The sequence below is a fragment of the Streptomyces phaeochromogenes genome, assembly GCF_001418655.1.
Classification (GTDB): Bacteria; Actinomycetota; Actinomycetes; order Streptomycetales; family Streptomycetaceae; genus Streptomyces; species Streptomyces phaeochromogenes.
In genome coordinates this window covers 1-42,486 of sequence record NZ_LIQZ01000038.1, presented here as the reverse complement: position 1 = coordinate 42,486, position 42,486 = coordinate 1, and the positions used below count along the sequence as shown (strand labels likewise).

Here is a 42,486-nt window from a genome sequence, read left to right as displayed (position 1 = left end):
GCACCGGCCGTTGTCAGTCGTCTTCGCCACGCTTCTTCGGGCGGCAGGGGGAGCGGATGCACGTACGGGCGCGCCCGAAGAAGCGTGGCGAAGACGACTGACAACGGCCGGTGCCCACTGTTCCCTGATGGGCAAGCGACCGCTTAGTATGCAATCGATACCGGCTGAGGCGCCCCTGAGGTGCGAACAAATCAGACACAGTCCCGTGGAGGCCCGGCATGCAGGCATGGCAAGTGCACGAGATCGGCGAGCCGAGCGAGGTGATGCGGCTTGAGGACGTGGAGCGGCCCACGCCCGGTGACGGCCAGGTCCTGCTCAAGGTGCGCGCCGCGAACATCAACTTCCCGGACGCCCTGATGTGCCGCGGGCAGTACCAGGTCAGGCCGCCCCTGCCGTTCACGCCGGGCGTGGAGATCTGCGGCGAGACCGAGGACGGGCGGCGCGTCATCGCCAACCCGGCGCTGCCGTACGGCGGCTTCGCCGAGTACGCCGTCGCGGACGGCGCCGCTCTCCTGCCCGCCCCCGCCGCGCTGGACGACGCCGAGGCCGCCGCGCTGCACATCGGCTACCAGACGGGCTGGTTCGGACTGCACCGGCGGGCCCGCCTGGAGGCCGGCGAGACGCTGCTCGTCCACGCTGCCGCCGGAGGGGTCGGCAGCGCGGCCGTGCAGCTCGGAAAGGCCGCGGGCGCCAAGGTCATCGGCGTCGTGGGCGGCGCCGACAAGGCGGCCGTCGCCCGAGAGCTGGGCTGTGACGTGGTCGTGGACCGGCGTGCCGAGGACGTCGTGGCCGCCGTGAAGGAGGCCACCGGAGGCCGGGGCGCCGACGTGATCTACGACCCGGTCGGTGGCGACGCCTACACGCAGTCCACCAAGGTCGTGGCCTTCGAGGGCCGCATCGTGGTCGTGGGCTTCGCGAGCGGCAGCATCCCGAGCCCGGGCCTCAACCACGCGCTGGTGAAGAACTACTCGATCCTGGGCCTGCACTGGGGCCTCTACAACACCAAGGACCCGAAGCTGGTCCTGCGCTGCCACGAGGAGCTGACCGAGCTGGCCGCCCGGGGCGGGATCAAGCCGCTCGTCAGCGAGCGCGTACCGCTGAGCGGGGCCGCCGCCGCGGTGCAGCGGGTCGCCGACGGTGTCACCACCGGCCGTGTCGCCGTGGTGCCCGCGCTTGAGAACGGAGCAGCCGGATGAGCGCCGCCGCGAGCAAGGGTGCGACGCCCGACGCCGCCGAACTGCGCAGCCGCACCCAGGAGTTGCTGGCCGCCCACCCGGTGGCGGGCACCGACCGGGTGGACTTCCTCAAGGCCCGATTCGACGCCGGACTCGCCTGGGTGCACTACCCGGTGGGCCTCGGCGGACTCGGTGCGCCGCGTTCCCTCCAGGCCGTCGTGGACGCCGAGTTGGAGGCCGCGGGCGCGCCCGACAACGACCCGCGGCGCATCGGCATCGGCCTCGGTATGGCCGCGCCGACGATCCTCGGCTTCGGCACGGAGGAGCAGAAGAGCCGCTTCCTCAGGCCTCTTTGGGTCGGCGAGGAGGTCTGGTGCCAGCTGTTCAGCGAGCCGGGCGCGGGCTCCGACCTGGCGGCGCTCGGTACCCGCGCGGTGCGGGATGGCGACGACTGGGTGGTCAACGGACAGAAGGTGTGGACGTCCAGCGCCCATCTCGCCCGCTGGGCCATCCTGATCGCCCGTACCGACCCGGACGCGCCCAAGCACCGCGGCATCACGTACTTCATCTGCGACATGACCGACCCGGGTGTCGAGGTGCGGCCGCTGCGCCAGATCACCGGTGAGGCCGAGTTCAACGAGGTGTTCCTCACCGACGTCCGCATCCCCGACGCGCACCGCCTCGGTGAGGTCGGCGACGGCTGGCGGGTCGCGCAGACCACGCTCATGAACGAGCGTGTCTCCATCGGCGGTATGCGCATCCCGCGTGAGGGCGGCATGATCGGCCCGGTCTCCAAGACCTGGCGCGAGCGCCCCGACCTGCGCACCCACGACCTGCACCAGCGGCTGCTCACGCTGTGGGTGGAGGCCGAGGTCGCGCGGCTCACCGGCGAGCGCCTGCGCCAGCAGCTCGTCGCGGGCCAGCCGGGTCCCGAGGGCTCCGGCATGAAGCTCGCGTTCGCCCGCCTCAACCAGGAGATCAGCGGCCTGGAGGTCGAACTCCTCGGCGAGGAGGGCCTGTTGTACGAGGACTGGACGATGCGCCGTCCCGAACTCGTCGACTTCACCGGCCGTGACGCCGGCTACCGCTATCTCCGCTCGAAGGGCAACAGCATCGAGGGCGGGACCAGCGAGGTCCTGCTGAACATCGTCGCCGAACGCGTGCTGGGCCTGCCCTCCGAGCCGCGCACCGACAAGGACGTCGCCTGGAAGGACCTCGCCCGATGAGCGCCCCCGACCTGCTGTACTCGGAAGAGGAAGAGGCGCTGCGCGCCGCCGTCCGCGACCTCCTCACGGACCTCTGCGACGCTCCGGGCGTCATCGCCCGCACGGAGTCGGACCGCCCGCACGACCCCGAGTTGTGGAAGGCCCTCTCGGACGGCATGGGCCTCGCGGGCCTCCTCGTCCCCGAGGCGCTGGGCGGCCAGGGTGCCACGCACCGCGAAGTCGCCGTCGTCGTGGAGGAGTTGGGCCGCGCGGTCGCCCCCGTCCCGTATCTGACGAGTGCCGTCGTCGCGACCGAGGCGCTGCTCGCGTGCGGGTCCGACGAGGCCGCCGAACTGCTCACCGCCCTCGCGTCCGGCCGTACCATCGGCGCACTCGCGGTGGCGCTGTCCGCCGGGCCCGGGGCGCCCTACAAGTCCGTACGCCACGAAAACGGCACTCTGCGCGGGGAGTTGACCGGCATCGCGGACGCGGTCGCCGCGGACGTGCTGCTCGTGCCGGCGGAGGACGGCGGTCTGTACGCCGTGGACGCCGGTGCCGACGGCGTCACGGTCACCCCGCAGGTCTCCCTCGACCTGACCCGGCCGGTCGCCAAGGTCACCTTCGACGGGGCCCCGGCGCGCCTCCTCACCCCGGATGCCACACCGGCCGTACGGCGTGCCCTGCGCGCCGGAGCCGGGCTGCTCGTCTCCGAGCAACTCGGCCTCGCCGACTGGTGCTTGACGGAGACGGTCCGCTATCTCAAGGAGCGCAAGCAGTTCAACCGCCCGGTCGGCGGCTTCCAGGCGCTCAAGCACCGGCTCGCCGCGCTGTGGCAGGAGGTCGTGGGCACGCGCGCCGCGGCCCGCAACGCCGCCGACGCGCTGGCCACCGGGAGCACGGACGCCGATGTGGCGGTCGCCGTAGCCCAGGCCTACGCCGCACCCGTCGCGGTGCACGCCGCCGAAGAGGCGGTCCAGCTGCACGGCGGTATCGGCATGACGTGGGAGCACCCGGCCCACCTCTACCTGAAGCGCGCCAAGGCCGACTCGATCGCGTACGGCACCGCGGGCGCCCACCGCGAGGCACTGGCCGGTCTGGTGGACCTCCAGGCCCCCTGATCTCGCGTTATTCCCGCCCGCCCGTGGCACGAAGGCCCGCTCCGACCCCCCGGACAGGAGCGGGCCTTCGCTTTACCCAACTCCCCCATCATGCATAATTGCGAACTGTTCGCAATAACTGTTGATGTTCATTAGGGGTGGGGGCGGCATGAGGGCCCGATCGATACGAGGCATGGGCACCCTGGCGACGGCCGCCGCTCTGGCGACCGTCGCCTCCGCGTGTTCGGCGCCCAGCGAGGGAGGGAGCGGGGACGCGGCGACCTCGGCCGTCGTCGGCATCGCCTACGAACCGGAGACCCTCAGCCCGCTCCTCGGCTTCGGCAAGGACGGCAACTCCAAGATCTTCGACGGGCTGCTTACCCACGACGCCGACCTGAAGCTGAAGCCCGCACTCGCCGCCGCGCTGCCCGAGGTGAGCGACGATGGCCGCACGTACACCTACGCGTTGCGCGAGGGCGTGAAGTTCAGCGACGGAGAGCCGTTCACCGCGAAGGACGTCGTCTTCACCTACGAGACGATCCTCGACGAGAAGACCAACAACGCCTCCAAGGGCGAGCTCGACGCGATCGAGAGCGTCGAGGCGAAGGGCGACGACACGGTCGTCTTCCGGCTCAAGTACCCCTACGCGCCCTTCGCGGAGCGCACGGTGCTGCCCATCGCGCCCGAGCACATGGCCGGTGGCCAGGACGTCAACACGGGCTCGTTCGGGACCGAGCCCGTCGGTACCGGCCCCTACAAGCTGACCAAGTGGTCCAAGGGCGAGCAGCTCGTCCTGGAGGCCAACTCCGGCTACTGGGGCGGCACTCCGAAGATCGAGCGCTTCACCATGGCGATCATCAAGGACGACGACGTACGCGCCACCCGGCTGCGCTCCGGCGACCTCGACGGCGCGATCCTCCCGCCGAACCTCGCCAAGGCCTTCCGGGGCTCGGGCCAGAAGACGTACGCGGCCAAGAGCTTCGACTACCGCACGGTCACCCTGCCGACCGGCAACAAGGTCACCGGGAACACCGCAGTGCGCCGCGCCCTCGACATCGCGGTCGACCGGCAGGCCATGGTCGACGGAATCCTCGAAGGCGCCGGCAAGGTGGCCTACGGACCCGTCCCGACGGACAGCGAGTGGTTCACCGAGGGCACCGAGCGGACGTACGACCCGAAGAAGGCACGGAAGGTCCTCGACGCGGCCGGCTGGAAGCCGGGCAGAGACGGGATCCGTGTGAAGGACGGCGTCCGCGCGAGCTTCCCGCTCTGGTACGTCTCCGGCGACAAGCTCCGCCAGGACCACGCCCTCGCGTACGCCTCCGACGCCAAGAAGATCGGCGTCGAGGTCGAGGTGCAGGCGGGCACCTGGGAGGTCATCGAGCCGCGCATGCCCAAGGACGCGGTGCTCGCGGGCGGCGGCTCACCGGCCGACCCCGACTTCGACCAGTACCCGCTCCTCAGGTCGGACCTCGCGGGCGACGGCTTCAACAACATGGGCTGGTACGACAACGCCACCGTCGACCGCGCCCTGAAGGCCGGCCGCGAGAGCGGCGACCGGGCCGAGCGCAAGGCCGCCTACGACACCGTGCAGCGCGAGCTGGTGAAGAACCCCGGCTACACCTTCCTGACCCACATCGACCACCTCTACGTGGTCGACGACCGCTTCGGCGACCTGTCCACGCAGGTCGAGCCGCACGACCACGGTCTTGCGGCCGGCCCGTGGTGGAACGTCGAGGACTGGCGGCCGTGAGCCGTCCGCCGTGGGGTCCCATGGCGCGGCTGGCGGGACGGCGGGCCCTGTTCGCCGTCCCCGTCCTCGGGATCGTCACGTTCGGGGTCTTCGCGATCGCCGCGGCCTCGCCGTTCGACCCCGTCAAGGCGTACGCGGGCACGGCCGGACTCAGCGCCTCGCAGGACACCCTCGACCAGCTGCGCGCCAACCTCGGCGCCGACGAGCCGCTCGTCACCCGGTGGTGGAACTGGCTGACGTCCGCCGTGCGGGGCGACCTCGGCGACTCCAGCGCCCTGCGGCAGCCGGTCGCCGACGTGATCGCCGAACGCGTCGGCTGGTCCGTGCTGCTGGCCTCCGCTGCCTTCCTCGTCGCGGTCCTGCTGGGCGGCGCCCTCGGCGTCCTCGCCGCGCGCCGACCGGGCGGCTGGACCGACCGTGCCGTCACCTCGCTCGCGTACACCCTGGAGGCCGCGCCGCCGTTCTGGCTGGGCCTGCTCGTGATGTGGTTCTTCGCCCTGAAACTGGGTGTGCTGCCCGCGGGCGGCCTGACGGACACCGGCAGCACGGTCGTCACGGCCGACCAGGTCGTACGCCATCTCGTGCTGCCCGCAAGCGTGTTGGCCCTCTCGCAGCTGCCCTGGTTCGTGCTGTACGTCAGACAGGGGGTCGGCGACGCACTCCAGGAGGACCCCGTCCGGGGCGCCCGCGCACGTGGACTCGCCGAGCGCACCGTCCTGTTGGGGCATGCCCTGCGCTCAGGAATGCTTCCGGTGCTCACGCTCATCGGCTCGCGCGTGCCCGAACTCATCACCGGCGCACTGCTCGTGGAGACCGTCTTCAGCTGGCCCGGCATCGCCGCGGCGACCGTCGAGGCCGCCACCGCAGTCGACTTCCCGCTGCTGGCCGCACTGACCGTGCTCGCCACGATCGCCGTGCTGGTCGGGAACCTCCTCGCGGACCTGCTGTACGGGCTCGTGGACCCGAGGGTGGGCTTCGATGGCTGAGACGACCAAGGCGACTGGGACGACCGGGGCCAAGGGGGCTATAGGGGTGACTGAGGCCGCCGAGACGGCTACGGCGTGGCGCACGCGGGCGGTCGTACGGCGTTCCACGCGCGTGTGGCGGGTGCGCGGCTCAGCTGCCGTCGTGGCCGTGATCGTGCTGGCCGTGCTCCTCGTGCCGCCCCTCGTCCAGCTCGACCAGCAGGCCGTGGACCTGGCCGCCAAGCTCCAACCACCCTCCCTGGCCCACCCGTTCGGGACCGACGACGTGGGCCGGGACCTGCTGCTGCGCTGTGTCTACGGGCTGCGGGTCTCGCTGCTGGTCGGTGTGGTGGCGGCCGTGGTGTCCACCGTGGTCGGTACGGCCGTCGGCGCGGTCGCGGGCGCGTTCGGAGGGTGGGTCGACCGGCTGGTGATGCGGCTCGTGGACGTGTTCGCGTCCGTGCCGCACCTGCTCCTCGGCATCTTCATCGTCGCCATGTTCCGGCCCGGGGTGTGGCCGGTCGTCGTCTCGGTGGCGCTCACCCACTGGCTTTCGACGGCCCGGATCGTCCGCGCGGAGATCCTTTCCCTGCGCTCCCGCCCGTACGTCGACGCCGCGATCTCGGGCGGCGCCTCGCGCTACCGGGTGGCGGTACGGCATCTGCTGCCCGGCGTACTGCCCCAGGCCGGACTCGCCGCCGTCCTCATGGTGCCGCACGCCGTCTGGCACGAATCCGCCCTGTCCTTCCTCGGGTTGGGGCTGCCCACCCATCAGGCCAGCCTCGGCACGCTGGTGCAGAGCGCGCGCGGCTCGCTGCTCGCCGGGGACTGGTGGCCCACGCTTTTCCCGGGGCTGTGCGCCGTCGCCGCCACCCTGGCCATCGCGGGGCTTGCGGGCGCCTGGCGCGAACGGCTCAACCCGCGAAGCCGATCGGAGCTGATGCTGTGACACCGGAAGCCGATGGCGCGAACGTCCTGTCGGTACGGGGGCTCTCCGTGCGTTTCCGGATGCGCGACCGGGCGTACGTACGGGCCGTCACGGACGTCTCCTTCGACCTCGCGGCGGGGGAGTGCCTGGCCCTCGTCGGCGAGAGCGGCTGCGGCAAGTCAGTGCTCGCCTCCGCGCTGCTGGGCCTGCTGCCGGGCAACGCCTCGGTGGCGGGTTCGGCGCTGCTCGGCGGCGAAGGGCTCGATCTGCTGGCCGCCGACGAGCGTGTGCTCGCCCGGGAGGTCCGCGGGCGGCGCGTCGGACTCGTACCGCAGAGTCCCGCGGCGCACCTCACGCCGGTGCGGACGGTACGGTCCCAACTTGCCGAGGTCGTACGGGAGTTGACGGAGGCTCCCGGAGAGGGCGCGGTGGCCGCCGCCGCGGAGCGGGCCGCGTTCCCCCTGGACCATCTCGACCGCTACCCGCACGAGTTGTCCGGCGGCCTCGCCCAACGGGCCGCCACCGCGCTCGCCCTCGTCGGAGACGCGCCCCTGCTGCTCGCCGACGAGCCGACCACCGGGCTCGACCGCGACCTCGTCGAGCGGACGGTCGACGAACTCCGCCGTCACACCGGGGACCACCGCGCCCTGCTGCTGATCACCCACGACCTGGCGGCGGCCGAGCGGATCGCCGACCGGGTCGCCGTGATGTACGCAGGGCGCGTGGTGGAGATCGCCGACGCGTCCGCCTTCTTTGGTGCACCCGGGCCGCGGCATCCGTACGCACGCGGTCTGCTCGACGCCCTCCCAGAGCGGGAGTTCACCCCGATCCCGGGCATGCCGCCGGAACTCGGCGCGCTCCCGGACGGGTGCGCTTTCGCCGCGCGGTGCGGACGGGTGAGCGAGGCGTGCCGGGTCCTGCCGGAGTTCGTGGCGGGCGTGGCCTGCCATCACGTGGGTCACATGGATGAGGCGGAGGTGGCGCGTGCGTGACCAGGAGGGGCACATGCGTTGTCGGGAGGTGGCGCGTGCTTGAGCTGCGGTCCGTCACGGCCGGGTACGACCGGCGCGCCCCCGTCGTCCGCGGGGTCTCACTGACCGTGAGTGCCGGGGAGGCCGTGGGGCTCCAGGGGCCCAGCGGCTGCGGCAAGTCCACGCTGGCCCGGGTCGCCGCGCTGCTGCACCGGCCCGACTCCGGCGAGGTCGTCATCGACGGCGAGCCGGCCCGCGGCTGGCGCCATCGCGCGCCGCGCTCCCAGCGCACCGCCTTCGGGGTCGTCTTCCAGCAGCCACGCCTCTCGGCGGACCCCCGGCTGCGGCTCGCGGACCTGATCGCCGAGCCGCTCCGGGCCACCGGGCAAACAGCGGACGGCGTACGGGAGTTGGCCGAAACCGTGGGGCTCGGAGCGGACCTGCTGGCCCGCAGGCCCCACGAGGTCAGCGACGGCCAGCTGCAACGGGCCTGTCTCGCGCGGGCCCTCGCCCTGCGGCCTCGCTGGCTCGTCTGCGACGAGATGACGGCGATGCTCGACGCCTCGACCACGGCCGCGCTGGTCGGCGTCGTGGAGACCTACCGGCGGGAGAGCGGGGCCGGACTGCTGGCCGTCGGGCACGACCGGGTCCTGCTGGAGCGGTGGTGCGACCGGACGGTCGGGTGGGCCGAGTTGGCCTCGGTGTGAACGTCCTCCGGAGGCGGTCGGGCGAAGTGAACGCACAACGGCAGTCCGGCCAACTCCCCGCACGGCCCTGCTCCTTGACCCTTGCCAGGACCGATACTCGCTGAGGCCCATACGGCATCTCAGGGAGGCAGACATGGCCCTCACCACCCGTCGCAGAGCCCTCACCACCCTCGCCGCCGCGGTGGCGGGCAGCGTCTCCGTGCCCGCGTACGCGCAGGCGACCGAGGGCGGGCACCGGCCGCGCCCGCTCTGGCGCGCCCACGCACACAACGACTACCTCCACACCCGTCCCCTCCTCGACGCGCTCGACCACCGCTTCGGGAGCGTCGAGGCGGACATCTTCCTCGTCGGGAAGCAACTGCTGGTCGCCCACGACCCGGTCGAACTCGACCCGACCCGAACGCTGGAATCCCTCTACCTCGCCCCCCTCGCCGCCCGAGTGAAGGCCAACCGCGGCTCGGTGTACCGGGGGCAGCGCAAGCCGCTCCAGCTGCTCATCGACATCAAGACCGAGGGCGCGTCCACGTACCTGGAGCTCGACCGCCAACTGCGCCGCTACCGGCACCTGTTCACGACGTACGCGCACGGGCGGGTCTTCCCCGGCGCGGTGACCGCCGTGATCTCCGGCGACCGCGCGGCCCGTGTTCCGATGGAGGCCCAGACCGTGCGGCGGGCCTTCTACGACGGCCGCCTCCTCGACATGCTGGCCCCCGTCCCGGCCCCGGCCTCCTTCATGCCGCTGATCAGCGACAACTGGACGCTCAACTTCACCTGGCAGGGCGTCGGCACGTTCCCCGAGGTGGAGCGCCAGAAGCTGCGCGGCATCATCGCGGCGGCGCACTCCCGAAGGCAGAAGGTCCGCTTCTGGGCCACCCCCGATCTGGCGGGCCCCGCCCGTGACGCGGTCTGGGGCGAACTCCTCGCCGCCGACGCCGACTACTTCAACACCGACGACCTCGCGGGCCTCGAAGCGTTCCTGGACGCCCACAAGTAGGTCCACAACCAGGCCCACGAGCGGGCCTGGCCCAGCGATCACGAACCGACGGGCCCAGCCCAGCGCTTTCACGCGCAGTCAACACACGTTCGGCGGACACGTCAGCCGCCCGGACGAACCCCCCGCTACGCCACACTTGCGGCCGAAAGCCGCGGTGTGGACGTGGCGGAGGAGGTTGACGATGGCCATTTCCATCTCTGTGGTCCTGTTGCTCTTGATCCTTGCGGTGGTGTTCCTCCGCAACGGCGCGCTGAAGCTCTCGCACGCCGTGGTCTGTGTGCTGCTCGGGTTCTATCTCGCGAGCACGAGCATGGCGCCGACCATCCACAACGGGCTCACGGCGACCGCCGACGTCGTCAGCAGCCTCAGGCCGTGAGCCCGCGGCAGCGGTGGGGCGCGCGGATCACGACCGCGAGAACACGCCGATCCCGTTGGGCACCGGCCTCTCCGCCCCGCCGCTGGGATGGTTGCGCACGGTCGCCGTCGTCGAGCCCGGCTCCCGGGCCGCCAGCGTGGTCGAGCCGCCGCCGTCGAGGCTGAAGGCGTCCACGGAACCCAACTCCCGCATGGTGTCGGCGACTTCCGCGATGGTGAGTCCGGTGCGGAACTCGGGGGCCCCGTCCAGCGCGAGCAGCAGGAGCCGACTGCCGCCGTCCGAGATGCCCGCGGCGGTCCGTACCGCCGCGGTCGTGGTGTCGAGACCCGCGAGCGGTTGGCCGCCCCTGAGGACCGGATAGCCGCCGATCACGAACCGGTACGGGATCCTCGACGCGGCAGCCACCAGCCGGTGCCGCACCACGACCCGCTCACCCAGCGACAGCTTCCGCAGCTGCTGGGCGCCCGCCTCCCGGCCGACCAGGACAGTGGTGCCGGAAGCGATGGGTCCGTTGCCGGGTGTGTCGGCCGATGACACGACCCGGCCGTCCTGCACGGTCACCTCATGGGTGTCCGTGCTGCAGGGCGCGGCCCGGTCGGTGTCCGTCCCGCAGGTGGCCCGCACCCGCGAGACGGTGCCCCAGTCCGAGGTGAACGCGCCGACGGAGCCGACCGGCAGCGCGTACTGGTTGAGCCCGCCGAGGGGCAGCCGCGTATCGGCGGTGGCGACCGAACCGTCGAGGGCGAGGCTGTCGAGGCGGGCCCGATGGTCCGTGCCCACGCCGAGTACGTCCCGGGTGCTCGTGCCGGGCGGCAGGGCGGGGCCGAACCGCTGGCCGTCGGGGACCGCCGCCTTGAGCGTGCGCCCGCCCGCGATCGCCGGACCGACGGACGCGCCGGTCGCCTCGACCCCCGGATGCTGGGTCTCGGTGATGTTGAAGAAGTCGCCGTTGACGCCCGCGACGGCACCCTGGGCGTCGGCCAGCCGGGACACGGGAGCCCGTGCCGCCACCGCGCCGGGGTGCAGCAGGTCGACACTCACCCGCGGATTGCGGAGATCGACGCTGAGCACATGGGCGTGCGCCACACCTTTGGAGGCCGGAATGTCGAACTCGGTGTAGCGCACGCCGGGTGCGAGCCGGTGGAAACCCGGCGGGCCGCCGTCCGGCGCGCCACTGGCCGGTGCCGCCCCCGCGAGGGCGGCACCGGCCAGTGCGCTCCATGCCGCTACAACCGTCAGTGCGGTTCTGAGTCGTCCGGTGCGTCGTCTCACGCTGCCCCTGCTCTCTCCGCTGTCTCCTCAAATGGCCCAGGACACAAGGGAGTTCACCACAGAGCAGGTGGCGTGACGACGACTACGTGCCGACGAGACGCGAACGGGTCAGGAAACGCACCCCTTCGGGTGCCTCCAGCGAGAAACCGCTGCCCCTCCCCTCCACCACGTCGACGATCAGCCGGGTGTGGCTCCACACCTCGTACTGGCTCCGCGACATCCAGAACGTCACCGGCTCGTCCACGCCCTCGACGGCCAGCGAGGCGAGCAGCACATCGGAGTCGCCCGTCCGGAACTCGCCCTCCGGGTAGCACATGGGCGCGCTGCCGTCGCAGCAGCCGCCGGACTGATGGAACATCAGCGGACCGTGGGTGGCCCGCAGTCGGCGCAGCAGCTCGGCGGCGGCGGGTGTCAGCTCCACGCGCGGGGCGGATGGGATCACCGTGCATCACTCCTCATCGCTTCGAGGCGTACCGGACCAGGTCCTGCCCGCTGTCGCGGACCCTACCGAGCCCGACGGACGGGCGGCAGGCCCGCGTACGGAGATCGTTCCGGGCCGCTGCCCTCCGTGGTGCGGCGCATGCGTTGCGTCAAGGGGGCTGGTTGATTGATTCACCTTGGGGTTATGTTTTGGTGGCTCGCATCATCCGATCCGTCATCCGACCGGAGGACAGTCGACGTGATCCATCCCCTGCCCGCCGCGTTCGACGGTCCCGGTCTGCCCGTCGACCTGGACGAGGCCGCCCACCGCTGCCTCGTCGCCGGGTTCGACGGGACCGCGAGCGTCCCCGCCACCCTGAAACGGCTCGTCGACCGGGGGCTCGGCGGAGTCATCCTGTTCACCCGCAACGTGCGCGACGCCGAACAGGTGCGCCGGCTCACCGACGAGCTGCGGGCCATACGCCCCGACCTGATCGTCGGCATCGACAACGAGGGCGGCGGCATCGGCCACCTGGTGGGCGCGGGCGCGCCTGACGTCCCAGGCAACTTCGCGCTGGGCGTGGTCGACGACACGGACCTGACCGCCCGCTGCGCCGACGCGCTCGCCGGACACCTCGCCGCCCTCGGCATCACCGCCTCGTACGCGCCGGTCGCCGACCTCCAGCACCACCCGGACAACCCGATCGTGCGCACCCGCTCCTTCGGCGCCGACCCCGAGCTCGTCGGGCGCCACCTGCGGGCGTGGATCACCGCCACCGAGGCCCGCGGAGTCGCCTCCTGCGCCAAGCACTTTCCCGGCCACGGCGGCACCGTGACCGACAGCCACCACGACACCGCCGTCGACCCGCGGACGTACGACGAGCTGCTTCCCGACCTTGAAGCGTTCCGCGCGGCCGTCGCCGCGGGTGTTCCGATGCTGATGAGCGCCCATGTCGTGTTCCCGGCGCTCGACCCGAACCGCCCGGCCACGCTGAGCCGCCGCATCCTGCGCGATCTGCTGCGCGACGAGATCGGCTTCGACGGGGTGCTGGTCAGCGACGCGCTGGAGATGAAGGCGATCGCCGACCGTTACGGAGAGGCGGCCGGGGCCCGGATCGCCCTCGCCGCGGGAGCCGACCAGGTCATCGTCGCCGTACCGGACCTGGAGACCACGCTGGCCTGCCGTGACGCGGTCCTGGGCGCGCTGCGCACCGGAGCGCTGCCCGACGAGCGCGTGTGGGAGGCCGCCGGGCGGGTCCGCCGCCTCGCCGAGCGGTATGCGACGCCGGCCGCCCTGGGCACGGTCGCCGCATGGGACTCCGAGGCAGGAGCGGAGGCCGCCCGCAGGGCCGTACGCGGCCGGTCCGGTCGGCCCCCGGTGTCCGGCGCCCATGTCGTCGACCTGTTCCCGCCGCCGCACCCCGCGCTCAACTGGGGCGGCGAGGACCTGCTGACCGAGCTGCGCGCCGTCGACCCCACGGCCTCGGGAACCGCGGTCACCGGGGAGCCGGCCGACCCGGCGGCCCTCGTCACCGGAATCCTGCGATGGGCCGAGGGCTCCCCGCTGATCGTCGCCACCCACGACGCCGGGCTCCACCCCTGGCAGGCCCGCCTCCGCGACTCCCTGCTGGCCCGTCGACCGGACGCCCTACGGGTCTCCACCGGGCTCCCCGAGGACGGGGACGACCTGTGCTCGTACGGACGGGGCCGGGCCAACCTGCGGGCGCTGGCGGAGGCGCTGGCGGGCGAGTAGGCGTTCGCCGGCGCGCTCCGCCGCCTCGACCGGCTTCGGTGACCGGCCCGATCACGGATTCCGTACGAGATCCGTGATGCCGCGGGCCGAAAGGTGGTCCGCGTCGTCCGCGCGGGAGGCCAGGACCACGGTCGGGCGCACGCCCTGGCTGCGCAGCCACATCCACGCCTCGAAGTACGCGCCGCCCGGACCGGACGCCGACCTGGTGGCGGGTGTGCAGTCCAGGACCAGGGCGAGGTCCCGCGGCTGCGCGGGGCGGGGCTTGGCGCGCACCTCGGCGACGGCGTCGGCGAGCGCGGTGGCGATCGGCTTGGGACGGCCCGCGGAGTCGAAGAGGCCCAGGGTGTACTCCAGCTCCGGGTAGTCGGCCAGGGAGCGGTCCACGTCGTGGGAGCACCACCAGGTCACGCCCCACAGCCCCGCGCACTCGGAGGCGTTCAGCACGGTGGCGCGCGCGAACGCGGGTGCGTCGGCAGCCGGGATGTGCGGCTCGGGCGCACCGGTCTCCTGCGCCCAGACCGGCCGCGTCACGTCCTCGGCGTAGGCCTTGGCGAGCTCCACGCCGTACTCGGCCAGGTGCAGGACCTGCGGCGAGAGAGGGCCGTAACGGCGGGCGCAGTCGCCCGAGAACACCCAGGGGTGGACGGTGGTCAGGTCGCCCTTGCGGGCCGAGGCCTCCGGCGTGAACGGGTGGTCGTCGCCGTACCAGGCCGCGTCGTACGCGGAGTGCGTGACCAGTCGGCCGGGCGGGGCCGCGGACAGACCGTCCCGGGCGGCGGCGAGGAGCGTGTCGAGGTAGTGGTCCACCTCCGCGACCGTCACCGGGTTGTGCTCGACCAGGTTGTTGAGTTCGTTGCCGAGCTGGAGGCCGATGAGGTTCGGCCGGTCGGCGAGAGCCCGCCCGAGGACACGCAGCAGCTCCGCCTGGGCCTCGATGGCCTCGGGGTCCGTGAACACGTTGCGGTGGTGCCAGCTGCGGGTCCACTCCGGATAGAAGTCGAAGCTCGACAGATGGCCCTGCACTCCGTCCACAAGGACGTCGAGACCGGCCTCGGCCGCCAGGTCGACGAGCTGCACCAGCTGGTCGACGGCCGCGCCGCGGATCAGTGTGCGGTTGGGCTGCAGGAGCGGCCAGAGGTGGAAGACGCGGATGTGGTCCAGGCCGAGCCCGGCTATCTGGGCGAGGTCCTCGCGGGCGTGGGCCGGATCGAAGTCGTGCCAGGAGTGGAACCAGCCGCGGCGGGGCGTGTAGTTGACGCCGAAGCGGGGCGCGGGCGCGCTGGAGACGGGGGGAGTGCTGATGGGGTCCTCCTCGGAAACCTGTGCCGACGCGCGGCCGGGGCTTGTTCTGGGCGAATGTATCAACCACCATGGTCGCCAATGAACAATGATTTGAACCAGGATCCGGATCGCGTGCGGAAGCGGGTACCGAAGCGGGCGCGGCATCAGGTGCGGGACCGGGATCTCGTGGTGGGCCTGGACGCCGGCGGTACCCGTACCCGTGCCGTTCTGGCGTCCGCCGTGGACGGCCGCGTACTCGGTCAGGGCGTCGCGGGACCAGGCAACGCCCTGACCGTCCCGGTGCCGCTGCTCACCGAACACCTGGCCGAGGCTGTCGCCCGGGCGGTGCCGGAGCCGGACCGCGCCAGGGTCGTCGCCGTCGCCGGCGGCTTCGCGGGCGCGGCGGAGACCGCCCCGGACGAGCCCGGCCGCCTCAATGCCCTGGCCGCACTCACCGCCGCGCTGCGACGCCTGGGCATCGCGGCGGATTCGGTCGGCGTCAGCAGCGACATCGAGGCGGCCTTCGCCTCCGCGCCCGGCGCCCCGGCCGACGGGCTCGCCCTGGTGGCCGGCACCGGCGCGGTCGCGATGCGCATCAGCGACCGCCGTTGCGCGGTGACCGTCGGCGGTGACGGCTGGCTGCTCGGGGACGACGGCGGCGGCTTCTGGATCGGCCGCAGCGCGGTACGGGCGGCGCTGCGCATGGCTGACGGCCGCGGCGCCCCGACGACGCTGGCCGACGCGGTCGGCCGGGCGCTGGGGGTGCCGGCCGAGGTGCTGCCGTACGCGGAGGACCGGCTGGTCGGAGGCCAGGCTGGCTTGGGTGGCCCGGATGGCCCGGATGGCCCGGATGGCCCGGATGGCCCGGATGGCCCGGATGGCCTGGGTGGTGAGGGCGGCGTGGGCGGTGCCGGAGGCCGGGATGGTGTGGGGAGCCTGAGTGGTGCGGGCGGCTGGGAGGGCTTGGGGAGCCCGGGTGGTGCGGGTGGTCGGGACGGCTTGGGGAGCCCAAGTGGTGCGGATGGCCGGGATGGCTTGAGGAGCCCGAGCGGTGCGGGCGCCCCGGACGGCCTGGGAACCCCGAGTGGTGCGGGCAGCCGCGATGGTGTGGGGAGTCCGCGCGCGAGCGGTCCGAACCACACGGCTGGCCCGGTCAGCGCTGATGCCTCCGCCTGCCCCTCCACCCCCGTCAGTGCCTCCGGCGTCTCCGGGACCGCCCGCGAGCGCCTCCCCGCGGAGCCGGAGTGGTCGCCTGCGCGGCGCGCGGCCTACCGCATGCATCTGCTGCCCGCCGTCATGGCCGAGCCCCCGATCCACCTCGCCCGGCTCGCCCCGCTGGTGGCCGAGGCGGCCCGGCACCAGGACGCCGTCGCGCGGGCGATCCTCGACGAGGCGGTGGACCACCTGCTGGAACCGGTCCGCGCGCTGGCACCCCGCCAGGGCGAGCGGATCGTCGCCACCGGCGGGCTGCTCGGCCCCGAGGGACCCCTGACAGCTCTTCTGAGCGAGCGCCTCAAGGCCCTCGGCCTGACGCTGGACTGGGTGGCGGACGGTTGCGGGGGCGCCGTGGCCCTGGCCCGGCTCGGACACGGCGGCTCGCCACCCTCGTCCCGCACTAGCTGAACCCGCACTACCTGAACCCGGGTCGCTTGAAGCCGAGTGACCTGAACCCGGGCCACCTGACCGGTACGTCCCCGTAGCCCCGTAGCCCCACGCGAGAACCGCACGGAAGGAACGGCCGCATGCCGACTCCGGAACACTCGGCCGCCCGGCCCGAGCGGACACCCGAGGTCTCCCGGGGCCACGACACGCTGAGCCCCCTCTATCTGGACCCGGACGCCGCCGTCGACGACCGGGTGGCCGACCTGCTCGCCCGGATGACCCTGCGGGAGAAGGCCGGCCAGCTCAACCAGCGGATGTACGGCTGGGACGCGTACCGCCGCACACCGGACGGCTTCGAACTCACCGAGGCGCTGTACGCCGAGACCGAGCGCTTCGCGGGCCTCGGCGCCCTGTACGGACTCCTGCGCGCCGACGCCTGGTCGGGCGTCGACCACTCCACCGGCGCGGGCGCGGCCGACGGCGCCACGCTCGCCGACCTGGTGCAGCGCCACGTCATGAATAGCAGCCGCCTCGGCATCCCGGCGCTCCTCGTCGAGGAGGTCCCGCACGGCCTCATGGCCCTGGACGGCACGGTCCTGCCGGTCAACCTCGCCGTCGGAGCCACCTGGGACCCCGAGCTGTACGAGCAGGCCGCCGCCCATGCCGCGGCCGAACTGCGGGCCCGTGGCGGCCACGTCGCCCTCGTCTCCGCCCTGGACCTCGCGCGCGACCCCCGCTGGGGCCGTACCGAGGAGTGCTTCGGCGAGGACCCGTATCTGGCCGCCCGCCTCACCGAGGCGCTCGTGCGGGGCATGCAGGGCCAATCCGGTTGCGCGGACGGGCAGTTCGCCGAGGACAGGGCCGCCGTGGTGCTCAAGCACTTCGCCGGACAGGGCGCCACCGTCGGGGGCCGCAACTCCGCGGAGTCCGAACTCGGGCCCCGCGAGCTTCACGAGATCCATCTCCCTGCCGCATGGGCCGGAGTCCGGGCGGGAGCCGCTGCCGTCATGGCCGCGTACAACGAGGTCGACGGGCTTCCCTGCGCGGGCAACAGGGCCCTGCTCACAGGGCTGTTGCGCGAGCGCTGGGCCTTCGACGGGCTGGTCATGGCCGACGGGCTCGCCGTCGACCGGCTGGCCCGGATCACCGGCGACACGGTCTCGGCGGGCGCCCTCGCGCTCGACGCGGGTGTCGATCTGAGCCTCTGGGACGACGGATTCACGCACCTGGAAGAGGCCGTCGAGCGCGGACTCGTCCAGGAGGACGTGCTCGACGCCGCGGTCACCCGGGTGCTGCGCCTCAAGTTCCGCCTCGGTCTGTTCGAACGGCCTTGGGCCGAGGGCCGGTTGACCGCTCCGTCCCCGGATCGCGGCCGGGAACTGAGCACCGCCCTGGCCCGAGGCGCGGTCACCCTCCTCCACGACGACGGGGGCGTCCTGCCCGTCCGCCCGACGGTGTCCCGCATCGCGGTCCTCGGCCCGCATGCCGCCACCACCGCCCACCAACTCGGCGACTACACGGCTCCGCAGAGCCCAGGCGCCGGCTCCAGCCTCCTCGACGGACTGCGGCGACTCGCCCCGCCCGGAGTGGACATCCGCCACGCCCGCGGCTGCGCCCTCACCGGCGACGACCTGTCGGGGATCCCCGAGGCCATCGCCCAGGCCGGCGTCTCCGACCTCGCCGTGCTCGCGATGGGCGGAAGCAGCGCCCGTACCCCCGAGACCGACTTCGCCGCCAACGGCGCGGCCCTCGCAGCCGTCACCGAGATGACCTGCGGAGAGGGTGCCGACCTCGCGGGACTGCGGCTCGGCAGGGCCCAACACGCCCTGCTGGACGCCGTCGTGGCGACCGGCACCCCGACGGTCGTGGTCCTGGTGCAGGGCCGCCCGCATGCCGTCCCGGAGGCGGCGGAACGCGCGGCAGCGCTGCTCACCGCCTGGTACCCGGGCCCATGGGGCGGCGACGCGATCGCCGAAGTGCTCCTCGGGCACGCCGAGCCGCTCGGGCGCCTGCCCGTCTCGGTTCCGCGCTCGGCCGCCCAACTCCCCGTGCATTACAACCACAAGGACACCGAATACGGGGCCTACGTCGACGAGAGCGCCGAGCCGCTCTACTCCTTCGGGCACGGACTGTCGTACACGAGCTTCGCCTACGGGCCGCCGCTCCTGTCCGGGCACACCGTCACGGTCGACGTCACCAACGCGGGCGAACGGATCGGGCGCACCGTCGTCCAGCTCTACATCCGACGGCTGATCACGCCGGTGTGGCCGCGCACGCTCGAACTGCGTGCCTTCAGGAGCGTCGAGCTCGTTCCCGGAGAGACCCGCACGGTCGTCATCCCGCTCGGCGCCGACCAACTCGCGCAGGTCGGCGCCGACTTGGAGACGGCAGTGCTGCCCGGCACCATGGAGATCCGGGTCGCGGAATCGGCGCGGGCCGCGCTGAACGCCGTACCGGCCGTGCTGCGGATCGACGATTGACGGCGATGGCCGACAGGGGCAGTCGACAGCGACGGCCGGCGGGCCGTCAGAGCTTCACGGCCCCCGACGAAACCCCCTTGTAGAACCACCGCTGGGTGATCACGAACAGCACCAGCACCGGGATGACGGAGATCACCGAACCGGCCATCACCACCCGCTGGTCGTAGCCGAACGACGAGCTCTGCAGCCGCGAGAGACCGAGCGTCAGCGTCATGTGTTCCTCCGAGCGCAGCACGATCAACGGCCAGAGGAAGTCGTCCCAGGCGCTGATGAAGGTGTTGATGGTGACCACTAGGATCGCGCCCCACGCGGACGGCAGATACAGGTACCGGAAGCGTTGCCACTCGCCCGCGCCGTCGAGCATCGCCGAGTCCTCGATCTCGCGTGGCACGGCCATGAACGCGGCGCGCATCAGCAGGACGTTGATGGCGCCGACGAACCCGGGCAGCCACACGCCCACCAGGTTGTCGACCAGGCCCAGGTCGCGGATGCTCAGGAACAGCGACACCATGATCGACTCGAAGGGGAACATCATCGAGGCGATCAGTACGACCCAAACCGCCTTGCGGCCCTTCCAGTTGGGCTTGGAGAGCATGTAGCCGGCCGTGGTCGAGAACAGCAGCTGGCTGCCGACCGACAGGACGACCACGAACATGCTGTTCCTGATGTACGTGGCCACCGGCACCTGGTCGAAGACCGCCCGGTAGGCCCGCAGGGTCGGCTCGTGCGGGAACAGTGAGGCGTTCGCGCCGAAGACGTCCTCGCCGGTGCTCTTCAGCGAGGCCAGCAGCTGCCAGACCAACGGCCCGACGGTGATGCCGAGCACGAAGAGCAACAGCAGGTAGCGGACGACCAGTTCGCGGGGGCGGCCGTAGTCCCGCCAGCGCGGGAGCAGTCTCCTGCGCCGTGCTGTCTCGGTCGCGGTCGAGGTTGCCGTCGCGGTCGTCATGACTCGTCCTCCCTCGTGAGCCGCTGTGCCAGCAGGGTCAGCCCCAGCGTCAGCAGGAACAGCGCCACACTGACCGCCGAGCCGTAACCGGCGTTGCCGGTGATCGGGTCGAGGCCGACGTCCTTGATGTAGAAGGGCAGCGTGCGGTCCGCGCCACCGGGACCGCCGGTGGGACCGCCGAGCATGTAGAGCTCGGTGAACACCCGCAGTGAGCCGATGCCGGTGAGGGTGCCGACCAGCATCATGGCCTGCCGCACGCCCGGCACGGTGATGTGCCAGAAACGACGGACCGCACCGGCGCCGTCCATGGACGCCGCCTCGTGCAGTTCCTTGGGCACGTTCCCCAGCGCGGCCAGGTAGAAGATCATGTACCAGCCGAGCCCCTTCCACAGGGTCAGGCCCATCGCGGAGAACAGGATCAGCCACGAGTCGGACAGGAACGGGATGGCGTCCCTGATCAGATGGGCCTTCTCCAGCCAGGTGTTGATGAGCCCGTCGTCGGCCAGCAGCCACTGCCAGCTCAGCCCCACGACCACACTGGAGGCGAGCACCGGGGTGTAGAAGGCCGAGCGGAAGAAGCCGATGCCGGGCAGGTTCTTCTCCACCAGGATGGCCAGCAGCAGTGGCAGCAGGACCATCAGCGGTACGACGATCAGCGCGTACAGGATGCTGTTGCGGGTCGCCAGCCAGAAGTCCGAGTCGTCCAGCATCCGGGTGTAGTTGTCGAGCCCGACGAAACTCGCGGCGCCGCCGAGCGGCTTGGCGTCGGTGAACGACAGCAGGAGCGTGTTGAGGAACGGGAACACGCCGAAGACCACCGCGCAGACGATCGCGGGGGCGGTCCACAGCCAGGGCAGCCACCAACGGCGGTACAGCGCCGCGCCGTTGGCTCCGGGAGCGGGGCCGGGCAGTACCGCCCGGCCAAGTCGGCGTATGCGGGACGGGGCCGCGCCCGGCACGGAGGCTGTGTGCTCCGCACCGGGCGCAGACGCCGGCTTCGCGGTCTGCGTCGCCACGATCAGCCTGCCTGCTTCAGCAGGTCGTTGGCCTTCTCCTGGGCGTCCTTCACAGCCTGCTCCGGGCTCTTCTTGCCCTGCATGGCCAGCTGCACCTGGGACACGATGGCCTTCTGCACGGCCGGGGAGACGTTGGTCTGGTAGGCGGTGGTGGTCTTGAGCTGCTCGGCGACGAGCTTGCGGGCCTGGGAGAAGGGGTCGCTGCCGGTCGCGTTCTGGAAGAACGGGTCGTCCAGCGAGGTCGTGGTCGTCGGGAAGATCACGACGTTCGGATCCTTGCACCAGGCCGTCTGGTTCTCGGCGTTGGTGAGGAACTTGGCGAACGCGAGCGCCGTGGGAGCGTGCTTGCTGGTCGCGGCGACCGAGATGTACTGAGGGGCGGCCGTGGTGTGGCCGAGCGCGTCGAAGGGCTGCTGGCCGACGCCGGTCTTGGCGTACACCGACGGGCTGTTCTGCTTCACGAAGCGCACGAAGCTCGGGTTCGTCGAACCGTAGGCGACCTGGCCCTGGCTGTACGGCGTGGAGGGGTCGTTGCTGGAGGACAGCGAGTCCTTCGGCATCGCGCCTTCCTTGTACAGCCTCGCCATCCATGCCACCCACTGGGCGGTCCTCGGATCGTCGGCGAAGACGGCCGACTTGCCGTCTGCGGACAGCGTCTTGATGTTCATCTGGTCCCAGTCGGCCGGGATCCGCCAGATCGGGTTGGCCATCGTCGCGAAGTACTTGCCCTTGGCCGACTTGGCGATCTTCTCGTAGTCGGCGAACAGCCCGAACATCGTCTTCGGCGGCTTCGCCGGGTCGATCCCGGCCTTCTTCAGCATGTCGGTGTTGTACGTGAGGAGGACGCCGCCGGTGTACCAGGGCAGCACGGTGTGCGCCGCCTTCCCCGAGGCGTCCTTGTAGGTGCTGGACTTCCAGAACGCCGGGACGAAGGGCTTGGCGGCGTCCGGGTCCTTGACGCCCACGTTCAGCAGGTAACCGGCCTTGGTGAGGGCGGTCGCGGTGGGGGCGTCGATGTTGATCACGTCCGGCATCGTGCAGCCCTGGGCGTCGGCGACGGTGCGTTGAGTGAACGTGCTGTCGCCGGGGTCGTCGATCCACTTGACCGAGGTGCCGGGGTTGGCCTTCTCGAAGTCCTTGATCACCCCGTTGAAGAAGCCTCCGAAGTCCTTCTTCAGGTTGGTCGTCTGGAAAGTGATCTTCCCCTTGACGTCACCGGTGAGTTTGCCCGACCCGACGTTTCCCTCGTCGACCTTGCAACCGCCCGCGGTGGCGCCACCGCCGTCGGAGCCGCCGGACAGGCCGCAGCCTGCGGCCGTCAACGTCACCACGACGAGCCAGGCCAGGGATCCGGTCAGTCTTCTTGCGCGCATTGCTGCCCTCCTGAGACCCAGTCTGCTGCTGGTTCAATTCACCAACTTCGACTCCGATTGATGAAAAGGTGGACCAGAATTCATCGGAGGTCAATGGGTGCTGTGTTGCTTTTAGGTTCCGGACGCGGTCGCTGCGCGGTCAGTGCGCCGTCGGCGCGCGGCCCGTACACGGCCGTCGTGCGGTCAGTGCCGGTGTTCGTGGTCCGGGTGCGACGGATCGCCGGGATGCTCGTGCCCGGCGGCGTACACCACCCCGGCGCGCGCCCGGTCGAGCCAGGCGAAGAAGGCACGCCGGCCGGCGGACCGGCGCAACTCGTGGGCGACACCCTCGCGTACGCCCTCGTACGGCAGGTGGTCCGAGGCGTCCGTCCCGCCGAACGGGTCGACCCCGCGGCGCAGGGCGTCCGGGGTGAGGAAGCGGTCCGGGTTGCGGTCGTAGTAGTCCCGTACCGCCGACTCCGGCACGTCCTGCTCGCTCTCCAGCGCGGCGAGCAGGACGCGCGCGGCCGGGGAGTGGGCGAGCACCGCGGCGACGATGCTGCCGAGATCCGCGACGTCCTCCTCGGCCACGGCGAGTACGTGCGCCGGCCGGACTTCTTCGGGAGGCTTCAGCCCGCGCTCGGCGCAGGCCCGGCGGGCCAGTTCGTCCACGACGACCACCTGGGTCGCCCAGCGCCGCCGCTGCCGTTCGGCACGCGCCGACGCGTCGGGCCGGGTCACGGGATCGCGCGGCGGTACGACCCTCAGCAGCGCGTCCACGTGCGCCGCGGCGAGGGCGTCGCCGTCCACGAGCGCGGCCACGCCGTCGGGCAGGTGGACGTGTGCGGGGCTGCCGGGTGGATGCGAACGCGCATGTACGTGGTCGCTCACGGCAGCACCTCCAGCGGTACGGCCTCGGTGTAGGCGACGCTGCCGTGCCAGGCGATCTTCGCCATCAGCCAGTACGAACCCGGCGGCACCGCGCGGCCGTCCACCTCGATCACGCACTCCAGCCGCTCCCCGGCGGGCACGGTGAAGCCCTGGCAGCCCGGACCCACCCCCGGCCAGGTGCCCCACGACGACACCGCCCACAGGGTGCCGTCGACCGGACCGCGGGTGGTGTTGCGGACGGTCACCGGAACCCGGCCGAGCTCGCCCGCGCGGACCCTCATCCGCTCAACTCCCAGGCTGGACACGAGAGTCGGGCCCCTGCGGCCGTCCGGCTCGCCCTCCGGGACGGTGCCCGGCACGTCGAGCGCCACGACGTCCTCGTACGTCTGACCGCCGTACGACAGCAGTGCGGCGAGCCAGTGGCGGCCGGGTGCGGCGTCGGGGGCCGCGGTGACGGTGACCTCGGAGAGGGTGAAGCCGCCGGGGCCCAGCGCGTACGGGAGTTCGGCGGGTTCGGTGGACCAGCCGGGCGGTACGCGCAGGGCGACCGTGCCCGACACCGGGGCGTCGGTGAGCTCCGAGCTGACGCGGACCGTCGCGGTCACGGGGCCCCCGGCGACGGTGAGCACGGTCGGCGAGACGTACACCGCGACGGGCATGTTGCCGCGCGGGGCGGGGCCCGAGTTGTGCAGCCAGTACCGGGTGTGGACGGGTTGCGCGGGCTCGTGCGCGGCGACGCCGGGGCCGTGCGGAGTGTGTCCGTCCTCCGGCGTCGCCAGGACCGTCGCGACCTCGAACCCGGTCAGGCCGATGTCGAGAACCCCTTCCTGGTCCGGGGCCAGCGGTGTCCCGGGGTTCTCCAGGACGTCGGCGCGCGCTCCGGCCGTCCACGCCAGCGGGCCGCGCACCTGGGCCAGCACCGGACGGCCTGACACCTCGTGCATCCGTACGACGACTCCGCGGCCCGGGTCCGCCGGGGCCACGCTGCCGCGGGCCAGCGGCGAGCCGGCCGGTTTGAGCGCGTCGAGCAGGACCTCGCCCTCGGGCTCCAGTCTCAGCAGGGTCGCTCTCCTCGGCAGGACGGGGGCCTGCGGCGATGCGTCGGACGCGTCCGATGTGCCCGATGCTTCGCCGTCGCGCAGCCGTGCCGTGAGCGGGTGGTTGTACGCGTGGCCGGTGCGCGGCAGGCCGAGCTTCCGCCAGTCGCCCTCGCCGCCCACCACGGCGTACTCGAAGGTGTGGGACCAGCGCTGGAGCTGGAAGGCCGAGCCGTCGGGGGCGGTTCGGCGGGGCGGGTCGATCCAGATGCCCGAGGGCCAGCCCGTGCACGAGCGCATCAGCGACATGTAGAGGTTCCCGGACGAGGTGACCACGCAGCCGGGTGTGCCGCGGTTGAGGACGGCGAAGCTGCGGCCGTCCCAGGCGTCGCCCGGCGGCAGGGCCTCGCCGCCGCCCGCCGCCGTGGCCCGCAGGATCGCGTCGTCCAGGTCGGCCACCAGCGCGTCCACCGCCTTGGCGTCGTCCTGCGGGCGGGCGCCCGCCACGACGAGCAGCGGCAGCCGTTCGAGGTCGCGGAGGTCGGCTCCGGGGACCCACTCCTCGCGCAGGCTCGCGCGCGGCGCGACCCAGACGGCCGCCACGCCGCGCTCGGTGAGCTGGCGGCGCAGTTCGCGTCCGGCGGCCGGGTCCCAGCCGAGCGCCTCGGCGACGACCGCGTTGCGTTCGGGGCCGCCGACGGCGATGCGGATGTCGGGCAGGTTGGAGTCGATCTCCAGGTCGCCGTAGCGCGGTCCGTCGGCGATCGTCGAGGTCGCGGTGACGCCCGCGCGGACCAGGGCCGCCGCGAGCGGGGTGCCGAGTTCACCGGCCTCGTCCCAGGAGGAGTGGACGAGTTCGGCCACGCCGATCGAACGGTGGCCGAGCAGCGCGCCCGTGTCGTCGCGGATCTCGGCACGGGCCGTGGAGCCCAGGCCGAACCAGGTGTTGGCCGGGTTGTCCAGCGTCCAGGGGAACCGCTCGCTGTCGACCTCCACGAAGCCGAACCCGCGCCCGATCACGGCATCGGCCACCTCGTGCACCGGCAGTCCGCCCCGCACGTCGGAGGGCCAGCGGACCCGGATCAGCCGGTCGGCGCCGTCGTATCCGTCGATCGTGGTGGACACGTCCAGGCGCGCGACCCCCTTCCACAGGCACAGCCGCTGTGTGTAGCGGAAGAGGCCGAGGTCGGCGGTGACGGTGATGCGGGAACCGGCGGGGGAGTGCTCGACCCGGACGCCCGCGGTCACGTCGCGGCTGCGGGCGGCCGTGGTGCCGGTCGGGGTGAGATGCCAGGGGCCCTCGCCGAAGCGGGGGTGCCGCGGGTACTCCTCCTGCACGACCAGCTCGTTGCCGATGTCACCGGCGCGCAGCAGGTCCCGCCCGCCCTCGACGAGCGCGCGCAGCCTGCTCACGCCGCCGCCGCGTCCCGGGTCGACGGTCAGCTCGTAGAACTCGTTGCGGATCGTGGTGCCTTCGCCCGGCACCCACTCGGGGACGGTGCCCCGCGTGAGCGGGAGTGCTTTGAGCCCCATGCCGGGGACCTCCGGCACGATCACGCGGAGCTCGCCGTTCTCCCGTACGGCGGGCAGCGGGAGACCCGTGTCGTCGAGCGGTACGAGTCCGGGGTCGTCGACGGTCAGTACGTCCTGCCGCTGCCAGGTCGCGGAGTTGAAGACCACCAGGTCGGGGCCGGCGCCCGGCAGCGGGGCCACGTGCCGGGCGAGCGCGTCGGTCGCGTCGGCGTGCACGGTCTCGGCGAGGTCCGCCAGCTCCCGCCACCCAGTGAGCAGGTCGATGTAGACCTGGTCGGACTCCGAGCCGGTGATGGCGTCGTGATGGGCGCCGTAGATCAGCTGCCGCCACGCCTTGTCGAGGGCCGCGTCCGGATACGGGTGCCCGGTGACGAGCGAGGCGAGCGTCGCCCAGGCCTCGGCGTCGGCGAGCAGCGTCTCCCCGTACCGCTGGGCCTGCTTGGTGTCGATGTAGGAGACGTCCTTGCCGGTGTAGACGGGGTTCATGTCCCGGGTCTGCGGTGACGCCGTGCGCCCCTCGGCGTCCAACTCGGCGCGCACGGCCGCGAAGAAGTCGCGCGGCACGGCGCTGACGAAGCGCGGCCAGACGTAACGGGCGTTCCAGTCTCGGTGGATGTCCATGACCCAGCGGCACGGTGGCGCGTAGTCCCCGCCGACCGGGAGCAGCACGTTGCGGGTGAGCGCGACCTGCTTGAGGCCCTTGAAGAGCTTGAGCGCGGCTGCCTGGGCCTCGGGCAGAGTCGGTGCGTTGTCGATGGCCCAGCCCGCGCCGTAGTGGTTGACCATGTAGGCGGTCAGCAGCCCGCGCCCCGAGGGGGCGATCCACGAGAACTCCGCGGGGAACTGCATCCGGTTCGGATCCCGGGGCTCCTCGCCGAACACGGACAGCGTGGGACCCCACTGGTGGAACGGGCCGCGCGCCCACGAGCTGGAGGACAGCCCCGCGTCGGCCATCAGCCCCGGGAACTGCGGGTCGTGGCCGAAGGCGTCCAACTGCCAGGCCGTCTCGGGCGACGCGCCCATGACGCCACGCTGGAAGCCGTCCCCGTAGACGGCGTTGCGGATGGTCGCCTCGGCGCCGGTGAGGTTGGTGTTGGGCTCGTTGTAGGTGCCGCCCATGATCTCGACCCGGCCGGTCCGCAGCAGCTCCCGCAGGAAGGCGCGCTCCTCCGGGAAGGCGTCCCAGTACGGCTTGAGGTAGTCGACCTCCGCGAGCACGAAGGTGTACGCCGGATCGCGGCGCGCCAGGTCGCAGTGGGCCCGTACGAGACTCATGCCGGACTGGCCGCGGGAGTCGAAGGTGCGTGCGGGCAGCCCCGTCGACGCCGGGTCGTCGGCGATGTCCCAGGTCTCGGTGTACGCGCCCTGGGTGTTCCACCAGACGGGGTCGTAGTGGAAGTGGCTGACCATGAACATCGTCCAGCCCGGCTCCGCCGCAGTGAACTCGGCGGGGTGCACGGCCACTTGGGCCTCGGCGGTGGCGATCACGTCGGTCGCGGTCACCGAGATGTCGCGGCGCTCGCCCGGGGCGAGGCCGGTGCGCACAGGTATCTCGGCGCGCGCGGTGCCGTCGTCGGCCACCGTGACGAGGGCCTCCCCGGCGACACCGGAGCCCTCGACGGTGAGACGGACGGTCCGGCCGGGGGAGTGGTTCAGCTCGACGGCCACGATCTGGCGCGGCTGCTCGGTGGTTCCGACGAAGAGCTCGGTCGACTCGACAGAGGTGACGCGCATGGGGCTCCTACGAGGATGCTCGGCGGAGCACCATCGTGGCACTGAGGGGATGGTTCAAACAACCATCTTCAGGTTTTCTCGGTGGTTCATCCATACATTGCCGGCCGTCGCCGGCCATTGTCGGTCGGGGTCAGCGGGTCCGGCGGCTCTTCACCGTGTGCTGCGGGGTGATGTGGTCGGTCAGCGCCAGTGAGGCGCTCGCGCGCTGGTAGGAGAGCTGGGCGACCCGGACGTACAGGCAGTCGATGAGGACGAGTACGGAGTGCCGGCCGCCGATGCTTCCGGTGCGGAAGCTGGTCTCCGAGGTGGCGGAGATCAGCCGGATGTCGGCGGCCCGGGCCAGCGGCGAGCGCGGGTCGGAGGTGAGCGCCACGGTGGTGGCGCCGCGTTCCTTGGCGAGCTCGAAGGGCTCGATGGTCTCGCGGGTCGCCCCGGAGTGGGAGATGCCGATGGCGACGTCCGCCGGGGTGAGCAGCGCGGCGGAGGTGGCCGCCCCGTGCACCTCGTTCCAGCCCCGCACCGAGCAGCCGATGCGGAAGAGGCGGGTCTCGGTCTCCTGGGCGACGGCGCCGCTGCCACCGACGCCGTAGACGTCGATGCGGCGCGCGCGGGCGACGGCCTGGGCCGCGCGCTCCAGCGCGTCCAGGTCCATCCGGTCGATCGTCTGCTGGACCGCGCGCAGGTCGGCGCTGCCGACGACGGTGACGACGCGTTCGAGACCGTCGTCCGGGGAGATCTCGGGGCCGATCTCCGCGCTGCCCCAGTCGGACACCTCGCCGCGACCGCGCTCCTGGGCCAGCTCGATCAGCAGATGCTGGTACGAGTCGAGGCCGATGGCGCGGCAGAACCGGGTCACCGTGGCCTGTGACGTGCCCGTACGGCGGCCCAGCTCGGCGGCGGAGGAGTGGGTGACCGCCGCGGGATCCGCCAGGATCAGCTCGCCCACCTTCCGGAGCGAGCCGGCCAGCCGGGGCAACTCGGTGCGGATCAGTGAGGTGACGTCCGTCGGGGGCATTCCGGCGCCGGTCCGTTCCATGGGGTACCCGATCTCCTCGGTGGTGCCTGCTGTGCAGCTGAGAATGTATCAGCCACCCACCATCTCGCAGATTGAATCTCAGGACCAAAGGTGCCCCTGGCCCGGGTCCGGCCCGGGGTGCGGTGACGGCGCCGGTGGCGGGGGCGTTGCCCGCCGCTCGTGACCTATGGTTTATTCATTCAAGTAAGCTCGTAAGGGATGGTGGTTTCATCCACCGGTGGGGAGTGCCGCGTGTCCGTCGACTCTGTGAACGCCAGCGGGTTTGCGCGTGAAGGCCTGGACGCCCTGAACCGCATCGCCGCGTCCGCCCAGTCCGCCGAGGGTGAAGTGCGGCGCGCCGCCGAGCTGATCGCTCACTGCGTGCGGACCGACGGCGTGATCCAGGCGTTCGGCACCGGGCACTCCCAGGCTATCGTCCTGGAACTCGCCGGACGCGCCGGAGGGCTCGTGCCCACCAACCGGCTGAGCATCGCCGACCTCGTCCTGTACGGAGGCGACGCCCCGAGCGTCCTCGACGACCCGCTCCTGGAACGCAAGCCCGGTGTCGCCGAGCGGATCTACGACCTCGCCGAGCCGCGGCCCGAGGACCTGTTCGTGATCATCTCCAACTCGGGCGTCAACAGCGTGATCGTGGAGATGGCTCTGCGGGCCAAGGAGCGGGGTCACCGCGTCCTGGCCATCACCTCGCTGAGCCACACCCGGGCCGTGCCCGCCTCCCACCCCAGCGGCCGGAAGCTCGCCGACATCGCCGACGTCGTCCTGGACAACGCCGCGCCACGGGGGGACGCCCTTCTCGAACTCCCCGGCGGCGGCTCCGTCTGCGCCCTGTCCACCCTGACCGGCGTGATGCTCGTCCAGATGGCCGTCGCCGAGGCGGCCTCGCTGCTGCTCGCAGCGGGAGTGAGGCCGCCTGTGTACGTCTCGGCCAACGTGCCCGGGGGGTTCGAGGGGAACCTTGACCTTGAGACGCGGTACGCGGGGCGGATTCGGCGTACGGCCAGCTAGACGCTGCGCTTGGTGGGGCTGTGAATCTGCGGGTGCGTTGTGGCTGGTCGCGCCCACGCGGCGGAGCCGCATATCGATACAGCCCCGCGCCCCTAAAGTGGCGCGCCTGCCTTGGCCGCGGTCACCTCCTCCAGGGGGAAGTGGCAGGCCGCTCTGTGATGGGCGGCCTCGGGCGTCGGTGTGGGGACGGTTTCGGCGCAGATGTCCTCCGCGCGCCAGCAGCGGGTCCTGAACCGGCAGCCGGACGGTGGGTCGGCCGGTGACGGGATCTCGCCGGTCAGCAGGATGCGCTCCCTCTTCGCCCCGCCCCCGGTCGCCAGGGACGGGGCCGCCGACAGGAGCGCTGCCGTATAGGGGTGCCGGGGCTGCTCGAACAGCTCCTCCGCCGGTCCCGTCTCCACGATCCTGCCGAGGTACATCACGGCGACCCGGTCGGCGACATGCCGCACCACGGACAGGTCGTGCGAGATGAACACGTACGCGAGTCCCAGCTCGTCCCGCAGGTCACCCAGCAGGTTGAGCACCTGCGCCTGTACCGACAGGTCGAGCGCGGAGACGGGTTCGTCGCACACGATGACGTCGGGCTCCAGCGCCAGGGCGCGGGCGATCCCGATCCGCTGACGTTGCCCTCCGGAGAACTCCTGCGGGTGGCGACGCGCGTCGGACGCGCGCAGCCCGACCATCTCCAGCAGTTCACCCACGCGCGCCGCGCGCTTCGAGGCGGGCACGAGATCGCGGTGGGTGAGCCACGGCTCGCTGATCAGATCCGCCGCGCACAGCCGGGGGTTGAGCGAGCCGAACGGGTCCTGGAAGACCATCTGCACCTTGCGGCGCCAGGCGAGCAGCTTCGCCCCCGACAACGAGAACGGGTCCACTCCGTCGAACCGTACGGTGCCCGCGTCGGGCCGCTCCAGCATCAGCAGCACCCGGGCCAGCGTGGTCTTGCCGCAACCGGACTCGCCGACCAGACCGAGCGTCTCCCCGCGCTCCAGACGCAGATCGACCCCTTCGAGCGCGCGCAGCCTGGTGCTGCCCTTCGCGGTACGCGGAACCGCGAAGCTCTTCGTCAGGCCGGTGGCCTCCAGCAGTGTCGTCCCGGGCTCAGGCATCGGCCAGTTCCTTCCCGAAGTGGCAGGCGGCGGCGCGGCCGGCTCCGGTCGCGGCCAGCACCGGCCGGTGCGTGGCGCACAGGTCGCGGGCCATGGGACACCGCATACGGAAGGCGCAGCCGGAGGGTACGGAGCGGGGGTCGGGCGGGCTTCCCGGGATGGAGTTCAGCCGGGTCCCCTTGTGCTGCTCGGCCGGCACCGACTCCAACAGGCCCCGCGTGTAAGGGTGGTTGGGCTTGCCGAACACCTCGGCCACCGGGCCGGTCTCCACGACCGTACCCGCGTACATGACGGCGACCCGGTCCGCGTGCTCGGCGACCAGGCCGAGGTCGTGGGTGATGAGGACCAGAGCCATCCGCTGCTCGCTCCGCAGTTCGCGCAGCAGGTCCATGATCTGGGCCTGCACGGTGACGTCGAGCGCTGTGGTGGGCTCGTCGGCGAGCAGGACCTTCGGCCGGAGCGCGACCGCCATCGCGATCAGCAACCGCTGGCGCATGCCCCCGGAGAACTGGTGCGGGTAGGCGCCCGCACGCGAGCGCGCCTCCGGGATGCCGACGCGCTCCATCAGCTCGACCGCTCTCGCCCGCGCCGCGCGCCGGGACATCCGCTCGTGGATACGGAACGGCTCCGCGAGCTGCGCCCCCACCGTCTGGACGGGGTTGAGCGCGCTGAGAGCGTCCTGGAAGACGATGGCGAGGCCCGGTCCGGCGAGCCGACGCCTGGCCCGCGCGCCGAGCCCGAGCAGGTCCTCGCCCTCCAACAGGGCCTGCCCGCCCACGACTTCGGCGGCCGGATCGAGCAGCCCGGCCACCGCGTGCGCCGTCATGCTCTTGCCGCACCCGGACTCGCCCAGCAGGGCCAGCGTCTCGCCCGAACGCACGGCGAAACTGACGCCGCGTACGACGGGGACGGGTCCTGCGGCGGTACGGATGTCGACCGACAGGCTGTCGACGGCCAGGGTGGCGGGGCTGGTTGAGGCATGGTCGCCGGGTGCGGGTGCGGGTGCGGGTGCGGGTGCGGGTGCGGCTTCCGGCGTTGCCGGGGTGGGCTCGGCTTCTGCCTCGGGCACGGCCGGGGCGTGCTCGATCTCCGGCCCCGATGGGGCTGGGCTGTGCGCGGGCTCCGCCCCCGCCACGACCGCGGCCGTCTCGGCGGCCGAACTCTGACGGGCCCCGTTCGCCCCGGTCGCCGGCCGGCGGAGCCGTCCGCGGCCCCCGCGGCGCAGGCCGTGCCGCCACCGCTGGCCCGGGTCGGTCGCGAGGCGGGCCCAGGCGGCGAGGACCGTTGCCGAGACGGTGGTGACGACGATGGCGAGCCCGGGGAAGACCGCGATCCACCACGAGCTCTGGAGCTCCTGGCGCCCCTGAGCCACCATCAGGCCCCAGCTCACGTCCGGCGGCTGGATGCCGATGCCGAGGAAGCTCAGCGAGGACTCGGTCAGCATCACGAAGCAGAAGTCGAGCGCGGCGACGGTGAGCAGGGTCGGCAGCACCGTGGGAGCGACATGGCGTCGGATGCTCGCCCAGCTGCTGGTGCCGAAGGTGCGGGCCGCGTCCATGAACAGGCGACTGCGCAGTTCCGCGGACTCGGCCCGCGCGGTGCGCAGGTACACGGGGATCCGGGCGACGGCGAGAACCAGGACGATGCCGGAGGCGCTCGGCGAGAACACGTACAGCACGACCACGGCCAGCAGAAGGGACGGGAAGCTGAGGATCACGTCGGCGATCCGCAGGGACACGTTCTCGCGCCAACCGCCGTGGAAGCCCGCCCACATGCCCCAGACCGAGCCGACGACGAGCGAACACAGCACGGCGGGCACGGCCACGGACAGGGTGGTCCCGGCCGCGGCTATCAGCCGAGCGGCGACCGGTCGGCCGAGGGAGTCACTGCCGAGGACGAACGCCCAGCCGTGGTCGAGACTGAAGGGCTCCCGCCCGGGATCGCGGAGGTTCTGACGTGTCGCCAGGTCCCCGATGAGCAGCGGACCCAGCACGGCACACAGCGCGACGCCGATCAGGATCAGGACCGCCGCGCAGGCGAACCGGTCCTGGAGGAGCAGGGCGAGCCACTTCCGCCGAGCCGTCACCACCTGGTCGGCCGCAGGAGTTGTGCCGCTGCCGTCGCCCGCGTCCTCCGGGACGTCGCCGCTCCCGGCGCTGTCGCTCTGACCGTTGTTCTTCTGGAGCATGTCACTTCCTTGACTCACGCCGCCGCCCGCTGCCGGACACGCGGGTCGAGGATCGCGTGGCAGATGTCCACGAGGATGTTGAGCGCGAAGATCACCAGGGCGGTCAGCAGCACGGCGGCCTGCAACACCGCGAAGTCGCGCTGAAGAACCGAGTCGATCATGAGCTTGCCGATGCCGGGCCAGCCGAAGATGGTCTCGACGACGACGGCACCGTTGACCAGTCCGACGGCGAGGTCGCCCGCGACGGTGAGCGCGGGTGCGGCCGCGTTGCGCAGGGCGTGCCCGAAGACCACCCGCACTTCGTTGGCGCCCTTGCTGCGCGCGACTTTGACGTACGGGGCGGAGAGCGCGGAGACCATGGCGCCGCGCACCACCTGGACCAGCACACCGAACGGACGGATGAGCAGTGTGGTCACGGGCAGGACCCAGGCCGCGGCGCCGCTCGTGCCGGAGGTGGGCAGCCAGCCCAGCGTCACCGCGAAGACCAGCACACCCATGATGGCGAACCAGAAGTCGGGGACGCTCGCGGCCGTCGAGGACAGGAAGCTCGCGATCCGGTCGGTCGCCGAGTTGGGCCGGTAGGCCGCCAGGCTGCCGATCACCACGGCACCCACGATGGCGAGCAGCATCGTCCACCCGGCCAGTTGGAGGGTGGCGGGGAAGGCCCGCAGGACCGCCCCGCTCGCCGACTGGGCGGTGCGCAGCGACTCGCCGAAGTCGAGGTGGGCGACCTGGACCAGGTAGTCGCCGAACTGGTTGACCAGCGGCTGGTCGAAACCGTTGCGGGCGGAGAACTCGGCCCTCATCTCCGGTGTCGCGCTGAGCGGGAGGTACAGGTTGGCGGGGTCTCCGGTGAGCCGGGCCAGGAAGAACACTCCCAGGACCACGACCAGTAGAGGAATGACGCTGGAGACCGCGCGGCGACGCAGCATCGTGAACATCGGTCAGCTCCTTCCTCGGTCCGCGCGGCGCATGTCGGAGAGCCGCATTTCGTCGTTGGTCGCCGAGTCCGGCCGGTAGCGGACGTGTGAGGAGAGGGCGAGGATGCCGGTCATGTTGGCCATCACGGCGTCCCGTACGACCTCGTCGTTCTGGTGGGCGAACGCGTCCGCGAAGGCCTTCTGCCGCTTGTCGCCCGACGCGAGCTGCGCCTGCTTCGTCAGCGCGTCGAGTTCGGGGGTGCCGTAGCTGCTCTGGGCGCCCTTGCTGCCGTAGATCTGTCCCATCGTGAACGCGGCGTCTCCCGCCTGGTTGCCGTGCTGTGCCTGGAGGAGGGTGGGGCCGATTCCCTTGGGGAAGGGGCGCAGCAGGTACTCCAGCCAGGCGTTGACGTCCAGCATCTTGATCTTGACTTTCAGCCCTGCCTTGAGCAGGCCGTCCTGCACGACCTCCATCGCCTCGGCGGCCTTCGGGTAGATGCCGGTGCGGCCGATGATCGTGATGGTGGTGTCGGTCGGCACTCCGTCGGCCCGGGCCTCGGCCACCAGCCGCTTGGCGCGCTTCGGGTCGTACGGCCACGGCTTGACGCGCGGGTTGTATCCGGTGACGCCCTTCGACACGAGCTGACCGCTCGGCCGCCCCGAGAAGACCGCGGTGACCAGACCTTCCCTGTCGACTGCGTAGTTGATGGCCCGTCGGATGCGCACGTCGTCGAGAGGCGCCCTGGTGGCGTCCATGCGCAGATACGAGACCTCGTTGGTGGTGAACTCGACCGCCCGGTCGCCCGCCCCGTCCTCGGGCGCGAGTCCGATCGCCACATCCGCCTCGTTGTTGGTGACCATGGCCGCACGTACGCTGCCCTCCGCGCGCCAGACGTACTTGGCCGCCGCGTAGTCGGGGGTCTCGCCCCAGTAACCGGAGAAGCGCTTCAGCCGGAGGAAGCGGCCCTGGCTCCACTCGTCGATCCGGTACGGACCTGTGCCGACCGGCTCGCGCACCCTGGAATCGGGGTCCGTGGTCGTCGGCACGATCTCGACGAAGGACAGACGCAGCGGGAGGATCGGGTCCGGCTCGGCCGTGGTGACCTCAAGTGTGGTGTCGTCGACCGCCTTTGCGGTGATCTTGCTGTCGGTGAAGATGTATCCGTCGACGTTGCAGTCGATGTCCGAGTCCGTGGCGCGCTTGATGGAGAACGCGGCGGCCTCGGCCGTGAACGGAGAGTCGTCATGGAACTTGACCCCTTCGCGCAGGGTGAAGGTCCACGAAGTGGGTGAGTTACGTGTCCACTTGGTGGCCAGCGCCTGTTCCAGTCGCCCGGTGGACGGGTCCCGCTCGGTCAGCGCCTCCGTGATGTTGGCGCGCGTCACCCGGCCCGTCGCGGTGAGCGAGGCATCGCAGGGCTCAAGCGTCGGAGGCTCCTCGGGCAGTACGACGCGCAGGGTGCCGGGACCCTCGCCGATGGGGTCGCCGCCGGCCACCGAGCATCCCGAGACGGCGAGCAGTACGCCAACGGACGCGAGTGCGCCCGCCGTTCGCCCCCGGCGGATGGGGGTGGTCGAACGAGTGCGTACTGAGCCTGGGTCGGTCACTGTTCCTCCGCGCTGTTCTACGACCACGAACTTTGTCCACATGGAAAAACCTGGTTTAGATATGTGGACGCTCATTATTGGGTCGGTGGCGTCGAGGGCGTCAAGGGGTGTGCAGCAAGCCCTTAACATCCGCAGGGCGATGTACCCATGGAGTCCTCATACGTGAACAGCTGCGTGGCGGAAGATGGGTTATGTGTGCGCCAGGTCACACGGCGGGGCCGATCAGTTCGGCCGGGGCGTCCGGTCATACCGGCGACATCACCCGCATCCCCTGTGAGGAGAGCCGGCCATGCACCGTGAACGGGTTCTTTCCTGGACGAAGGCCGAACGGCTCGGCCTCGCCGACTTTCTCGACGACCTGGAAGGCGCGGACTGGGAAACGCCATCACTCTGCACCGGCTGGACCGTGCACGACGTGGTGGCCCACCTGACCCTGTCGACGCGCACCACGCTGTCCGGAATGGTCAAGGGGATGGTCCGGGCGCGCGGCGACTGGGAACGCATGGAGTTCGACGCGGCGCGGCACCGGGCGGCCGACTTCGGGCCCGCCGAACTCATCGCACAGTTCCGCGAGACCGCGGGCTCGACCCGCCGCGCGCCCCTGTCCGCGCCGTTGGATCCGCTGGTCGACGTCCTGGTCCACGGCCAGGACATCGCCCGCCCGCTGGGCCGCGTACGTCCAACCCCTCAGGAGCAGACGATCGCGGCCCTGGAACACGTCCTGGCCAGCCCGTTCTACGGCGCCCGCAAACGCCTGCGAGGCGTACGGCTCGTGGCCACCGACGCGAACTGGTCGAGGGGCGGGGGCCAGGACGAGGCGCGGGGCCCGGCAGGCGACTTGCTCCTCCTGGCAACGGGCCGGGCTGCGGCACTGACAGGCGTGTCCGGCCCGGGCGCGGAGCGGCTCGGGAGAGTGCTGTAGCTGTTGGAGCGGCGGGCGAACCATGGACGCAGCCGGACACTCCGCACTGGTGCGGGTGTGGGATGTCGTCACCGGAACACCACGGGTCACCCTGACAACCGGCCACGCCGGACACGGCACACTCCCGACGGCCTTCGGTGCAGTCGGCCGTACCTTGATCACCAGCCGCACCGAGCACTGCGCCGTCCGTGTCCATCAGGTGCCCGCTGATCGCCCACGGACCACGGTCGTGTCGGAGCCCCCGGGCGGGCCTGGCTGAACAGGGTCGGCACCAGGCCGAATTGAACTGCCGGTCCCGCTGCCGACGGCTAACGTGTCCCGTGTGATCAACGGCGAGCCCAGGGCGCGGGCCGCGGTCGCAGAACGTATCCGAGAGGCCGTGGACGAACTCGGTTATGTACCCAACCAAGCTGCCCGAAGCCTGGTCACACGCCGCAACAACGCCGTCGCCGTCGTGGTCACCGAACCGCAGAACCGGCTTTTCGTGGACCCGTACTTCGACTGCCACCTGCGTGACATCCGGCAGGAACTCGTCCAACAAGGAGCGCAGCCGGTACTGCTGTTCATCGAGGAGCCGGACGACTATCCGCGTGTCGGGAACTTCCTGGGCGGCGGCCACGTCGATGGCGCCCTGCTGTTCTCGCTGCGTACCGACGACCCGTTGCCTGCCATGGTCGAGCACATGGGCCTGCCCGCCATCTTCGGCGGTCGCCCGGCCGTCGGCTCCGGCCACCGCAGCCAGGGCTACACGTACGTCGACGCCGACAACCGCGGCGGAGCCAGGGAAGCCGTGCGGCATCTCGTATCACTGGGACGCCGACACATCGGGACCATCACCGGGCCGCTCAACCAGGCTTCGGCGATCGACCGTCTCGACGGCTACCGGGACGTACTCCCGGACACGCCACCCCGGTTGATCGCCGAGGGCGACTTCACGCTGCAGGGCGGTGCCACCGCCATGTCCGAGCTCCTCGACCGGTGCCCCGATCTGGACGCGGTCTTCGTCGCCTCGGACCTGATGGCTTCCGGTGCCCTGCGGGTGCTGCGGGTGCTGCGGGAGCGCGGACGGAGCGTACCGGAGGAGGTGGCGGTTGTCGGCTTCGACGACCTGGCGCCATCGCCGAGGCGACGGAGCCACCACTGACCACCGTGCACCAGGACATCGAGGACATGGGACGCCTGATGGCCCGGCTGCTGTTCAAGCAGACATCGGACGAGCTCGCGTCGCGAGACGGCAGTCATCCGCTGTCCTCTGCGGTCACTCCGACACGTTTGGTCGTGCGGAAGTCTGCCTAGACAAGTATCCGTCGCTCCTCATGACGCATCTGGCGGGCCGGACGGTCCTCGACGACGAGGGCTTGGAGACGCGCGTTCCACTGCTGGCCCGTCAACTCGTGGCGATCCACGCTATTCGACCCGCCGAGCGGCCCCGGGAGTATGTGGCGCTGACGACCGCCGACACTGTCGTGACTCCGAAAGGCGCCGACGCGGTGGCATGGACCGCGGCCATCGACGTGGTCCGCCAGCCCGCGCCGCCCTGTGAAGGGCGGTTCCTGCACCGGGACTTCCACCCTGGCAACGTGCTGTTCGACGTGGCGCCCGCACGGCCCGCAGGGGCCCGGATCACCGGCGTCGTCGACTGGGCGGCTACCTCCTGGGGCCCGGTGGATCTCGATGTGGCGCACTGCTCCACCAACCTTGCGCTGCTGCACGGCCCGGCGTGGGGTCTGCGGTTCGCTGAGGCGTACGAGGAGGCCGGCGGGATGCCGGCCGCCACCGCGAGCGAGCGGCTGTACTGGCGGGTGCGGGACGGGCTGGCGTTCTCGGAAGAGGTGCGGTTGGTTTCGCAGCCATGGCGGGAGGCAGGGAGGACAGAGCTGACGACACGTGTCGTGGAAGAGCGGCTGGATGCCGGCCGCCACCGCGAGCGAGCGGCTGTACTGGCGGGTGCGGGACGGGCTGGCGTTCTCGGAAGAGGTGCGGTTGGTTTCGCAGCCATGGCGGGAGGCAGGGAGGACAGAGCTGACGACACGTGTCGTGGAAGAGCGGCTGGATGCCTATGTCACCGCCCTGATGGGCGCGCCGGGCTGAGCGACGGCGGCCCGGGCGCGGGCACGGCGGCGAGCGCCGGAACCGCCTCCCGCGAAAGGAGAGCCCCCGCGGGCAAGAGCCTGCGGGGGCCTCTCGACGGACTGTTGCCAGCCCCGGAGGGCCGTTCGTCAGGCGTACGGGTCGAAGGGGATTCCGGCCGGGCTCGTGTAGTCGAGAGCCCACTGGAAGTCGCCGTCGTCGATCTTGAAGGTGGCCGAGCCGAAGTCGGCGCTGCTCAGCTTGTCGCGGTAACCGGCCGGGTAACCGTCCCAGCCGACGAGCCGCGGGTAGAACCAGTTGCCCGTGGCGTTCTCCGCCGGCTCGTCGTTGCCGTTGGCGAAGCGGAAGCAGTGGCTCCCGATTCCGTCCTTGTGATACACGATCTTCGGGTGGGTGCCGTCGAAGCGGATCTCCGACCGTGCGAGCGTCTGGTAGCCGCTGTGCTGGGACGCCGACACGTACTTGACCTCGTTGTTGTTGATCCACACGATGACGTGTTCCCAGTCGTGGGTGTGCCCGATCGCCGCCGGGCCGAGGGTCACCTGGTCCTTCTCGAAGTAGCTGGCGTACATGACCGCGCACCAGCCGTTGTTGCACTTCTCGCGCGAGTAGGTGTTGGCGTTGTTCAGCTGGGCGGGGTCGTGGCACTTGCCGTTGACGTCGCCGCCGAGCTTCAGGCCGGGGTTGATGGCGCCGTCGGCGCCGATGGCGGCGGTGGCGTAGCAGCCGTCACTGTCGTAGTCGTAGGCGGGGGAGTAGGTCTGCTCCAGGCCGCTCGCGTTCTGTGGCAGCAGGGTCAGGACGTTGGCGTGGGCGGTCGCCGGTATCGCGACGACGAGCGTCATCGCGCCGAGTGTGCCGAGAAGGGTGTTGGTGAGGGATCTCAACTTGCGCATGGGGACTCCTGGTTGAGCTGAGCGGCCGTCGTCAGCAGTAGAGGTTGCTGCCCGGCGGGACGCCGAGGATCGAGGTGAAGCGGTTGTAGGCGTCCACGCGGCTCTGCACCTGGGCGGGGTTCTTGCCGTCGCACTCCAGGGAGCCGTTGATGGAGCGGATCGTCTGGCCGAAGCCGGCCTGGTTGACCATGGCGTTGTGCGGGGTCATGGTGCCGGGGCCGTTCTGCGTGTTCCAGTACCAGAGGCCGGTCTTCCAGGCCACGGCGGCGTCGTTCTGCACGAGCCAGGGGTTGTTGAGGAGGTCGATGCCGAGCGCGTCGCCCGCGGCCTTGTAGTTGAAGTTCCAGCTGAGCTGGATCGGTCCGCGGCCGTAGTACGCGGCCTGGCCTGCCGGGCAGCCGTACGGCTGGCCCCAGTCGCAGTAGTGGGGGTAGTTGGCGGTGTTCTGCTCGACGATGTGGACCAGTCCGCCGGTCTCGTGATTGACGTTGGCGAGGAAGGCCGCGGCCTCCTGCTTCTTCACGGTGTCGCTGCCGGTGTTCGCGAATCCGGGGTAGGCGCTCAGCGCGGCGGTCAGCCCGCTGTACGTGTAGAAGGAGTTCCGGCCCGGGAACATCTGGTTGAACTGGCCCTCGGTGACGACGAATCCGGACGGGGTGCCGCCGCCACCGCTCGCGGGCGCGCTCCACTTCTGGTTCGCGCCGCCCGAGCAGGTCCAGATCTGCAGCCGGGTGCCGTTGGCGCTGTTGTTGCCGGTGACGTCCAGGCACTTGTTCGCGGCCGGGTTGACGATGTCGTTCGCACCGCTGACCACCCACTGCTGGTTCGAACTGCCGGCACAGTCCCACAGCTGGACCGCCGCGCCGTCCGCGGTGCTGCGGTCGACGATGTCCAGACACTTGCCGAGCGCGCGCAGGGTGCCGTCACCCGGGTTGGACCAGATCTGGGCGCCTGTCCCGTTGCAGTCGTAGAGCTGTACGGCGGTGCCGTTGGCGCTGCTCGCGCCCGCGACGTCGACGCACTTGCCGGCGAGCCCGGTGATCGAGCCGCTGGCGGCCTGGGCGGGCGTCACGGTGAGCAAGGTGGTGAGGACCGCCGACAGCGAGGTGAGAACCGCGAAGCGGCCGAGGAAGCGGGGTCTGCGCATGGTTGAGGACGCTCCTTGGGTGTAGGGGGTGAACGGCCGTCCCCCGAGCGTGGGGACGGCCGTCGTCGGAGCTGGTGTGCTTAGGGGTACTGGGTCAGATTGGCCACGTTGGTCGTGGAGTTGGACGGGCCGCCCGTGCCGTTGACGACGTGCCGGATGGTGCCCACTCCGCCGAGCGAGACGGTCACCATGCTGGTGAAGCGCACATTGGAGTTGTTCGGCGCCTCGATGGCCCGCTCGGCGGCCACGCCCGGGTTCACGTTGAAGTAGCAGTAGCTGCCGAAGCCGTACACCTGGTGGCTGGTGACGGAGTCGGCGACCTTGTAGGCGGCGTAGCCCTGGGTGGAGCCGTTCATCCAGGACGCCTGGTTCGGTGGGTCGTACGGCATCTCGTTCTGGTAGAAGTACGTCCGCCCGCCGTTGCCGTTCCAGATCGTCTGGTGCTTCTGGTAGTGCTCGACGAACAGGCCGTACGCGGTGACGTTGTCGCCGTTGACGATCAGGCCGGTGTCGCCGGTGTTGGTGTTCCAGCCGACGCCGCTGCCGTGATCGGCGCGCCAGATCCAGGTGTGGTCGGCGATGACGTTGTCGCTGTTGATCACCAGGCTGGTGGTCGCCTTGCCGACGGCGGCGCCGCCGACGCGGAAGTACACGTCGTGCAGGGACGTCGGGTTCGCGGTGTGCGAGGCGGACGAGCCCGTCGGGCCGACCTCCATCAGCGTGGGCGAGTTGGTGGTGCCCGCGTCGAAGAGGACGCCCGCGACCTTGACGCCGTCGACGTCGGCCACCTTCATCGCGGTGACGCCGTTGTCCGGGATGAACGTGGCGAGGCCCAGACCGAGGACGACGGTGTTGGCGCGGTTCACCTGGAGCGTCTGGTTGAGGTGGTAGACACCCGGGGTGACCAGGAGGTTCTTGCCCGCCGCCAGCGCCGCGTTGATGTCCGCGGCGGTCGCACCCGGCTTCACGACGTAGAAGGTGTCGAGAGACAGCGAGCTGCCGGACGGGGATCCGTTCGCCCAGCTGGTGCCGGTGGAGTTGGAGCGCACGGACGGCACGAAGACCTGGTAGGCGCCGTTGCCGTCGATGTACAGGGACGGCTTCTCCCGGCTGACCGGGGTCTGCGCGACCGTGGTGTACGGCGGGCTGGGGAAGCTGGTGGCCGGGACGCCCTGGCTGCCGACGAAGACCATGTTCCAGTTGGAGCCGGTCCAGCTGCCGAGCTGGGAGTTGCGGGTCAGCCACTGCTGCTGGCTGCCGGAGTTGACCTGCCCGTCGATCTTGGTGTCGGCGAGCAGACCGCCGCTGGACCAGCCGTTGTCGTCGAGGGCGACATTGCCGCGCAGATGCATCCGGCGGTACGACGCTGCCTGCGAGACCGCCCAACGGTCCGTGCCGCCGGTCGGGTTGACGGACAGGTTCTCGGCGCCGCGCCAGAAGTTCTGCGTCGCGTTGCCCTGGAACCAGTCGGCCTCGGCGTGCACCGCGCCGTTGATCGTGACAGCGTCCGGGGTCAGACCCAGACCCGCGACCTGAGTGTAGAAGCCGACGTTGACGTCGGCGTTGTAGGAGCCCGGCTTGAACAGGACGGCGTAGCGCTGGGAGCCGAACTGGTTCGTCTCCTGCTGCTGGAAGATCGAGTTCAGCCTGGTCTGGATCGTCGAGGACGACATGGACGGGTCGAAGACGGCGACGTTCGGGCCGAGGTCCGGATTCGCGCCGGACTGGGTCACGGGGACCACCTGGAAGCGCTGGGCGGCACTGCCGTTGCAGGTGTATTGCACGAACTGCACGCTGTCCGCGGTCGAGGCGCCGGGGTCGTCCAGGCACTTGCCGCTGTTGCGGTTCACGAAGTGATAGGCGCCGCCGCCTTCGTCGACCGGCAGCCACTGCTGATTGGTGCCGCCGCCGTAGGCCCACAGATGGACGGGCGCGTTGTCGGCCACGGACGTGTCGGCGACGTCAACGACCTGGCCGGTGTTGTTGCCGTTGTTGATGCGGACGTAGCCGTCGCTGGTCGCGGTCAGGCTCCACTGCTGGGCCGTCGAGCTGTTGCACGCGTACTGCTGGACG

The 42,486-nt window shown here is 71.4% G+C and carries 31 protein-coding genes and 3 pseudogenes; 18 read left to right on the top strand and 16 right to left on the bottom strand.

Annotated features, from left to right (window positions below):
• Nucleotides 1-218: 218 nt before the first annotated feature.
• From AOK17_RS06000 to AOK17_RS05955, 10 genes are all read left to right on the top strand, one after another.
• The gene (locus AOK17_RS06000; RefSeq protein WP_055611245.1) at nucleotides 219-1,196 is read left to right on the top strand and encodes an NADPH:quinone oxidoreductase family protein; all 978 of its coding nucleotides are present in this window, start codon (nucleotides 219-221) and stop codon (nucleotides 1,194-1,196) included.
• Nucleotides 1,193-2,401 (top strand): acyl-CoA dehydrogenase family protein, encoded by a 1,209-nt coding sequence (locus AOK17_RS05995; protein WP_055611244.1) that lies wholly within the window; start codon nucleotides 1,193-1,195, stop codon nucleotides 2,399-2,401. Before AOK17_RS06000 ends, AOK17_RS05995 begins: the two co-directional genes overlap by 4 nt.
• On the top strand, nucleotides 2,398-3,498 hold the full coding sequence (locus tag AOK17_RS05990) for an acyl-CoA dehydrogenase family protein (protein ID WP_055611243.1): 1,101 nt from the start codon (nucleotides 2,398-2,400) through the stop codon (nucleotides 3,496-3,498). The genes AOK17_RS05995 and AOK17_RS05990 overlap by 4 nt, the downstream gene beginning before the upstream one ends.
• A 148-nt stretch (nucleotides 3,499-3,646) precedes the next feature.
• Complete coding sequence (locus AOK17_RS05985; protein ID WP_055611242.1) at nucleotides 3,647-5,230, top strand: ABC transporter substrate-binding protein; 1,584 nt, start codon at nucleotides 3,647-3,649, stop codon at nucleotides 5,228-5,230.
• A gap of 20 nt (nucleotides 5,231-5,250) precedes the next feature.
• Nucleotides 5,251-6,216, top strand: a complete 966-nt coding sequence (locus tag AOK17_RS05980; protein ID WP_055611241.1) for an ABC transporter permease — start codon at nucleotides 5,251-5,253, stop codon at nucleotides 6,214-6,216.
• Entirely contained in the window at nucleotides 6,209-7,144 is a 936-nt protein-coding gene (locus AOK17_RS05975) for an ABC transporter permease (protein WP_079052820.1), read from the top strand. Before AOK17_RS05980 ends, AOK17_RS05975 begins: the two co-directional genes overlap by 8 nt.
• 59 nt (nucleotides 7,145-7,203) lie before the next feature.
• Entirely contained in the window at nucleotides 7,204-8,115 is a 912-nt protein-coding gene (locus AOK17_RS05970) for an ABC transporter ATP-binding protein (RefSeq protein ID WP_055611256.1), read from the top strand.
• Nucleotides 8,116-8,150: 35 nt separating this feature from the next.
• Entirely contained in the window at nucleotides 8,151-8,801 is a 651-nt protein-coding gene (locus AOK17_RS05965) for an ABC transporter ATP-binding protein (protein ID WP_055611239.1), read from the top strand.
• A 133-nt stretch (nucleotides 8,802-8,934) separates the two neighbouring features.
• On the top strand, nucleotides 8,935-9,795 hold the full coding sequence (locus AOK17_RS05960) for a phosphatidylinositol-specific phospholipase C/glycerophosphodiester phosphodiesterase family protein (protein WP_055611238.1): 861 nt from the start codon (nucleotides 8,935-8,937) through the stop codon (nucleotides 9,793-9,795).
• A gap of 181 nt (nucleotides 9,796-9,976) precedes the next feature.
• A complete protein-coding gene (locus AOK17_RS05955) occupies nucleotides 9,977-10,171 on the top strand; it encodes a hypothetical protein (RefSeq protein ID WP_055611237.1) in 195 nt (64 codons plus the stop codon).
• Nucleotides 10,172-10,198: 27 nt separating this feature from the next.
• Here AOK17_RS05955 and AOK17_RS05950 read toward each other — a convergent pair whose 3' ends face one another.
• Both AOK17_RS05950 and AOK17_RS05945 read right to left on the bottom strand, forming a co-directional pair.
• Nucleotides 10,199-11,443: a phosphodiester glycosidase family protein gene (locus AOK17_RS05950; protein WP_079052819.1), complete on the bottom strand. Its 1,245-nt coding sequence runs from the start codon at nucleotides 11,441-11,443 to the stop codon at nucleotides 10,199-10,201.
• An 82-nt stretch (nucleotides 11,444-11,525) separates the two neighbouring features.
• Entirely contained in the window at nucleotides 11,526-11,882 is a 357-nt protein-coding gene (locus tag AOK17_RS05945) for a DUF779 domain-containing protein (protein WP_372505305.1), read from the bottom strand.
• A gap of 240 nt (nucleotides 11,883-12,122) precedes the next feature.
• Between AOK17_RS05945 and AOK17_RS05940 the strand changes: the two genes are divergently transcribed.
• Nucleotides 12,123-13,616 (top strand): glycoside hydrolase family 3 N-terminal domain-containing protein, encoded by a 1,494-nt coding sequence (locus AOK17_RS05940; RefSeq protein ID WP_425424597.1) that lies wholly within the window; start codon nucleotides 12,123-12,125, stop codon nucleotides 13,614-13,616.
• Nucleotides 13,617-13,667: 51 nt separating this feature from the next.
• Here the strand turns inward: AOK17_RS05940 and AOK17_RS05935 are convergent, their stop codons facing one another.
• On the bottom strand, nucleotides 13,668-14,981 hold the full coding sequence (locus AOK17_RS05935) for a glycoside hydrolase 5 family protein (protein WP_425424596.1): 1,314 nt from the start codon (nucleotides 14,979-14,981) through the stop codon (nucleotides 13,668-13,670).
• A 15-nt stretch (nucleotides 14,982-14,996) separates the two neighbouring features.
• Here AOK17_RS05935 and AOK17_RS53515 point away from each other — a divergent pair, with 15 nt between their 5' ends.
• Nucleotides 14,997-16,520 (top strand): BadF/BadG/BcrA/BcrD ATPase family protein, encoded by a 1,524-nt coding sequence (locus AOK17_RS53515; protein ID WP_206190686.1) that lies wholly within the window; start codon nucleotides 14,997-14,999, stop codon nucleotides 16,518-16,520.
• 254 nt (nucleotides 16,521-16,774) lie between these two features.
• A complete protein-coding gene (locus AOK17_RS05920) occupies nucleotides 16,775-18,979 on the top strand; it encodes a glycoside hydrolase family 3 N-terminal domain-containing protein (RefSeq protein ID WP_245697027.1) in 2,205 nt (734 codons plus the stop codon).
• A 46-nt stretch (nucleotides 18,980-19,025) separates the two neighbouring features.
• Here AOK17_RS05920 and AOK17_RS05915 read toward each other — a convergent pair whose 3' ends face one another.
• The 6 genes from AOK17_RS05915 to AOK17_RS05890 form a co-directional block, all read right to left on the bottom strand.
• Nucleotides 19,026-19,928 (bottom strand): carbohydrate ABC transporter permease, encoded by a 903-nt coding sequence (locus AOK17_RS05915; RefSeq protein WP_055611235.1) that lies wholly within the window; start codon nucleotides 19,926-19,928, stop codon nucleotides 19,026-19,028.
• The gene (locus AOK17_RS05910; RefSeq protein ID WP_055611251.1) at nucleotides 19,925-20,947 is read right to left on the bottom strand and encodes a carbohydrate ABC transporter permease; all 1,023 of its coding nucleotides are present in this window, start codon (nucleotides 20,945-20,947) and stop codon (nucleotides 19,925-19,927) included. The genes AOK17_RS05915 and AOK17_RS05910 overlap by 4 nt, the downstream gene beginning before the upstream one ends.
• Nucleotides 20,947-22,317, bottom strand: coding sequence for an extracellular solute-binding protein (locus AOK17_RS05905; RefSeq protein WP_055611234.1), 1,371 nt, complete (start codon nucleotides 22,315-22,317; stop codon nucleotides 20,947-20,949). Before AOK17_RS05905 ends, AOK17_RS05910 begins: the two co-directional genes overlap by 1 nt.
• Nucleotides 22,318-22,500: 183 nt before the next feature.
• On the bottom strand, nucleotides 22,501-23,187 hold the full coding sequence (locus AOK17_RS05900) for a peptidyl-prolyl cis-trans isomerase (RefSeq protein WP_425424595.1): 687 nt from the start codon (nucleotides 23,185-23,187) through the stop codon (nucleotides 22,501-22,503).
• Nucleotides 23,184-27,491, bottom strand: a complete 4,308-nt coding sequence (locus AOK17_RS05895) for a glycoside hydrolase family 38 N-terminal domain-containing protein (RefSeq protein ID WP_055611233.1) — start codon at nucleotides 27,489-27,491, stop codon at nucleotides 23,184-23,186. Before AOK17_RS05895 ends, AOK17_RS05900 begins: the two co-directional genes overlap by 4 nt.
• 130 nt (nucleotides 27,492-27,621) lie before the next feature.
• Nucleotides 27,622-28,506 carry a MurR/RpiR family transcriptional regulator gene (locus AOK17_RS05890; protein ID WP_055611249.1) on the bottom strand — a complete coding sequence of 295 codons (885 nt, stop codon included), beginning with the start codon at nucleotides 28,504-28,506 and terminating at the stop codon, nucleotides 27,622-27,624.
• 252 nt (nucleotides 28,507-28,758) lie between these two features.
• Between AOK17_RS05890 and AOK17_RS05885 the strand changes: the two genes are divergently transcribed.
• Nucleotides 28,759-29,532: a sugar isomerase domain-containing protein gene (locus tag AOK17_RS05885; RefSeq protein WP_055611232.1), complete on the top strand. Its 774-nt coding sequence runs from the start codon at nucleotides 28,759-28,761 to the stop codon at nucleotides 29,530-29,532.
• Nucleotides 29,533-29,624: 92 nt separating this feature from the next.
• On the opposite strand, the gene AOK17_RS05880 is transcribed toward AOK17_RS05885, so the two are convergent.
• The 4 genes from AOK17_RS05880 to AOK17_RS05860 are packed head-to-tail and all read right to left on the bottom strand — an operon-like array spanning nucleotide 29,625 to nucleotide 35,246.
• Nucleotides 29,625-30,641: an ABC transporter ATP-binding protein gene (locus AOK17_RS05880; RefSeq protein WP_055611231.1), complete on the bottom strand. Its 1,017-nt coding sequence runs from the start codon at nucleotides 30,639-30,641 to the stop codon at nucleotides 29,625-29,627.
• On the bottom strand, nucleotides 30,634-32,829 hold the full coding sequence (locus tag AOK17_RS53750) for an oligopeptide/dipeptide ABC transporter ATP-binding protein (protein ID WP_079052816.1): 2,196 nt from the start codon (nucleotides 32,827-32,829) through the stop codon (nucleotides 30,634-30,636). Before AOK17_RS53750 ends, AOK17_RS05880 begins: the two co-directional genes overlap by 8 nt.
• A gap of 14 nt (nucleotides 32,830-32,843) precedes the next feature.
• A complete protein-coding gene (locus tag AOK17_RS05865; RefSeq protein ID WP_055611230.1) occupies nucleotides 32,844-33,770 on the bottom strand; it encodes an ABC transporter permease in 927 nt (308 codons plus the stop codon).
• Between the two features lie 3 nt (nucleotides 33,771-33,773).
• Complete coding sequence (locus AOK17_RS05860) at nucleotides 33,774-35,246, bottom strand: ABC transporter substrate-binding protein (protein ID WP_245697025.1); 1,473 nt, start codon at nucleotides 35,244-35,246, stop codon at nucleotides 33,774-33,776.
• A 400-nt stretch (nucleotides 35,247-35,646) separates the two neighbouring features.
• On the opposite strand from AOK17_RS05860, the gene AOK17_RS05855 reads away from it, so the two are divergent.
• The 4 genes and pseudogenes from AOK17_RS05855 to AOK17_RS05840 all read left to right on the top strand — a co-directional run.
• A complete protein-coding gene (locus AOK17_RS05855; protein ID WP_055611229.1) occupies nucleotides 35,647-36,279 on the top strand; it encodes a maleylpyruvate isomerase family mycothiol-dependent enzyme in 633 nt (210 codons plus the stop codon).
• Between the two features lie 280 nt (nucleotides 36,280-36,559).
• A pseudogene (locus AOK17_RS05850) lies at nucleotides 36,560-37,575 on the top strand (LacI family DNA-binding transcriptional regulator).
• Nucleotides 37,576-37,577: 2 nt separating this feature from the next.
• A pseudogene (locus AOK17_RS48065) lies at nucleotides 37,578-38,192 on the top strand (aminoglycoside phosphotransferase family protein); the annotation flags it as partial.
• A pseudogene (locus tag AOK17_RS05840) lies at nucleotides 38,188-38,370 on the top strand (aminoglycoside phosphotransferase family protein); the annotation flags it as partial. The pseudogenes AOK17_RS48065 and AOK17_RS05840, both read left to right, overlap by 5 nt.
• A 128-nt stretch (nucleotides 38,371-38,498) precedes the next feature.
• Here the strand turns inward: AOK17_RS05840 and AOK17_RS05835 are convergent.
• From AOK17_RS05835 to AOK17_RS05825, 3 genes are all read right to left on the bottom strand, one after another.
• Complete coding sequence (locus AOK17_RS05835; protein WP_206190685.1) at nucleotides 38,499-39,266, bottom strand: NPP1 family protein; 768 nt, start codon at nucleotides 39,264-39,266, stop codon at nucleotides 38,499-38,501.
• Nucleotides 39,267-39,297: 31 nt separating this feature from the next.
• A complete protein-coding gene (locus tag AOK17_RS05830) occupies nucleotides 39,298-40,413 on the bottom strand; it encodes a chitinase (RefSeq protein WP_055611227.1) in 1,116 nt (371 codons plus the stop codon).
• Between the two features lie 80 nt (nucleotides 40,414-40,493).
• The coding region (locus tag AOK17_RS05825; RefSeq protein ID WP_055611226.1) for an RICIN domain-containing protein at nucleotides 40,494-42,486 on the bottom strand (1,993 nt) is incomplete at its 5' end.

What these genes read in the sequence shown, in the direction of transcription:
- AOK17_RS05955 (WP_055611237.1), top strand. Translation starts at nt 9,977, where the DNA reads ATGGCCATTTCCATCTCTGTGGTCCTGTTGCTCTTGATCCTTGCGGTG.
- AOK17_RS05915 (WP_055611235.1), bottom strand. Translation starts at nt 19,928, where the DNA reads ATGACGACCGCGACGGCAACCTCGACCGCGACCGAGACAGCACGGCGC.
- AOK17_RS05990 (WP_055611243.1), top strand. Translation starts at nt 2,398, where the DNA reads ATGAGCGCCCCCGACCTGCTGTACTCGGAAGAGGAAGAGGCGCTGCGC.
- AOK17_RS53750 (WP_079052816.1), bottom strand. Translation starts at nt 32,829, where the DNA reads ATGCTCCAGAAGAACAACGGTCAGAGCGACAGCGCCGGGAGCGGCGAC.
- AOK17_RS05905 (WP_055611234.1), bottom strand. Translation starts at nt 22,317, where the DNA reads ATGCGCGCAAGAAGACTGACCGGATCCCTGGCCTGGCTCGTCGTGGTG.
- AOK17_RS05835 (WP_206190685.1), bottom strand. Translation starts at nt 39,266, where the DNA reads ATGCGCAAGTTGAGATCCCTCACCAACACCCTTCTCGGCACACTCGGC.
- AOK17_RS05865 (WP_055611230.1), bottom strand. Translation starts at nt 33,770, where the DNA reads ATGTTCACGATGCTGCGTCGCCGCGCGGTCTCCAGCGTCATTCCTCTA.
- AOK17_RS05980 (WP_055611241.1), top strand. Translation starts at nt 5,251, where the DNA reads ATGGCGCGGCTGGCGGGACGGCGGGCCCTGTTCGCCGTCCCCGTCCTC.
- AOK17_RS06000 (WP_055611245.1), top strand. Translation starts at nt 219, where the DNA reads ATGCAGGCATGGCAAGTGCACGAGATCGGCGAGCCGAGCGAGGTGATG.
- AOK17_RS05920 (WP_245697027.1), top strand. Translation starts at nt 16,775, where the DNA reads ATGACCCTGCGGGAGAAGGCCGGCCAGCTCAACCAGCGGATGTACGGC.
- AOK17_RS05985 (WP_055611242.1), top strand. Translation starts at nt 3,647, where the DNA reads ATGAGGGCCCGATCGATACGAGGCATGGGCACCCTGGCGACGGCCGCC.
- AOK17_RS05880 (WP_055611231.1), bottom strand. Translation starts at nt 30,641, where the DNA reads ATGCCTGAGCCCGGGACGACACTGCTGGAGGCCACCGGCCTGACGAAG.
- AOK17_RS05995 (WP_055611244.1), top strand. Translation starts at nt 1,193, where the DNA reads ATGAGCGCCGCCGCGAGCAAGGGTGCGACGCCCGACGCCGCCGAACTG.
- AOK17_RS05890 (WP_055611249.1), bottom strand. Translation starts at nt 28,506, where the DNA reads ATGCCCCCGACGGACGTCACCTCACTGATCCGCACCGAGTTGCCCCGG.
- AOK17_RS05895 (WP_055611233.1), bottom strand. Translation starts at nt 27,491, where the DNA reads ATGCGCGTCACCTCTGTCGAGTCGACCGAGCTCTTCGTCGGAACCACC.
- AOK17_RS05960 (WP_055611238.1), top strand. Translation starts at nt 8,935, where the DNA reads ATGGCCCTCACCACCCGTCGCAGAGCCCTCACCACCCTCGCCGCCGCG.
- AOK17_RS05855 (WP_055611229.1), top strand. Translation starts at nt 35,647, where the DNA reads ATGCACCGTGAACGGGTTCTTTCCTGGACGAAGGCCGAACGGCTCGGC.
- AOK17_RS05975 (WP_079052820.1), top strand. Translation starts at nt 6,209, where the DNA reads ATGGCTGAGACGACCAAGGCGACTGGGACGACCGGGGCCAAGGGGGCT.
- AOK17_RS05970 (WP_055611256.1), top strand. Translation starts at nt 7,204, where the DNA reads ATGCGCGACCGGGCGTACGTACGGGCCGTCACGGACGTCTCCTTCGAC.
- AOK17_RS53515 (WP_206190686.1), top strand. Translation starts at nt 14,997, where the DNA reads ATGAACAATGATTTGAACCAGGATCCGGATCGCGTGCGGAAGCGGGTA.
- AOK17_RS05830 (WP_055611227.1), bottom strand. Translation starts at nt 40,413, where the DNA reads ATGCGCAGACCCCGCTTCCTCGGCCGCTTCGCGGTTCTCACCTCGCTG.